Origin of the sequence: Microbacterium panaciterrae, assembly GCF_039541635.1 — a bacterium.
Classification (GTDB): domain Bacteria; phylum Actinomycetota; class Actinomycetes; order Actinomycetales; family Microbacteriaceae; genus Microbacterium; species Microbacterium panaciterrae.
This window is the reverse complement of the sequence record NZ_BAABGP010000003.1, coordinates 167,812-224,436: the sequence shown is the minus strand read 5'-3', so window position 1 is coordinate 224,436 and position 56,625 is coordinate 167,812. Positions and strand designations below refer to the sequence as shown.

Sequence of the window (56,625 nt, the reverse complement as noted above, 5' to 3'; positions counted from 1 at the left end):
GTGACCGTGCCGAGGACAGGGGCCGGGGGCGGAGTGCCGGTTCCCGTGCCGGGGTCGGTGCCGGTTCCCGTTCCCGGGTCGGTGCCGGTTCCCGTTCCGGGGTCGGTGCCGGTTCCCGTTCCGGGGTCGGTGCCCGTCCCTGTTCCGGGGTCGGTGCCCGTCCCTGTTCCCGGGTCGGTGCCGGGGTCGGCGCCCGCTCCGGGATCCGCCGGCGGCGACGTGTCGGGCGGAGTCACAGGCGGCGTCACCGGAGCGCTGCTGTCGCCGGCGGGCACATCGGTCTGGGGTGGGGTGCTCGGGACCGGGGTGACGGCCACCGGGGGCTTGGGGGTCTCCTTGCGCGGTGCGGGGGGCGTGCTGGGAGCCGGGGGAGCGGGCGGCTGAGGCGCCGGAGGGTTCACGAGCGGGGAGACCTGCGCCACGATGCTGGAGTCGCTCTTGTCGGATGCGGAGGGCGCGGACGTGGAGGCCGGGGCCGCGATCAGGCCGGGCACGACGGCGGCGGCGACGATCGCACCCGCGATGACAAGTGCCGCGGATCCCACACCGACGAGGGCCCCGAAGCCCGCGATGATGCCGCCAGAACTCGCGGCCCCGCCGGATCCTGCAGCTCCCGATCCTGCCGCGCCCGATCCCACAGCACTCGCGCCGACCACACCGGATCCGACCAGGACGGCACCCTGCACGACGCTCGAGGGCATGGCGGCGAGGGCGACAACCGGGGTGCCGCTCTGCAGCATCGCCAGATACGCACCGGACCCGCCGATGCCGAGCACGAGCGGCAGCAGCACGAGTGCGAGCCGGTGCGAGACCTCTTTGGCTTCGGCGGCGACGATGAGGCAGCGTGCACACTCGCCGAGGTGAGCCTCGAGCTTGGCGCGATCGCGGTTGCCGAGGTTGCCGCGGGAATACGCGCCGAGGCGTTCGATCGTCCATTCGCAGACCGAGCCGGGCTCGGCCGTGCGCAGGTGCGTCTGGATCCACGCCTCGCGCAGGCCCTCGCGCGCCCGGAACGCGAGCTGAGAAGTCGCACCGGCCGTCATGCCGAGCAGCGGTGCGACCTCGGCCGGCTTCATCTGCTCGATCTCGGTGTACCAGAGCACCTCCTGCCAGCGCGAGGGGAGGCTGCGGAACGCCTGCGCGGAGAGGCTCTGATCGAGGGCCTCGCTCGCGGCCTGCTCGGTCGAGGACGGATCCGCGACCGCGTCGAGCTCGTCGATGGGCGACTCGTGACGTGCGCGCCCCCACCCGGCGGCGGTGTTGCGGATGCTGGTGAAGAGGTAGGCGCGGAACGAGCCGGTCGGTCCGCCGCCCTTCTGGATCGCCTGATAGATGCGCGCGAACGCCTCCTGCACGAGGTCGTCGGCGTCGAACGTGCTGGTGATCGACCGGGCCACGGCGATGCCCGACGCGTAGTGCCGTCGCCACAGATCGGCGTAGGCGCCGGCATCGCCCGAACGGGTTCGCAGGACGAGATCGGCGTCACTGCGCACCGGTGCCTCGTCGGCGTCGTTCGGGAGGTGGTCGGTCTGGTCGGTCATCTATCGGTTCTCGTGCGGGAGCGGTCTCACAGAAAGAGATGCAGCATCCAGGAATCTGTCACGCGGACTCCCCATTCTTCACCCACACACTGGGAAACCGCCAGGGTGTGAACGAAATCGGTTCGCCGGATCGCCGTGTCGTTCCGTGGACCGGCGTGCCACCCGACACGGGACCGCGTCTCAGAACTTTCCGAAGATCTTCTCGGGACTCGCGTAATGGATCGGCCCGTCCGCCATCTCATCAGTCAGAGACAGTCTGCGCAGGCCACCGGGGGGCGGCCGGCGAGGGCTCCGGCGGATGGGGATCCGCCGGTCAGGTCGGCCCCGCGCCTCGGGGGAGGAGCAACGGGCCGATCTTCTCTGAATCCGGGGGGATCTGGGGAAACCGAGGGGGACCGTGGGGCCGCCGCCGTGGGAGTGGCGGCCTCCACCTCGGGTGCCGCCCCGCTCAGCGGGCGAGCGCTCAGCGGGTGAGCGCCGCGCCCGTCCACACCCCGGAGACGTCGAGCTCGGCCGACAGCAGCACGGCGTCCGCCAGATACCCCTCGTCCAGCAGCCCCAGCTGGCCTGCGACGCCGATCGCCCGCGCCGGGGTGCGGGTCAGCGCTTCGACCGCGTCCGCGAGGGGGACCCCCGCCGCGACCGCGTTGCGCAGCGCGACATCTTGCGTGAGCGTCGAGCCGGCGATCGATCCGCTGTCCACCCGGGCGATGCCGCCGCGAACCGTGACATGCAGGGATCCGAGCATGTAATCGCCGTCCGCGGAGCCCGCGGCGGCCATCGCGTCGGTGATGAGGGCGACGCGTCCCGGCGCCTCGTCGAACACGAGCTTGATGATCTGCGGGTGCAGATGGATGTTGTCGGCGATCGCCTCGAGCGTGACGCGCTCGTCGTGCGCAGCGGTGAGCACAGGGCCGGGTGTGCGGTGGTGCACGGGCCGCATGGCGTTGAACGCGTGCGTGAGGATCGTGGCACCGGCGTCGAACGCCGCGCGCAGGGTGTCGTCGTCCGCATCGGTGTGCCCGACGGCGGCCGCGGCGCCGGCCGCGACGACGATCCGGATCGCCTCGAGCCCGCCGTCCAGCTCGGGGGCGAGCGTCACCTGACGCACCGTGCCGCGCCCCGCCTCGAGCAGGCGCTGCACCTCATCCGCCACCGGGGCGCGCAGCAGCTCGGGGTCGTGCGCGCCCTTGTGACCGAGATCGAGGAACGGGCCCTCGAGGTGGGATCCGAGCAGGTCGTGGTCGGTCTGCATGAGGTCGGCGACCGCGGCGACCCGATCGGCGAGCAGATCGAGGGTCGCGGTGATCAGCGACACCACGGCGCGGGTGGTGCCGTGCGCGCGATGCATGGCGCGCGCGGTGCGGATGGCCTCCGCGCCGTCGTCGAAGGCGGTGCCGGCGCCGCCGTGCCCGTGGATGTCGACGAAGCCGGGGGTGAGGATCGCGCCGGCTCCCGCCGTCTCTGCGGCGTCGATGACGACGTCGGCCGCGCCCCAGGAGGATCCGGTGCCACGACCCGCGATCAGGCCCTCCTCGAAGCGGACCCAGCCGTCCTCGACGATCGCCCCGCCGGAGACGATCCGGGCGGAATGGATGACGATCGAACCGTGCGCTGAGGTCTCGGGCGTGCTCATGCGTTCTCCTGGGTGGTGGCGGGCGCGGGGTGTGCGGCGTCGGCGGGGGCTGCGTCCTCGAGGGCGTCGTCGACGGTCGCGCGGTCGACGGCGATGCCGGCCGCCTCCCATGCTTCCACGAGCCCAGCGACCCTGGTGCGGAATGACTCCCAGGTGCGTTCCGGCCCGTCCTGCGGCGACCAGGCGATCTCCGCGGGCGCGGCGATGCGCGGGAAGACGAGGCGGTCCGCCTCGGCGAGCGTCGAGACGGTCTCGGTCCACAGCGGCGCCTCGACACCGAGGATCGCGTCGGCCGGAACGTCGTCGAGCACGGCGGTCGGCTCCCAGGCGTAGGCCAGGCGCAACGGCACCAGCCCCGCCCAGGCGAGCCCGAGCGGGAAGTCCGCGCGCGGCTTCATGTCGAGGTACGCGCGATCCGAGGGCGACAGGATCAGCGCGCCGCCGCGCTCCACGAAGTGCGCCGCATGCTCCCTGTGGGCTCCCTCGGGGACGGCCCCGGCCCAGTACTGCCCGATCATCCCCTCGGCGATGTCTGCGACGGCGCCAGCTTCGTGCCAGGCGATCGGCGTCTTGCCGGTCGCCGCGGCGATCCGGCCGGCCCGCTCGAAGAACAGCGCGAAGTCCGCAGCCGAGGTGCCGAGGCACTCGTCCCCGCCGAGGTGCAGGTACGGCCCGGGGGTGAGCTCGGCGATTTCGGTGAGCACGTCCTCGATGAGGGCGTAGGTGCGCTCGTCATGGATCCGGAGGGAGGAGTGCCCGACCGACCATCCCGTGTACGGCACACCGCGCTCGGGAAGGGGCTGGTTCAGCGTCTCGGACTCGGCACGCGTCTTGTCGTCGATCGCGGGCTGCTCGACCAGTTCGGGGTAGCCGACACCGACGGCGTGGGTGTGCCCCGGCAGGTCGATCTCGGGCACGACGGTCACGTGCCGGGTGGCGGCGTACGCGACGATCGCGCGGAAGTCGTCCTTCGGGTAGAAGCCGCCCGCGCCCCCGCCGACCTCGCTCGCGCCACCTCGCTCGGCGAGCAGCGGCCAGGAGTCGATCTGGATGCGCCAGCCCTGGTCGTCGCTGAGGTGCAGATGCAGGTGGTTGAACTTCAGCGCCGCGGCCCGATCGATATAGCGCTGCACGTCGGCGACGCCGAAGAAGTGCCGCGCGACGTCGAGCATGACGCCGCGGTACGCGAACCTCGGAGCGTCCTCGACGCGGACCGCGGGCACGCTCCAGCCGGCGTCGTGGCGCAGCAGCTGCAGCAGCGTGCGGGTGCCGTAGAAGAGGCCCGCGGCGCCGTGTCCGGTGATCCGGATCCGGCCGTCGGACGCGTCCAGCGTGTAGCCCTCGGCGGATCCTGTCGCGGGGTCGATCTCGAGCAGGATCTCGGTCGTGCCGGCGTCGCCGACTGGACCGTGGAACGCCTCATCGCCGATCCGCTCGGCCAGATCGGCCCCCAGGAGCGCGGCAGCATCGGGATCCCCGCCGAGGCGGACGGATCCGAGCGGGACGGATCCGTCGCCGAGGCGCACGGAAGCGGGGAACGGGATGAGCGACGGCGCATCGGGCAGGACCATGAACAAAACCTATCGCGTGCGGAGCTCGCGCCGGAGCCCCTTCGGCCGTCACGTCCCTCTGGATCCGGATCCTGATCGGGTAGGCTCTTCCTGTCGCGACTGGCGTCTGGGTGGGTCACCACCGGGGAGCGACCGTTACGGATTCGACCGCGCGCCTGGGCCGATGAGCCACCCCGTCTTTTCGTAACCGTCAAAGGAGCACGCTCATGACCGACCGTTTCTTCAACGCGCCTCTCTCCGAGGTCGACCCCGAGATCGCTCAGGTCCTCGACCGGGAGCTGAAGCGCCAGCAGACGTTCCTCGAGATGATCGCCTCGGAGAACTTCGTCCCCGTCTCGGTGCTGCAGTCGCAGGGCTCGGTGCTGACCAACAAGTACGCCGAGGGCTACCCGGGCCGCCGCTACTACGGCGGCTGTGAGGAGGTCGACGTCGCGGAGGAGCTCGCGATCGCGCGCGCCAAGGAGCTGTTCGGCGCCGAGTTCGCGAACGTCCAGCCGCACTCCGGCGCGACCGCGAACGCCGCCGTGCTGCATGCGATCGCCCGCCCCGGCGACACCCTGCTCGGCCTCTCGCTCGACCAGGGCGGCCACCTCACGCACGGCATGAAGATCAACTTCTCCGGCCGGCTGTACAACATCGTCGCCTACGGCGTGAACCCCGAGACCTCGACGATCGACATGGACGAGGTGCGCCGGCTCGCGATCGAGCACAAGCCGAAGGTGATCATCGCCGGCTGGTCGGCTTACCCTCGCACGCTCGACTTCGCGGCGTTCCGCGCGATCGCGGACGAGGTCGGCGCGCTGCTCTGGGTCGACATGGCGCACTTCGCCGGCCTCGTCGCCGCGGGCCTGCACCCGAACCCGGTGCCGCACGCGCACGTCGTCTCCTCGACCGTGCACAAGACGATCGGCGGTCCCCGCTCCGGCTTCATCCTGACGAACGACGCCGACATCGCGAAGAAGATCAACTCGGCCGTGTTCCCGGGTCAGCAGGGCGGCCCGCTCATGCACGTGATCGCCGCGAAGGCGACCGCGTTCAAGATCGCCGGCACCCCGGAGTTCAAGGAGCGCCAGGAGCGCGTGCTGCGCGGCGCCGCCATTATCGCCGACCGGCTCTCCCAGCAGGACGTGAAGGACGCCGGGATCGCCGTGCGCTCGGGCGGCACCGATGTGCACCTCGTCCTCGTCGACCTGCGCGACGCCGAGATCGACGGCAAGCAGGCCGAGGATCTGCTGCACGACATCCATGTCACCGTGAACCGCAATGCGGTCCCGAACGACCCGCGCCCGCCGATGGTCACCTCTGGCCTGCGCATCGGCACCCCGGCGCTCGCGACCCGCGGCTTCGGCGACGTCGAGTTCACCGAGGTCGCCGACGTGATCGCGCTCGCGCTGCAGCCCGGCGCCGACGTCGAGGCGCTGCGCGCCCGCGTGGACGCGCTCGCCGCCGCCTTCCCGCTCTACCCCGACCTGCAGCAGTAATCCCCGCGGATCCGGATCGGGCTGCGCCGGCGCCCGGACGCGGATCCTCGTCCTGATCGCGAGACTGCAACTGGGCGGCGAGACTGCAGCACGTTGCTGCTGTCTCGCCGCGCAGATGAAGTCTCGCGGGTTGAATTGGCGTGAAAGGAGCGGGAGATGACCGCGAAGAGTCTTGACGGCAAGGCGGCTGCGGCTGCGATCAAGGCCGAGCTGACCGAACGGGTCGCGGCGCTGGGCGCGCGGGGCGTCGTGCCCGGCATCGCCACGGTGCTGGTCGGGGCGGACCCCGCCTCGCAGCTGTATGTGGGCATGAAGCACAAGCAGTCCGAGGCGATCGGGATGAACTCGATCCAGCGCGAACTGCCCGCTGACGCGACCCAGGCGGAGGTCGAGGCGCTGATCGACGAGCTGAATGCGGATCCGTCCTGCCACGGCTACATCGTGCAGCTGCCGTTGCCGAAGCACCTCGACACGGATGCGATCCTGGAGCGGATCGACCCCGCCAAGGACGCCGACGGACTGCACCCGACGAACCTCGGCCGGCTGGTGCTGAACGTCAACGCGCCGATCCACACCCCGCTGCCGTGCACCCCGAGGGGCGTGATCGAGCTGCTGCTGCGCAACGGCTACGACCTCAAGGGCAAGCATGTCGTCGTCGTCGGCCGCGGCGTCACGATCGGCCGTTCGATCGGGCTGCTGCTGACTCGGCGCGACATCAACGCGACGGTCACGCTCACGCACACCGGCACGGTCGACCTGCCGGCCTACCTGCGCGAGGCCGACGTCATCGTGGCGGCGGCGGGCGTCAAGCACATCGTCCGCGCCTCGGACGTCAAGCCCGGCGCCGCGGTGCTCGACGTGGGTGTCACCCGCGAGACGGATCCGGACACGGGAAAGCACAGGGTCTACGGGGACGTCGATCCGGCGGTGGCGGACGTCGCCGGCTGGATCTCGCCGAACCCGGGAGGCGTGGGCCCGATGACGGTCGCACTGCTCATGACCAACGTGGTCGAGGCTGCAGAGCGCACCGCGAGCTGAGCACTCGGCGCGCTCATCCGAGGCCGAGCACGCGCTGCACGGTCCAGCCGAGCCCGAACAACAGCACGACCACCGCGGTGATGGCGCTGAGCACGAGGGCGGTGCGCGGCTCCCGGCGGCGCAGCAGCATCAGCGGCGGGAACACGATCGCGATGATCGTGAGCTGCACGGCTTCGATACCGACGTTGAACACCAGCAGCGACCAGAGCAGGGTCCACGACCACGGCTCCTGGATATTCAGCGCGCTCGCGAATCCGAGACCGTGCACCAGCCCGAAGCAGAACACGATGCCGAGCCGCACCGCTGCCGCGCTGCGTGAGGGCGCACGCGGATCCGTGCCCGCGGCTCGCGCGGAACGCCGCGGCCGGACGCCCCACAGATACGCCGCAGCCACCGCCGCGATCGACAGGGCGATCATCGGCTCGACCACGCGCGACGGCACGTGCACGAGGCCGAGCGCGGCGAGCAGGAAGGTGATCGAGTGCGCCAGGGTGAAGCACGTCGCCGCGAGCACCACGTCACGCAGCCGGCGGGAGCCGATGATGAGCGCGACGAGGAACAGGATGTGGTCGATGCCGGTGAGCAGGTGCTCGGCGCCGAGCAGGAAGAACTCCGCGAACCGGTCGGTCCAGGCCTGAGCGGTCGTGAACTGCGGGTGTGCGGCGTCGAGCGCGGCGCTGCCGTTGCGTCCCTCGAGGGCGTAGGTCACGATCGTCTTCGTGTCCTTGACCATGCCCTCCGTATCGGGGAACAGGGCGCTGCGCACGAGGAAGGCGTTCCCGTGCCCGGCCCGGCAGGCGTAGCGCACGGCGAAGCGGGCGTAGTCGGTGGCGTCTCGGCTGTGGAATGCGGCGGGGCCGTCGGCATGCGGCACGCAGCGTGAGCCGCCATCGACCGCGACCGTGAAGCGCGCAGCGGTGTACGCGAGGATCGCCGTCGCGTGATCGGCCAGCACCGCGTTCTCGGCGCCCTGGCGAGGATGCTCGATCGCCGCGGCGAACAGGCCGGGGTCGTTCTGCGTCTGCGCGGCGGAGGCGCTGAGCAGCTGGTACTGGAGGTCGAAGACGACTCTGACGTCGGTCGTGCTCGCAGCCGTGAGGTCGGCGTAGGCCACCGTCGTCACGTGCGCATCGGCGGGGACTGCGGTCAGCAGCAGGCTCGCCGTGACCAGCAGGACCAGGATCGCGATGCGCGATGCGACGCGCATCGACGGCGCTTCGGGTGTTCCGGCTCGGATCGGCGGGATCAGGCCTGGGCGGGCTGGCCGAGCGACGATTCGATGCCCGAGATGCGGGCGTACTCGTCGAAGCGGAACGTGGCGCTGCCGCTGGCGTCGGACACGAGCGCGCCCGAGTAGGCCTCGTCGGTCCACTGCATGCTCCAGCCGGCGAGCCGCGCCAGATCCCACACGGAGGAGCGGGCGTCCGAGAGGGTGAGCTCGGAGAGGACACGGGGGAGGGCCGTGACGGCGTCGGCGACGGTGAGCGGCGCGAGCGGCGCGTCCAGCAGGAACACCGCACGGGTGCCGCTGCCGACCGGCGCCGAGTAGTAGGGGGAGCGGCCGGTGATCTCCTCGGCGATCGCGCCGATCTGGTGCGCGGCTCCCGCGATCCATCCGTCCAGATCCGCCTCCGCCTCGGCGGGGAAGGGCAGCTCGGGCTGCGACAGCTCGGCGATCGAGTAGGTCGTGCCGTACTCGCGCAGTCCGGCGATCGACGCGTCGGATCCGCCCTGCGGGTGTGCCCAGGCCCACATCAGCGAGCGGGGTCCGGGGGCGATCGTGGCGACGAGCGAGGCGCGGGCGACGAGCTGGCGGCTCGGATCGGGCTCTGACGTGAATGTGAGCGTCCCCGCCGCGAGGTCGGCGTCCCAGCGATGCTCGCCCAGGGCGGAGGTCGCGGCGACCAGCTGGTCCTGGCGGAGGGCGGCGAACAGGGCCGCGCGGTCGGCGAGGGGCGCGAGAGCGGGGAAAGTCATGGACTCATCCTGCCGTCCGTGGCTATGAAAAAGCCAGTCGGGGTGGCCGGGCGCCGCGGCGGCGGACGCGACGGGGGTCAGTAGCTGGCGCCGGGACTGGACGACGCGGCGGGCAGGAACCGGGCCGCCAGCGCCTCGGACGCGCGTGCGAGCAGCGCCACGTCGGCGCCGACAGCGACGAAGTCGGCACCGGCGGCGATGTAGGCGTCCGCCGCGACCGGATCGAACGCGTTCACCCCCACGGGCTTGCCCACGGCCGCGACCGCGGCGAACACGCGCTCGACCGCGGCGACCACGTCGGGGTGGGTCTGCCGGCCGAGCAGCCCCATCGAGGCGGAGAGGTCGGAGGGACCGACGAACACCGCGTCGACGCCATCGACGGCAGCGATCTCGGCCGCCCGCTCCACGCCGGCGCCGGTCTCGATCTGCACGGTCAGAGACACGTGCTGCGCGGCCTCGACGAGATAGTCCTCGACGCGGTTCCAGCGGGCGCTGCGGGCCAGAGCGGATCCGACTCCGCGGATCCCCTCCGGCGGATACCGCGTCGCGGCGACCGCGGCCCGCGCCTCGTCGGCGGACGACACCATCGGCACGATGAGGTTCTGCGCCCCGAGATCCAGCACCTGCTTGATGGCGACGGCGTCGTTGGACGGCACGCGCACGACGGGCGTGATCGGGTAGGCGGCGGCGACCTGCAGCTGCCCCTGCAGGGACTCGAGCGTGTTGGCCGAGTGCTCCCCGTCGATCAGCAGCCAGTCCATGCCGGATCCCGCCGCGATCTCGGTGACCAGCGGGCTGCCGGTGCACGCCCACATGCCGATCAGCGGACGATCGGACTCGGCCAGGTGCGCGCGGAACGTGGGGCTCAGACGAAGCGGCATGTGATGGTTCCCATCGGTCCGTAGTCGCACAGCACCTCGTCGCCGCGCGACACCCACATCGGGCGTGTGAACGATCCTGCCAGGATGATCTCGCCCGCCTCGAGGCGCGCGCCGTGCTGGTGGAACTTGTTGGCCAGCCACGCGACGCCGGTCGCGGGATGGCCGAGCACGCCGGCGGCGACGCCGGTCTCCTCGATCTCGCCGTTGCGGCTCAGCACGCCGGGCACCCAGCGCAGGTCGATCTCGTCCGGCCGCCTGTGCACGGTGCCGAGCACCATCGCGCCATAGGCGGCATTGTCACTGATCGTGTCGACGATCGTCCGGCCCTCCAGTTCGATGTGCGAGTTCAGCACCTCGAGCGCCGGGACGGCGTAATCGATCGCGGCGAGCGCATCCTCGAGCGTGCAGTCGGGGCCTTCGAGGGGCTGCTTCAGCACGAACGCCAGCTCGACCTCGATCCGCACGTTCGAGAAGTGGTCGACCGGGATCTCGGATCCGGACGGGTACACGGTGTCGTCGAACATGACGCCGTAATCCGGCTCGGTGATGCCGGTCGCCTGCTGCATGGCCTTCGAGGTGAGCCCGATCTTGCGGCCCACGAGTCTGCGGCCCGCCGCGACCTGCGCATCGCGCCAGACGCCCTGGATCGCGTACGAGTCCTCGACGGTGGCCTCAGGGTGACGGGCGGTGATCCGCGGGATCACTCCGTGCGTGCGGTCGGCCTCCGCGAGCTCGGCGGCGAGGGCAGCGATGGTGTCTGCGGGAAGGGTCACAGCTGGTGTCCGAGCTTGTACTCGCCCTGCTTCCACTCCGGCATGGCCTCCTCGTCGGCGGGACGGGTGTAGCTGAACCCGTCGGCGCCGATCGTGACGGCCATCTCGCTGGAGTCGGTGCGGGCGATGACCGGCTGCGGGTTGCCGTCCAGGTCGAGCACGAGCGACGCGTCGGTGTACCAGGACGGGACGACGGGGTTGCCCCACCAGTCGCGGCGCTGGTTGTCGTGCACGTCCCAGGTGATCACCGGGTTGTCCGGGTCGCCGGTGTAGTAGTCCTGCGTGTAGATCTCGACGCGGTGCCCGTCGGGATCGCGCAGGTACAGGTAGAACGCGTTCGACACGCCGTGGCGGCCCGGCCCCCGCTCGATCGCGTCCGAGCGGCGCAGGGCCCCGAGCTTGTCGCAGATCGCGAGGATGTTGTGCTTCTCGTGCGTGGCGAAGCACACGTGGTGCATCCGCGGGCCGTCGCCGCCCGTCATCGCGGTGTCGTGCACGGTGGGCTTGCGGCGCATCCACGCGGCGTACACCGTGCCCTCCTCGTCCTGGATGTCCTCGGTGACGCGGAAGCCGAGATCCTGCATGTACTTCACCGCGCGCGGCACGTCGGGCGTGACCTGGTTGAAGTGGTCCAGGCGCACGAGCTCGCCGGGGATGTGCAGGTCGTAGCGCCAGCTCATCCGCTCGACGTGATCGGTCTGGTGGAAGAACTCGTACGGGAAGCCGAGCGGATCCACGACCCGCACCGAGTCGCCGATGCCCTTGACGAAGCCGGACGGCGAGCGGCGCACGTCGCAGCCGAGCTCGGTGTAGAACGCGACGGCGAGGTCGAGGTCCTCGGGGGTCCGCACGCGGTACGAGAACGCGGCGACCGCCGCGACGGGCCCTTTGCGGAGCACCAGGTTGTGGTGGATGAACTCCTCCGTGGAGCGGAGGTAGATCGCGGTCTCGTCCTCCTCGGTCACGTACAGGCCGAGCACGTCGACGTAGAACACCCGCGAGGCGGCGAGGTCGGTGACGACGAGCTCCATGTAGGCGCAGCGGAGCACGTCCGGCGGGGTGGCAGTGGGGGTGGCGATCGGGTTCTCGGTCGCGATGGGGGCCTCCTGGCTGGTGAAGTAGCCGGAGGAGGTCAGCGTCATGTCGGCACGGTGGGTCATGTCAGCGTCCTTGCGTGAAATGCGGTTCGAGATCGGAATGGATCCGGTCAGCGGGGATCCGGGTCGTCGAGGTCCTGCTCGACGGGCGGTGCCTGCTTGCCGAAGACCGGATTGTGCGGAGCGCCGAGCGTGATGTGCACGCTCTGCTGGTCGGTGTAGAAGTCGATCGAGCGGTAGCCGCCCTCGTGCCCGAGGCCGGACGCCTTCACGCCGCCGAACGGGGTGCGCAGGTCGCGCACGTTGTTCGAGTTCAGCCAGACCATGCCGGCCTCGACGGCGCCCGCGAAGTTGTGCGCACGCTTGAGGTCGTTGGTCCAGATGTACGCGGCGAGACCGTAGCGCGTGTTGTTCGCGAGGGCGAGCGCCTCCTCGTCGGTGTCGAACGGTGTGATCGCGACGACCGGGCCGAAGATCTCCTCCTGGAAGATGCGGGCATCCGGGGCGACGTCGGCGAACACCGTCGGGGCGACGTAGTTGCCGGTCGGGAAGCCTTCGGGGCGCCCGCCGCCGGCGACGAGACGGCCTTCGCCCTTGCCGATCTCGACGTAGCTCATCACCTTCTCGTAGTGCTCCGGGTGCACGAGCGCGCCGACCTCGGTGGTGGGGTCGTGCGGCAGGCCGACCTTGACGCGCTTCGCCTGTGCCGCGAACCGCTCCACGAACTCGTCGTAGATCGAGCGCTCCACGATCACGCGGGATCCAGCGGTGCAGCGCTCGCCGTTCAGGGAGAAGACGCCGAAGATGCACGCGTCGATGGCGGTGTCGAGGTCGGCGTCGGCGAACACGACGGCGGGGCTCTTGCCGCCCAGCTCCATCGACAGGCCCTTGAGGAACGGCGCCGCGTTGCCGAAGATCAGCTGACCGGTGCGACTCTCGCCCGTGAAGGAGATGAGCGGCACGTCGGGGTGCTTCACGAGCGCGTCGCCCGCGTCCTCGCCGAGGCCGTTGACGAGGTTGAACACCCCCTGCGGGAGCCCTGCCTCCTCGAAGATGCCCGCCCAGAGCGAGGCGGACAGCGGCGTGAATTCGGCCGGCTTCAGCACGACCGTGTTGCCGGTCGCGAGGGCGGGGCCGAGCTTCCAGGACTCGAGCATGAACGGCGTGTTCCACGGCGTGATGAGGCCGGCGACGCCGATCGGCTTGCGGTTGACGTAGTTCATCTGCTTGCCGGGCACCTTGAACGCGTCGTCGGCCTGGGCGACGATCAGGTCGGCGAAGAAGCGGAAGTTCTCGGCGGCACGGCGGGCCTGGCCCAGCGCCTGCGTGATCGGAAGGCCTGAGTCGAACGACTCCAGCTCGGCGAGGCGGGCGTCGCGGGACTCGACGATGTCGGCGATCCGGTGCAGGATCCGGCTGCGCTCGCGCGGCAGCATCCGCGGCCACGGGCCCTCGTCGAAGGCGCGCTTGGCGGCGGCGACGGCACGCTCGATGTCGGCCTTCTTGCCGGCGGCGGCGTGCACGTAGGTCTCGTTGGTGACGGGGTTGAGCACCTCGAAGGTGTCCCCGTCGAGCGAATCGACGAACTCGCCGTCGATGTAGTGCTGGATCTTCTCCGGCAGATCTGCCGGGGCGTAGGCGTCGGTCATCATCGTCCTTCCGGGATGGTTCGAGTGGTGTCGTTCAGAGGGCTTCGGGGGCTTCGGGAACGCCCAGGGCGTCGGCGTGGCGGGCGGCGAGGAACGCGTCCATCGTGCGCCAGCGGTGGTTGCGGGCGGCGAGCTCGATCTCGAGCGGATCGGCGCCGGTGCGGATCAGGTCGAGGATCTGCACGTGCTCCTCGACGGAGTGGCCGGCGCGTCCGGGGACGAACGCGAACGTCGAGTCGCGGATCCCGCTGAGGCGCGCCCATCCGCGCTGCACGAGGTCGAGGATGTGCGGATTCGGGCAGGGCTCGTACAGCACGGAGTGGAACTGCCGGTTGAGTTCGGTGAAGCGGTGCGCATCGAAGCTCTCCAGCAGGCGCACCATGCGATCGTTCACCTGCTCGGCGCGGGCGAGCGCATCGGCGTCGAGGAACGGGGCGGACAGCGCGGTCGCCGCGCCCTCCACCAGGCCCAGGGTCTGCATGGTGTGCGCGTATTCGCTCTCGTCGACGAGCGAGACCCTGGCGCCGACGTTGCGTTCGAAGGTGACCAGGCCCTCGGCCTCGAGTCGGCGGATCGCCTCGCGCACCGGCACCACGCTCATCCCGAGCTCATCCGCGACGGTGCCGAGCACCAGGCGGAATCCGGGGCCGAACGCGTGCGAGGAGATGCGTGAGCGGATCCAGACGTAGGCCTGCTCCGACTTGCTCGCGGTCAGGGGCGTGGTCACTGGGATCCGCCCTGCGCGCGGGTCGCGGCTTCGTACCGGGCACGCCATTCGGCGTTCATCGGGAACAGCCCGTCGACGGGGTGGCCGGCCGCGACCTGCGTCGCGATCCACTCGTCCTCGTGTTCCTGGGCGACCGTCGCGTCCGCGACCTCCGCGGCGAGGGCGGGCGGGATCACGATCACGCCGTCGCTGTCGCCGACGATGATGTCGCCGGGCTGCACGGTCGCGCCGCCGCAGGCGATCGTCACGTCGATATCCCACGGCACATGACGGCGGCCGAGCACCGAGGGGTGCGCGCCCTGCGAGAACACCGGCAGCCCGATCTCGGCGACGGCGGCGAAGTCGCGCACGCTGCCGTCCGTGACGACGCCGGCGGCGCCCCGGGTCTTCGCCCGCAGCGCGAGGATGTCGCCGAGCGTGCCGGTGCCCGCCTCGCCGCGGGCCTCGATCACGATGATCTCGCCCTCGTTCACGGCGTCGAACGCGCGCTTCTGCGCGTTGTAGCCGCCGCCGTGGCTCGCGAAGAGGTCCTCACGAGCCGGCACGAAGCGCAACGTCTTCGCGGTGCCGACGATCTTCGTGTCCGGCAGGTTCGCCGAGACGCCGTCGATGAAGCATGAGTGCAGCCCGCGCTTGCGCAGCTGTGCGGACAGTCCGGCGGTCGGTGCGGCGAGAAGCTGGGCGCGCAGCTCCGGCGAGAGTGCCGACGGGCGTGCCTCCTCCGGCGCGTCGTCGGCGGGCAGCCCCGCCTTGTCGCGGGAGCCCCAGGCCTCCGCGCGCTGCAGGTCGTCGACGGCGGGGAGGGAGCCGAGAGCCGGATCGAAGTGGGTCGCGCCCTGCGTCACCGTGGTGCGCAGCTCCCCGGAGGTGATCGTCTTGGTGGTGTGCGGGACGTCGACCTCGACCACGACCACATCACCGGGGACGATCACGCTGGATCCGGCCGGGGTGCCGGTGAGGATCACGTCGCCGGGCTCGAGGGTGAAGTGCTGAGACAGATCGGCGACGAGCTGCGGCAGCGGGAAGAGCAGACCTGACGTGTCGTCGTCCTGGCGGAGGTCGCCGTTCACCCACGCGCGCAGGCGCAGCTGGCCCGGGTCGACGTCGGCGGCCGGGATCAGGTCGGGGCCGATCGGGGTGTATCCGTCGCCGCCCTTGGAGCGGACGTTGGAGCCCTTGTCGTTCGCGCGCAGGTCGTACAGGCCGAGATCGTTCGACGCGGTCACCCAGGCGACGTGCGACCACGCGTCCGCCACGCTCACGCGGCGCGCGGCCGTGCCGATGATGAGGGCGATCTCGCCCTCAAAGGCGAGCAGCTCGGTCCCCGCCGGACGTTCCACGACCGAGTCCGTGCCGGCCAGCGATGACGACGGCTTGAAGAAGTACGAGGGACTCGCCGGTGTGCGTCCGCGCTGGTCGGCGCGGGAGCGGTAGTTGAGGTGGATCGCGATGATCTTGCCGGGCCGGGGGATCGGTGCGGACATGGGCGCCTCCTCGCGCAGCCGGTGCCAAGGGAAGAACCCCTTGCGTCATATTTGAAATCGTATATCATCGACGGAGGTCGGGCAAGCACGGATTCTGGATCCGTCGAAGGTTCGGCTGGACAGCGACGTCACGCAGAAGGAGAAGGCATGTCCGCAGCATCCTCACCGGGCTTCACGCCCACCGGAACCATCGCATCGGCCACCGACCGACGCCGAGTGGTCTTCGCCACCGTGATCGGCACCACCGTCGAGTGGTACGACTTCTTCATCTACGCGTTCGCCGCCGGAGTGGTGTTCGCGAACCTGTTCTTCGAGCCGATGGGCAAGGACTTCGCGCAGATCGTGTCGTTCTTCAGCGTCGGCGTGAGCTTCCTGTTCCGTCCGCTCGGCGCTTTCCTGGCGGGGCACTTCGGCGACAAGCTCGGACGCCGGCCGATGCTGGTCATCACCCTGCTGCTGATGGGGGCGTCCACGACCCTGGTCGGCCTGCTGCCGACGCACGCCGTGATCGGCGTGTGGGCGCCGATCCTGCTCATCCTGCTGCGCATCCTGCAGGGCATCTCGGCCGGCGGCGAGTGGGGCGGCGCGGTGCTGATGGCCGTCGAGCACGCGCCGCGGCAGAAGCGCGGGCTGTTCGGGGCGGCACCGCAGATCGGTGTGCCGATCGGGTTGCTGCTCGCGTCCCTGGTGCTCGCGCTGATGGCGCAGATCGCTCCGGGCGAGGCGTTCAACGCGTGGGGGTGGCGCGTGCCGTTCCTGCTCTCGATCGTCCTGATCGGCGTCGGGTACTGGGTGCGCCGGCGCGTGTCGGAGAGCCCGGTGTTCACCGAGATCGCCGAGCGCAAGGAGGAGACCCGGATGCCGATCGTGCAGCTGCTGCGTCACCACCTGCTGCTCGTGATCGTCGCCGCGCTGGTCTTCGCGGGCAACAACGCCGTGGGGTACATGACCACCGGAGGGTACGTGCAGCACTACGCGACGGATCCGCAGGGGCCGGTCAAGCTCAACCCCGGGCCGGTCTTCTGGGTGGTCGCGCTGTCCGGGGTGACCTGGCTGTTCTTCACCTGGTTCGGCGGCTGGCTGTCCGACAGGCTGGGCCGGCGCACGACCTACATCATCGGCTGGGTCTTGCAGCTGGTCGGCGTCGTGCTGCTCTTCCCGTTGACGAACCTGGGCAGCGCCGGGTCGCTCGCGGCGGCACTCGTCATCCTCACCGTCGGGCTCGGCTTCACGTACGGCCCGCAGGCGGCCCTCTACGCCGAGCTGTTCCCGGCCTCGATCCGCTTCTCCGGCGTCTCGATCTCCTACGCCCTGGGAGCGATCCTCGGGGGCGCGTTCGCGCCCATGATCGCGCAGGCCATCTTCCAGTCCACGCACTCGACGATCGGGATCACCTGGTATCTGGCCGGGATGACCGTGGTCGGCCTCGTCGGCAGCCTGCTGCTGCGCGACCGCAGCGGCATCCCGCTCGGCCCTGAGGCCGAGGCCGAGCAGGCGGTCAGCCCGATCCGCGGCATGACGAAGCGCTGAGGGGGCGCAGCGGCGTCGGGGTCGGGTCGCTCAGGCCCCCAGGGCGTCGCGGATGGTCGCGGCCGAGCGCTGCAGGCGGTCCGCGATGTCGGCGTCGGAGCGGGTCGTCGCCACATGCACGACGGCGATCGCTGCGGGGCGCTGCGCGCGCAGCACCAGCGGCACGGCGACCGACCGCACGGTGGGGATGACTTCGTCGTGGCTGGTGGCGAAGCCCCGTTCCTTCGCTTCCGCCACCGCGCGATGCAGCGCCACATCGGCGCCGTCGGGCCACTCCGCGTCGGGCAGCTGGGCGAGGATCGCCTTTCCCGGCGCCCCGACGGTGACCGGGTGGCGGGCACCGGGGCGCTGCGCCACGCTCGCCACGGCATGCCGCGGCTCCACGCTCGCCAGGGTGATGCACTCCTCGCCGTCCAGCACGGCGAGGAAGCAGGTCATGCCGAGATCGTTGGCGATCGCGGTGAGTTCGGGCAGCGCCTCCGCCTGCAGGTCGTGCGCGACCCCGGCGGCGAGCGCGGCCATCCGCGGGCCGAGTGAGACCAGTCCTGCGGCGTCGCGGCCGACCAGGCCGTGATCCTCGAGCGTGCGCACCAGCCGGTAGGCGATCGAACGGTGCACTCCGAGGCGGGCGGCGACCTCATCGATCGACAGCGCGCCGAGCGCATCCGCGAGCACCTCGAGGATCCGGATCCCGCGACTCAGCGTCTGCGATGCGGGGGTGTCGGCCATCGGTCCTCCAGGTGTCGTCAGGCGCCCCTTGCTCATCATGCTCGGCTCGGATACGCTGTGTTCAATAGTAGAACGTTGCGTTCGAATATAGAACACTCTTATCCGGTACGCAACAGTCACCCCGAAGCCCGACGGCGCCGTCAGGAAGGAATCGACGACGATGCAGTTCCACCACCACGGATACGTCTCCCACGACCCCCGGCTGCTCCCGGCCTCCGGCACCGGTCTCGACCGTCCCGCGGAGATCCCCGACGAGATCGACGTGCTCATCGTCGGATCCGGACCCGCAGGAATGCTGCTGGCGGCGCAGATGTCGCAGTATCCGAGCATCACGACCCGCATCATCGAACGCCGCGAGGGGCGGCTCGTGCTCGGCCAGGCCGACGGCATCCAGCCGCGCAGCGTCGAGACCTTCCAGGCGTTCGGGTTCGCCGAGCGGATCATCGCCGAGGCGTACAACATCGGCTGGATGAACTTCTGGGGGCCGGATCCGCAGAACCGGCAGAACATCATCCGCACCGCGCGCACCGCCGACTACGCGTTCGACATCTGCGAGTTCCCGCACCTGATCGTGAACCAGGCGCGCGTGCTGGACTACTTCGCCGAGGCGGCCGCCGACGGCCCGGGCAGGATCGTGCCCGACTACGGTGTCGAGTTCACGCGGCTCACCGTGCACCCTTCGACAGGCTCAGGAACCGAGGGCGAGTACCCGGTCGAGGTGCAGGTGCGCCACGTCGCGGGGGCCCGCGAGGGCGAAGAGCGCACGATCCGCGCCAAGTACGTGGTCGGCTGCGACGGCGCGCGCAGCGGCGTGCGCGAGGCGATCGGGCGCACGCACGTCGGCGCGATGGCCGCGCATGCCTGGGGCGTCATGGACGTGCTGGTCAACACCGACTTCCCGGATTGGCGCACCAAGTGCGCGATCAACGCGGAGGCCGGCAACATCCTGCACATCCCGCGCGAGGGCGGCTATCTGAGCCGGATGTACATCGATCTCGGTGAGGTCGCCCAGGAGAACAACCGCGAGGTCCGGCACACGCCGATCGAGGCGGTCATCGCGAAGGCGAACGAGATCCTGCACCCGTACACGATCGACGTGAAGCAGGTCGCCTGGCACAGCGTCTACGAGGTCGGGCACCGGATCACGGACGGCTTCGACGACACCGGCGAGGACGCCACCCGGCACCCGCGGGTCTTCCTCACCGGGGATGCCTGCCACACGCACAGCGCCAAGGCCGGTCAGGGCATGAACGTGTCGATGCAGGACGGATTCAACCTGGGCTGGAAGCTCGGCGCGGTGCTCACGGGTCGCAGCCCGCAGGAGCTGCTGTCGACCTACGGCGCCGAGCGGCACCCGGTGGCACAGCAGCTCATCGACTTCGACCGGGAGTGGTCCAGCCTGATGGCGCGCAAGCCGGAGGAGATCTCGGATCCGCAGGAGCTCGCGAACTACTACCTGGCCACGGCGGAGTTCCCGTCGGGCTTCATGACGCAGTACACGGCCTCGATGATCACGGGATCCGACGCGCACCAGGATCTCGCCGCGGGCTTCCCGCTCGGCAAGCGGTTCAAGAGTGCGGAGGTCGTGCGGGTCTCCGACGGCAACGTCATGCACCTCGGACACCACGCCCGTGCGGACGGTCGCTGGCGCGTGTACGCGTTCGGCGACGCCACGGGGGCGGGGCTGGACGCCTGGGCCGAGGCCGTGGCGCCCTTGCTCGCGCGGTTCACGCCCGCCGACGGCGACGTGGACGCGGTGTTCGACGTGAAGGCCGTGTATCAGCAGTCTGCAGAGGATCTCGACGTCACGACCGCGCCCGCGTTGTTCCAGCCGAAGTCCGGTCCGCTCGGCCTCACCGACTGGGAGAAGCTCTACGCGTCGGCTCCGTCGCATTGGTCGGCGACCGACATCTTCGAGGAGCGCGGGCTGTCCCGGGACGGCGTCGTGGTCGTGGTCCGCCCGGACCAGTACGTCGCCGCGATCGTGCCGCTGGGCGCCGTGGACGAGCTCGGTGCCTTCCTCGAGGGAGCGTTCCTGGAGGTCTGAGGGTCAGCCCGCCGTGGGGTTGTCCGATGCGGAAAGCATCCGGCGCACGGCGAGCGCAAGAGCGGGCACATCGCGGCGCGCGGTCTCGAAAACGATGGCGTGTGTCGTATCGAAGTAGCGGTGCGCCAGCTGGTCCCGCAGACGCGTGATCAGCGACCAGGGGATCTCGGGCTCGGTGTCGGTGAGATCGGCCGGCAGATCTTTGGCGGCCTCTCCGATCTCGACCAGACGGATGCGCAGCGCGTCGAACAGGAGTCCCTCGTCGGCGTCCGCTCGGCTCAGATGGCTGGCGATGACCTCGCAGGAGGCGAGGATGTCGAGCAGCCGCGCACGGGGTGGGCGAGTCACAGCAGAACCTGGTCGCGGGTGACCTGCGCGGCCACGTCCGGTTTCAGACCCGCGCGCGGGATGAGATCGACAGCGCGGCCGAGCAGCAGTTCCAACTCGTGCTGTGCGCGCAAGAGGGCGAAGAGTCCGACGTCGGGGGCGACATCGATCAGCAGATCCACGTCGCTCTGCTCGGTCTCTTCTCCGCGCGCGACACTGCCGAAGACACCGACGTTCTTGAGGCCGTGCAGGGCGAGCACGCGCTCGATCTCTTCGCGTCTGCGGAGCAACACGTCCAGCGTGCGAACGGGCCTCAGTTCGAGTGCAATGCCTGCCGCGTTCAGCAGCACATCGACAGCGCCGAACGACGGCTCTCGCTTGCCCCGTTCGTAGTCACTGATGACGTTCTGCGCGATTCCGCTGCGGCGCGCGAGCTCGACCTGGGTCAGGCCTGCGCGCGCTCTCGCGTCGCGGACCACCTCGGCTGCTCGCCCCATGTCCCAACGATATCATCGATACGCGATATCCCGGATCAGTGATATGAGTTCGTCCGTGCCTCTCTCGTGCAGGCATGCACGAGAGAGGCACGGATCCGCTCAGGAGTTCACGCGGATGATCTCCTGCTGGTACGGGGCGATCACGTCGCCCGAGATGCGCAGGTCGAGCACCAGGAATCGGCGGGTGGCGGGATCCTCCGCGGCCCAGGATCCGAGTCGGTCGAGGTCGGCGAGCGTGCGCACGGCGACGCCCTCCGCGCCCACGGCGGCGGCGAAGGCGGCGAAGTCGACCTGGGGGATCAGCATCGGCTCGCGGGCGAGGCCCTTGAGGCCGTACAGGTTCACCTCGGCGCCGTAGGCGGCGTCGTTCCAGATCACCGCGGCGCCGTGGCCGCGGGCGGCCCGCACCGCCGACTCGAGGTCGGCGATCGCCATCAGTCCGCCGCCGTCGCCCGAGGTCAGCACGACCGTGGCCTCGGGGCGAGCACGGGCGGCGCCGACGACGCTCGGCCACCCCAGCCCGATCGCCTGGAACGCGGTGCCGATCATCATCATCCGATCCGGCGAGGCGACCGGCCAGTACATGTTCGCCCAGCCGATGAAGTGCCCGCCGTCCGAGACCACGACGCGGTCCTCGGGCAGCAGCTCGGCGATGCGGCGCGCGGCGGAGCGCGGGTCGAGCCGGCCGTCTGGGGCCGCCTCGTCGCCGTGGTCGTAGGCGCGGGCGGCGGTGACGTCGACGCTCTCGCGCCAGCCGGATCCCGCGACGTCGTGCAGGCGGGACAGGAGCGCCTCCGCCGCCAGACGCGCGTTTGCTCGGACGAAGCCGCCGACGTGCGCGTGCGTGGCGGCCGGGGCGACGTCGATCTGGAACACCTGCGTGCCCGGGGCGAACAGCGCGCCGAAACGCATCGTGAACTGGTTGAGCGAGGCGCCGAACACGACCGCGACGTCGGCGGTGCGCACGAGCTCCATCGCGCTCTCCGCGCCAAATCCGCCGGTGACACCGAGATCGAAGCGCTGGTCGGGGAAGACCCCACGGCCGAGCGCGGACGACGCGGTCAGCGCGCCGGTCGCGTCGGCGAGCGCCCCCAGGGCGGATCCGGCGCCGGCGAGCCAGGCGCCCCGTCCGGCGAGCAGGAACGGCCGCTTCGCGGTGCGCAGGGCGTCGGCGATCCGATCCAGCATGCCCTCGGCGAACTCGCCCTTCACCTCCAATGGCGCGGGGACTCGCGGGGCCGGGGCGGCGGGCACGTCGCCCGCCTCGAGCGCGGCGACGTCGTAGGGGATCGCCAGGACGACGGGCACCCGGTAGGTGAGGGCGTGCTCGATCGCGATGACCGTGGTGGCGGCGGCGTCGGTCCGCCCCACCGTGTAGGTGCGGGCGCCGACGCCCGAGGCGAGCGCGATCTGGTCGACATCCCAGGGGCGCGGGCCGCTGGTGGGCTCGTCGCCGACCACGAGCACGAGCGGGATGTGCGCCTGCACCGCCTCGGCGAGCGCGGTGAGCGTGTTGGTGAAGCCCGCGCCGTAGGTGCTGGTGGCGGCGGCGATGCGGCCCGAGGCGCGGAAGTGCGCATCGGCGGCGACCACGCCGCCCTGCTCGTGCCGGACCGCGGTGAACGTGGCGCCGGTCTGCGTCTCGATCGCATCGAGGAAGTAGGCATTGCCATTGCCCATCACGCCGAAGACGGCATCGAGGTGCTGGGCGAGGGTGAGGGCGACGTGGGCGGAGACGGTGGGCATGCGAAATGACCTTTCGAGACAACGGAAGAAGGATCCGTATGTGTCTCGCCGAAGCGCACCCGATCGACGGTGATACTGCGCGCTGCGGGCTTCGTGCCCCTTTTTCGAGCACCGGCGCGGGGGCGGTTCACGCGCGCGCCGGACGAGTCCAGTGTACTGGCCATGAATCGGCGCGGTGCCGGCGCCGCTCACCCGCGCAGCAGCCCGCGCAGGGTCTGGATCGTGTCGGCGTCCGCCGCGCTCTTGTCGGGCCGGTAGTGCTTGACGCGGGCGAAGCGCAGCGCGATCCCGCCGGGATAGCGCGGGGAGCGCTGCACCCCGTCGATCGCGATCTCCACCACGATCTCGGGGCGCAGGAACACGGTCGATGCGGTGCGATGCGTCTCGAGCGCGGGGAAGTGCTCGGTCTGCCAGCGCAGCAGCTCATCGGTGAGCCCCTTGAACGTCTTGCCGACCATGACGAATCCACCGGGCTCACCGAACTCGCCCTCGGCGTCGAGGGCGCCGAGGTGCAGGTTCGAGAGCCAGCCGCGGCGGCGTCCGGATCCCCACTCGGCGCCGAGCACGACGAGGTCGTAGGTGAGCACCGGCTTGACCTTGACCCAGCTCTTGCCGCGCCGGCCCGCCGCGTAGGGGGAGTCGATCGCCTTGACCACCACGCCCTCGTGCCCGGCCGCGAGCGCCTCCCGCGACAAGGTCTCTGCCGTCTCGGGATCGGCGGTGACGTCGCCGGGGATCCGCCAGTCGCCGGCGACGCGGTCGAGTTCGGCGATCCGGACCGAGAGCGGTTCGTCGATGAGATCGCGACCGTCGACGTGGAGCAGGTCGAAGAACCAGGGCCGCAGCACGAGCTCGCGCGCGGCGTCCGCCCCGAACCGGGATATCGTCTCCTGGAACGGCCGCGGGCCGCCGTCCTCGTCGAGCGCGAGAGTCTCGCCGTCGAGGATGAGGTCGTGCGCCGGCAGGGCGCGCACGATCTCGACGAGCTCGGGCACCCGGTGCGTGATGTCGGCGAGGCTGCGGGTGTACACACCCACTTCGTCGCCGTGCCGGTGCACCTGGATCCGGGCGCCGTCGAGCTTGTACTCGACGGAGGCCTCGCCGGTGATCTCGAGCGCCGCCGTCGGGGTTGCGGCGCTCGCGGCGAGCATGGGCAGCACCGGCCGGCCCACGGCGAGGCCGACGGCGTCGAGCTCGGCGGCGGTGCCGGTGAGTGCGAGCACCGCGGTCGCACCGAGGTCGCCGGAGAGCATCGCCGCCCGCCGGATCGTCGTCGGCGGCCGATCGGAGGCGCGGGCGATCGCGTCGAGCAGCACACCCGCGAGCGCGCCGGTGCGCAGCTCACCGAGCAGGGCACGGGCCAGGAAGTCCCACTCCGTGGCGGTGGCGCGTGCGGCGAGGTCTTCGAGCAGGCCGGTGCGGACGGCCGCAGATCCGGATCCGGCGGCGCCGGCGAGCGCGTCGAGCGCCCGGTCGACGTCGGTGACGGTGAGCGCGGGCTCCGCCGCCGGCGTGACGGCGACGGACGAGATCCCACGCCACCCGACGCCGAGCCGCCCTTGCCTCGGGGCCGCGAGAAGCAGGCCGACGAGCGGGGTGATCTCCTCCGCAGGCGCGTCGCGCAGCAGCCGTGACAGCACGTCAATCTTGGCCAGGCGCGACGAGGTGGCGGCGGCCTCTCCGGCGGCGGCGACGAGCTCGCTGAGCAACATGTCCGCATTCTCGCACCGGGCACGGACATCCGGACAGGGCGCCGAGACACCGGTGCAACGATGCCCCCTTCGTCGGATCGGATGCTGCCGCACGCGGGTCGGCTACAGGCCTCTCGCGACGCGGACGAGGTCGGCGACGGCGTCGGAGGTGCTGTGCGGTGGCCAGGCGATGACGGTCGTCACTGCCGGTGCGTCTGTCACGGGCACGACGGCATAGTCGTCCCGCAGCTGGGCTCGTAGCGAGTCGGGCACGATCGCGCAGGCCAGTCCGAGCCCGATCAGCTGGAACAACTGGGTGTGGTCGCGGACCTGCGGCCCGGGGCCGTCTCGGTAGCTCCCGTCGGGCCGAGGCCAGCGCGGCAGCGGCAGATCGGTCAGGGCCTCAACATCCGCAATCGATATCCGAGTCCGGCCGGCGAGCTGGTGCCCGACGGGCAGAACCGCGATCTGCGGTTCGGTGCAGAGGTCCTCGGTGTCGAATCCGGCCATCGAGTCGTAGGGCCGGTGAAGCAGAGCGACGTCGGCTCGGCCGTCGCGCAGCATGTTCTCGGGCTGGCCGGGCCCGCACAGCGTCACCTCGACAGCCGCGGGACGCGGCACGGCGGCGTACGCATCGAGCAGGTTCGACAGCAGTGTGGTCGATGCGCCAGCTTTGGCGGCCAGCACCAGGGCGGGTCGGTCGGCAGCGGCTCGGCGGGTGCGGCGCTCGGCGGCGTCGGCCGCGTCGAGGGCGAGTCGCGCCTCCCGCAGCAGCACCGTACCCGCCTCGGTCAAGGAGATCGCGCGCGTGGTGCGATTCAGGAGCAAGACGCCGAGCCGCCGTTCGAGCTGCTGGATCGCTCGGGACAGCGGAGGTTGCGCCATCGTGAGGCGAAGAGCGGCGCGCCCGAAGTGCAGCTCCTCAGCGACGGCGACGAAGTACCGCATCTCTCGGGTCTCCATCGGGTCATCGTATCCGTTGCCGACCGCCACTTATACCCCTGAGGTATCGGGACGGATCCGATCGGTCTTGGACACCGCGCCAGGCGCCACCGCAGGATCGACGGTGTGAGTGAACAGAGAATCGCGTTGGTGACCGGCGCGAACAAGGGAATCGGATATGAGATCGCCGCGGGCCTGGGAGCGCTCGGCTGGCGGATCGGCGTGGGCGCGCGCGATCCGCAGCGCCGCGATGCCGCGGTGCAGAAACTGCGCGGAACCGGAGCGGACGCCTTCGGTGTTCCGCTGGACATCACCGACGACGCCAGCGTCGCGGCGGCGGCCGCGCTGATCGCCGAGGATGCCGGGGGCCTCGACGTCCTGGTCAACAACGCTGCGATCACCGGTGCCATGCCGCAGGCGCCGACTACTCTCGACCCCGCGACCGTGCGGACGGTCGTGGAGACCAACGTGATCGGCGTCGTCCGGGTCACCAACGCGATGCTGCCGATGCTGCGCGCTTCGGCCTCCCCGCGGATCGTGAACATGTCCAGCAGCGTCGGCTCGCTCGCCCTGCAGACGACGCCCGGCGTCGAAATGGGCCCGGTACCCGCGGCGTACCTGGCCTCGAAGACCTTCCTCAACGCACTCACCATCCAGTACGCGAAGGAACTGGGCGGCACCGGGATCCTGATCAACTCCGGATGTCCTGGTTTCACGGCCACCGACCTGAACGGCTTCAGCGGCACCCGCTCACCGGCTCAGGGCGCGGCCATCGCCATTCACCTCGCGACCCTGCCGGACGACGGGCCGACCGGCGGGTTCTTCGACGACGCCGGATCCGTGCCGTGGTGACGGGTGCTTCCACAGCGGGCCGTCCCGTTCGCGGGCCGCGCGCATGTCGGACGTGTGCGGCACAGTGGACATGTGACGACGCACACAGCACCCCCCGACATCCGCGATGACGCCCTCGCAGCGCTGCGGGCGCTCGTCGGCCGCACTGACGCCGAGTTCCACGACGGGCAGTATGAAGCGATCGAGGCGCTGGTCGCCGAGCGTCGGCGCGCCCTCGTCGTGCAGCGCACCGGCTGGGGCAAGTCCGCTGTGTACTTCGTCGCGACGCTGCTGCTGCGCCAGCAGGGTGCCGGGCCCACCGTGCTCGTCTCGCCGTTGCTCGCGCTCATGCGCGACCAGATCGCCGCGGCGGAGCGGGCAGGAGTCCGCGCGGTCGCGATCAACTCCACGAACGCGCACGAGTGGGCGGATGTGCTCGCCCAGCTCGATCGCGACGAGGTCGACGTGCTGCTGGTCTCGCCCGAACGGCTCAACAACCCGTCATTCCGCGAGCAGCAGCTGCCCGCGCTCGTGCGCCGCATCGGCATGCTCGTCGTCGACGAGGCACATTGCATCAGCGACTGGGGGCACGACTTCCGGCCCGACTACCGGCGGCTGCGCGACCTCATCGCGCAGATGCCCGCCGATGTGCCCGTGCTCGCGACGACCGCGACCGCGAACAGCCGGGTCGTCGCGGACGTCGCCGAGCAGCTCGGCGCCGCGACGGACGGGCCAGCGGGCGGATCCGAGGTGCTCACGATCCGGGGGCCGCTCGCCCGCGCCTCGCTGCGGCTCGGGGTGCTGCGGCTGCCCGACGCGCCGAGCCGGCTGGCCTGGCTGCTCAGCCATCTCGACGAGCTGCCCGGATCCGGCATCATCTACACGCTGACGGTCGCTGCGGCCGTCGACACCGCCCGCCTGCTGCGGGAGCGCGGCCACGACGTGCGCGCCTACACGGGCCAGACCGATCCGGACGAGCGCGCCGAATCGGAGGCGATGCTCAAGCGCAACGAGGTCAAGGCCCTGGTCGCGACGAGCGCACTCGGGATGGGGTTCGACAAGCCCGATCTCGGCTTCGTCCTGCATCTGGGCGCTCCGTCCTCACCGGTCGCGTACTACCAGCAGGTGGGTCGCGCGGGTCGAGCAAGCGAGAGCGCAGACGTGCTGCTGCTGCCCGGTGTGGAGGACCGGGACATCTGGCACTACTTCGCGACCGCTTCGATGCCCGATCGGGACCGCGCGGAGCGGGTCATCGCGGCGCTCGGAGACGCCCCGGTGTCGACCCCCGCGCTGGAGGCGATGGTCGACATCCGGCGCACGCCGCTCGAGCTGCTGCTGAAGGTGCTCGACGTCGATGGCGCCGTGCGCCGGGTGCAGGGCGGGTGGATCGCCACGGGCGAGCCGTGGATCTACGACGCCGAACGCTACGACCGGATCGCCGCGGAGCGCCGCGCCGAGCAGCGGCACATGATCGACTACGAGCAGGGCGGCGGCTGCCGCATGGAGTTCCTGCAGCGCACTCTCGATGACGACACCGCCGTGCCCTGCGGGCGCTGCGACAACTGCGCAGGCGTGTGGTTCCCGACCGAGGTGGGCGCCGACGCGAGCAGCGCGGCTTCGGCATCGCTCGACCGCGTGGGCGTCCCGATCGAGCCGCGGCGGATGTGGCCGACCGGCGCGGACCGGCTCGGCGTCCCGGTGAAGGGGCGCATCGCCGTCGAGGAGCAGGCGGGGGAGGGCCGGGCGCTCGCGCGCCTCACCGACCTCGGCTGGGGCGGCGCGCTGCGTGAGCTCTTCGCGGCCGGCGTCGCCGACGGCCCGGTTCCGGAGCGGATGCGCGACGCGTGCGTGCGGGTGCTCGCGGGCTGGCGCTGGACCGAGCGTCCGGTCGCGGTCGTGTCGATGCCGTCGCGCTCGCGCCCGCTCCTGGTGAGCTCGCTCGCGCACGGTCTCGCCGACATCGGCCGGCTGCCGTACCTGGGCGAGCTGGCAATGACCGGAGGAGGACCGACCGGCGGGCCGGGCGGCAACAGCGCGTTCCGCCTCGCGGGCGTCTGGGACCGCTTCTCGACCGATGCTCTCGCCGTTCCTGCCGGCCCCATGCTGCTCGTGGACGATCAGGCCGACAGTCGGTGGACGCTCACCGTCGCCGCTCGGTCGCTCCGCCGCGCCGGAGCGACCGATGTGCTCCCGTTTGTGCTCGCGCTGCGGGGCTGACGGCGATACTCACGCCTTCACCTTCATACGACTTCGACGAGGTTCTCGATCGGTGCGGTCCAGAGGGGCTTCGAACCGCTCATGCGCTTGGTGCTCGAAGCGGCGACCTGGGCCCGCACTCGGGGGTCGATGATGGCGATCAGGATGTCGACGGCGACGAACGCGAACAGGAGCGTCGACGCGATGATGAGGACGAATCCCTGGATCACGGGAATGTCGACCTGAAGGATGCCGGTCAGGGCCCACGTTCCGATCCCAGGCCAGGAGAACACCGTCTCTACGATCACGGCACCGCTGAGGGCTCCGCCGGTCAGGATCACAAGGAAGGTGAGCAGGGTCCGGCGGATGTCGCCCATCGCGTATCGGAAGACCATCCATTCGCTCAGCCCACACGCCCGGGCAAATTCCACCTGGGGGGAAAGCAGCGCCGCGGTGAGCCCTGTCCGGACGACGCGGGCGAAGAAGGCAGAGAAGAAGATCCCGAGCGTCGCTATCGGAAGCACCGCGTGCGACACCGCGCTTCCGATCGTCTGCCATGAGTTCGCCAGCACTGCGTCGATGAGCACCGAGCCGGTGACCGCCGGAGGCACCGGGTCGAGCGGAGAGAGCATTCCCAACGGCGGTGGCGCGATCCGCATGATCTGGAAGAAGACGTAGATGATGACGAGCGCGAGCGCGAACTCGGGGAGCGCGAGAGTGGCCGACGTGAGGATGGACAACACACGATCGATACGGGAGCCTCGGCGGTAGGCGCTGATGGCGCCGACGGTCGTGCCGATGAGAACTGCCAGGAGGATTCCGGGAATGACCAGCAGCAGACTGGGAACCAGACGCACGAGGATCTCCTCGGTGACCGGCCTGCCTGAGAAGTAGGACGTCCCGAGATCCCCCCTCAGCGCGGACGTCAGGTAGTTCCACCACTGGACGAGCAGTGGCTGATCCAGGCCGAGCTTGGCCCTCAGATCCGCCACCTGTGCAGGAGTCGCGAACTCGCCCAGGACGGCCTGTGCAGGATCACCCGGGATCAGCGAGACCAGCGCAAAGCTTGCCGAGATGACGACGAGCAGCAGCACCACCGCCAGCAGAACGCGTCCGAGCACGAACCGGACCATCACTTGCTCCTCTCTCCGGCAAGGCGCAGCACCTCGGCGTCGGGGACACGGGACGACGCCGGGATGCCGTTGTTGGGGAAGTCGATCGGCGGCGCAGCATCTGCGGTGAAGTCGGGCATGGAACCGCCTGGTGTGAGCGAAAGCGCGGCCGACAGCAGGGTCCTGGTGTAGGGATGCTGCGGACGTTTCATGATGTTGTTGGTCGGTCCGATCTCGACGATGCTCCCCCGATGCATCACGGCGGTGCGATTGCACAGCCGTTGGACGGTGTGCATGTCGTGGGAGATGAACACGAAGGTCAGCGACCTGGTCTTCTGCAGTCGCACCAGGAGTTGGAGGATGCTGGCGCGCACGGTCTGATCCAGCGAAGAAGTGGGTTCATCCAGCACCACGAACATCGGTTCGCTGATCAGCGCCCGGGCGATCCCGACTCGCTGCTGCTGTCCGCCGCTCAGGGCCCCGGGCCGACGCGAGATGAACTCCCGCGGCAGTCCGACGTCGTCGAGCATCCGCAGCACGCGTTCGCGCCGCTCCTTCCGGGACCGGACGAGCCTCGTCGCGACCAGGGGCTCCTCGATGATCTGAAGCACCGTCATCCGCGGGTCGAGAGAGGCGTAAGGCTCCTGGAACACCACCTGGAACCTTGATCGCGCACGTCGGAGCTCTCGACCGTGGAGTGCTGTGAGGTCGACACCGTCCAACATCACGGTGCCCTCGTCCCGATCGACGAGCCGTGCGAGGAGCCGTCCCAGAGTCGATTTCCCCGAGCCGCTCTCCCCGACGAGGCCGAGCGTGTCGCCGCGTTGCAATGTCAGGCTCACATCGTTGACCGCGAGGACGCTGCCCCCCTGCCTCGCGCAGCGAAAGACTTGCTGAGGTGTTCAGCGATGACGATGGGCGTTTCCACTGATCTCGTTTCAGTGATCATGACGAGAGAATCCGATCTGCGGTCAGCGCCTTGCCGGACGCGGAATCGAGCAGCGCGCGGGTGTATTCGTGCTTCGGCGCGGTGAACACGGTCTCGACGTCGCCGATCTCGAGGATGTCCCCTCGGTACATGACCGCGACGCGGTGGCAGTAGGTGGCGACCACAGTCAGATCGTGGGTGACCAGCAGCATCGACCGCCCGGAGGTGAGGATGATGTCGCGCATCAGATCCAGCACTTGCCGCTGCACGGTCAGATCGAGCGCTGTCGTCGGCTCGTCGGCGATCAGCAGCTTCGGATCGAGGCTCAACGCGATGGCGATCACCACCCTCTGCGCCATTCCGCCGCTCAGCTCGTGCGCATGGCCGGCCAAGACTCGGTGGGTATCGGTGATGCCCACCGAGCGCAGGAGCGATTCGGCCCGGGCGCGCGCCTGCTGTCGGCTGACTTTCTCGTGCGCGCGCATGACGTTGAAGAACTGTCGCTCGATGGAGAGGATCGGGTTGAGGGCGTCGAAAGGGTTCTGAGCGACGAAGCCGATCTGCGTGCCACGGATCGAGCGGACTCGCTTCGTGGAACCTACGTCGATCTCGTCGCGGTCGAAGGTGATCTGTCCGAAGCCACGCCCTGTCGCCGGAAGCAGGCCGATGATCGATCGCGCCGTCGTCGACTTGCCGGAGCCGGACTCGCCGACCAGTCCGATGATCTCATTCCTCTCCACGGTGAAGGAGATTCCGTTCAGGATCTGGTGAGTCTGGCCGTGCGAGCGGAACTCGACGCTGAGGTCGGAGACCTCCAGGAGCGGGTCAGTGGTCACGAGCGTCCTCCTGTCGCTTCAGCACGAGCCTCGATGCCGTCCGCGATGGCGTTCAATGCGACGACCACGAAGAAGATCGCCAAGGTCGGGAAGGCAGCCGCCCACCAGTTGCCGTCGATGAGCAGAGTCATCCCGTCACGGATCATGCCGCCCCACGTGGGCGTAGGAGGATTGATCCCGACGCCGAGGAAGTTCAGAGCGGCGATGACGCCGATGGCGTTGGCCGCCGCGAGCGTCGCCTGGACCAGCACGATGCCGTAGGAGTTGCGGAAGATGTGCTGGACGGCGATACGAAGCGGCGAGCTTCCAGCTGCGATGGCGGCCTCGACAAATCTGGTCGATCGCAGAGTCACCGCCTCCGCGCGAACCAAGCGAGCGAACCTCGGCGTATTCACGATCGCGATCGCGATCACGATGTCGAAGGCCGTTCCGCCCATGAGCTTGATCGCGACGATCACGAGGATGAGCAGCGGCAGCGCCGAGAAGCCGTCGAGGCCTCGCATGATGAGGTCGCCGATTCTGCCGCCCGAAGCGGCGAGCCCTACGGGAACGCCGAGGCCGAGCGCCAACAGCGCGCCCGCAATCGCGATGGGGATGTCTCGCCGTGCTGCGTCGAGCACGCGTGAGAACACATCGAAACCATAGCCGTCGGTGCCGAACAGGTGCGTCGCGCTCGGAGGGAGGGCGATGGATTGGACATCGGGTTTGGTCGGGCTGTGCGGCAGTTCGAAGAAGACGCTCACGAGCATGAACGCTGCGAGAAGCGTGATCGCAACGACGATCGTGATCTCGGGCTTGTGCTTGAGTGCGGACAGCCGCAGGCGCGTGATCCGCGGGAACCGGCTCGCCGCGATCACGGTCGAGGCCGTCTTCCCGCGCGTGACCACCGCGGAGGTGGGCGTCGTGTTGTACTCCGCGAACTTCATGTGCTTCACCGTGAGCTTTCGAAGGTTGCTGTGGGGCCGAGCGGGACGGGCTCCCGTTCTCGGGCCAGGAGAACGCTGGGAAGCGACCGCGATGGTCGCTTCCCAGCGATGATCACTTACCGAAGGCCGACCAGGCCAACTGGCCGTTGGGCATCGGCGTTCCGCTCGGCATGCCGTTCGTCGCGATCACGTACGGCGTCTCGACGAGCTCGATCAGCGGGAGTTCGGTGTCGCCGATCTTGGCGATCTGCTTGAACAGCGCCTTTCGCGCATCGGCATCCTTGGCCGGGATGGCCGACACCTGGGAAAGGAGGTCCAGAACCGCGGGACTCTTCCAGAACGTTCCGCTGTTGTTGGGCGAGGTTCCGAACTTGACGTAGGCAAGCCAGGCCGGGTCCGCGATGGCGATGGGCTCGCCGTACAGCGCGCTCTGATAGAGGTGCGTGGTGTACATGACGTCGGTCAGCTGCGTCGGGCTCGCGATCACCTCCAGCTTCGCCTTGATGCCGACCTCCGCGAGCATCGCCTGGATCAGGACCGAGCTCTTCGCGGTCACCGGGCCGGGTCGGGACGGGCCATAGGTCAGCGTCAGGTCGAAGCCCTGGGGGTATCCGGCCTCAGCGAGGAGCTTCTTCGCCTTGGCGGGGTCGTAGGTGTACGCGGTTCCATACTGGCCGAATCCAAAGGCCTTGTTGAAGGACGAGACCGCAGGGGTCGCGTAGTCGGAGTATGCGCCCTTGGCGATCTGCGCCCTGTCGATCGCCATCGAGATCGCCGTCCGCACGCGCACATCGTTCAATGGCGCCTCCCGCGTGGAGAACATCAGGTTGTCCATGTTCAGGCTCGCGCATTCCTGGATGTCGATGCCCTTCTTCGCGGAGAGAGCCCGGAACTGGCTCGGCTGGAAGCCGACGGCCACCTGCGCCTCACCGGTCTCGAGAAGCTGCTGGCGGGTCGTGTCGTCGGGGACTCCCTTGAGGGCGACCTTGGTGACGACGCGACTGGGACCGCCCCATGCCGGGTCTGAGGTAACCGTCAGGGACTGTCCGGGAGTGAAGGCGTCGAGCTTCCACCCGCTGTAGTCCGCCAGATTGGTGAAAAGCCATTTCTGCGCCACAGGGTCTTCAGCGGTCGCGTGCGTCTTCGCCGCGACGGAATCGTAGATGTACGCCAGAGGGTTTTGGAGGGCATCCAGCGCCGTCGACTGGAACGACTTCAGGTTGAAGCGGAACGTGCGATCGTCGATCTTCGTGATCAGGTTGTCGACGTCATAGCCGGATCGGGCGAACGACGACTTCAGGACCGGCTGGATGACGAAGCCGTACTGGGTGAAGCTCCAGATCACGTCATCGGTGCTGAGCGTGTTCCCGGCCTGGCTCTTCAGAGGTCGCAGCTTCACCTCGATCGACTTCAGGTCGGCGCTGAGGGTGATGCTCTCCGCGAGCTTCCCGACGACCTTGCCCGGGACGGGGTTCTTGCAATTCACGTCGTAGTTGGCGAGCTGCGATCCCAGGCCGGTGAGCACCGTTTGCGATGCATTTCCTCCGTACGGGAATATCGTGAGGTTATCCGGGACGCTGGGGACAACCATGACCGCGGTGTGCGGAACGGCCGGCTTGGTCGTGGACGGACCCGATTGGGTCGCAGTGCACCCCGAGATCGTGATCACCGCGGCGATGCCGACGGCTGCGACGGCGAACTTCCTTCTTGTTTTGATCATGCTGCCCCTTATTTGGGGTGCTACGAGAGAGCACCACGCTGTGACTCAATTGGCTTCACTCTACTGAAGAGATCATCAATATGCAAGAAACGATGAGGAGATCGACGGGTGTCGAACGGGGGCGCCGGCCCGAGCGCGGCGTGGGTGCCGTGCGGGGCATCTCATCCGACGTCACCCGAAGATCCTGTCATGATCCGACCCGCCCGATGCGACCGTGGGCGCGACCAGTCGTAACGGATGTCGATACAGTTATAGTGAAGATGAATCATAATGATGAAGATTCGGAGGACGACGAGCCATGACCGATCCATCGACGGCTTACCCCGAAGGAGCGCGAGGCTACGAGCGCTTCCCCGGTATCGTCCGGGAGCTCGCCTCCCAGTCGACACCCGGTTGGCCCGCCGCGTCCCGGGCCGCCGACGGCGCGCCGAACGTCATCCTCATCGTGGTGGATGATCTCGGCTTCAGCGATGTCTCACCCTTCGGCGGTGAGATCGACACGCCCAGCGTGCAGGCGATCGCCGACGCCGGCTATCGCTTCACCAATTACCACACGTCCACGGTGTGCGCGCCCGCGAGGGCCTCGCTGCTCACCGGTTTGAATCCGCATCGCGCCGGCTTCGCCACGGTCGCGGGATCCGATCCGGGTTATCCGGGTTTCAGCGCCCGGCTTCCGGACGACGCGCCCACCATTGCCGAGTCGTTCCGGGCCGCCGGGTACGCGACGTTCATGGTGGGCAAATGGCACCTGACGCCATCGAACAGGCTGCACGATGGGGCAGAGAAGTCCTCATGGCCCATCCAGCGAGGATTCGACCGGTACTACGGCTGTATGGACGCATACACAACGCTGTTCCAGCCGCATCGCCTCATCCGGGACAACAGCCCCGTGACAGTCGACGAGCATGACAGCTCGTTCTACCTGACCGACGCGCTCACGACGGAAGCGCAGGCGATGATCACCGGACTGCGTGCCAACGATCCGAGCAAGCCCTTCTTCCTCTACTTCGCCCATCAGGCCGTGCACGCGCCTCTGCAGGCGAAGGAGGCCGATATCGCGAAGTACCGCGGGCACTATGAGGCGGGCTGGGACCGCATTCGGGCTGACCGTGAGGCTCGCCAGCGATCCGGGGGAATCCTCCCAGAAGGACGCCGGCCTTCTCTCGGGAATGAGGAGTTGACACCGTGGGACGAGCTGACTCCGGCGCGGCAGGCATGGTTCGCCCGGTGCATGGAGGTTTACGCCGCGATCGTGGACAGCGTCGATCAGAGTCTGGGAGCGATCCTGACGCAGCTGAAGGCGATGGGCGAGTACGAGAACACGATCATCGCGTTCACCTCGGACAACGGCGCGAGCGGAGAGGGCGGAGTGGATGGCACGGCGACCTATCTCGCATCGATGGGAACTCCGTCAGATCTGTCGGTCGGGTCGACGGAGTCGCGCCTCGGCCTGGACGAGGTCGGGGGGCCGCGCTCGATGATGCACTATCCGCGCGGATGGGCATCGGTATCCAACACACCCTTCGCCAAGTACAAGCGGTACATGACTGAAGGCGGGATTCGCGCGCCCCTGGTCGTGTCCTGGCCCGGTGGGCTTCCGCGAGAGACCGGCGATCAGGGGTTGCGCGGTCAGTACGTCTACGTGTCGGACCTCGGCCAGACTCTTCTGTCCCTCGCAGCGGTCGAGCCGCTCGCACGACTGAATGGGCGCGATGCCCAGCCGGTCGATGGGGTTCGATTCGATGACGTCCTTCGCAGCCCGGGCGCGCCCGCGCCGCGCGACGAGCAGTACTCGGAGTTCGGGGGCAGCCGCGCTTTCAGCAGCGGCCGGTGGAAGATCATGACGTTCCACCGACAGGGCGAGGAGTTCTCGGACGCGCAATGGCGTCTTTTCGACATGGAGGCGGACCCGACCGAGACCACCGACCTGTCGGACGAGTTCCCCGAGGTCGTCGGCCGGCTCGCCTCCCGCTGGAGGGAGGAAGCCTGGCGGAACACCGTGTTCCCGCTCAACGACGACGGAACGCTGACCAGGACGCGCCCGTCGACTGATCTCATCCTGGAGCAGCCGACGTCGATCCTGCCCGGGGCGCCCACTCTGGAGCGCTTTCGGTCGAATCGGCTCATCCGGTTGCGATCGTTCGAGGTCATCGTGCGGCTCGGCACCCGTGTCGAGGGACAACAGGGTGTCCTCTTTGCCCACGGCGATCAGGGCGGCGGCTACGTGGCCTTCATCGAGGACGGGAACCTCTGCCTCAGCTACAACGAGTACGGGCGCATGCTGCGGGCAAGCGTGCCTCTGGGGAACCGCGCGCCCGCGCGCATCGGCTTCTCCTTCACCGCGCTCGCCGATGTCCGATGGAGGATTCAGGCTCGTATCGAAGACGAGATCCTGCTTGAGGTCGGCCCGGTCCTGCAGCTGGCCGGGGCCGCTCCCTTCACGGGCATCAGCGCGGGGATCGATCGTGGCAGCCCGATCGACTGGGATCTGCACGAGCGCCGCGGGCCGTTCCGATACTCGGGAGCACTGGAGTCGGTGGAGTATCGCCCCGGCACGCGGGCGGAATACAACACCGAGATCATCGTGGATCTCGATCGTGTCGCCGCGGCGAGGTCCGATTGAACGTCGCCGCGAGGACCGGGTGAGCGACTCGCACGATCCGCGGGCCGCCCTGTCGAGGTGCCGTGCCTGTTACCGGTCGGCGAGGGGGCGCCGCTCCAACGAGACGATCATGAGCAGTGCGATCACGGCGAGTGGTGTGAGCGCGAGGAACAGCGGGGGGAGCGCCGCGGCGTATGCCTCGGCCACCGCGGAATGAAGCTCCGGTGTCAAGCGCGCCAGCTTGTCGGGAGCGGTCGTCGCCAACGACGACGTCGTCTGCATTCCGTGGCGGACCAATGCCTCGGACAACGAGTCCTCGAGTCGACGGGCGAACCCGACGCCGACCAGCGAGATGCCCATTGTCGCGCCCGCCTGCCGGAAGAAGTTGTTCGCAGCCGTGGCAACGCCGATCTTGTCCGGGGGAAGCGCATTCTGCGCCAGCAGGGTCAGCAGCAGCACGTTCGTCCCGATGCCGGCGCCGAGCAGAGCCGCGGAGAGGGAAAGCTGCAGCGGGGTGGTGTCCGGGCCGAGCGTGCCGAGCAGCAGGAGGCCGATGACCACCGCAGCAGCCCCGACCGCCGGGACCAGAACATAGCGACCTGTCCGGGAGACCGCGAACCCCGTCAGCGTCGACGATGTCACCGTGGCGACGATCATCGGCAGCAGGAGCAGACCGGCCTGAAATGCGGATAGCCCGAGCACCATCTGCGCGAATGCCGGAAGGTATGACAGCACCACGAAGGAGGCGACCCCGCTGCACAGCGTGCCGGCGAGCGTCGCGAACACGAAGGTGCGGCTGCGGAAGAGGATGCCGGGCAGCACCGGCTGGTCGGCGCGATGTTCGGCGAAGAACAGTGCGCACACCGCCCCCGCCCCGACAACCGCGATGAACCAGGACCACTCTGTCGGCAGGGTTGCGGAGGTCGCCGTCACCAGCGCGGTTGTGGCGATGCACAGCAGCAGCATCCCGGCGATGTCGGGGTGCACGGGGACGTCGCTCGGCGGGCTCGGAGCGATGTACCGCGCACCGAGAGCCAGTGCGACGACGAGCAGCGGAAGCGTGCCCCAGAACACCCATCGCCAGCCGGGACCGTCGGTGAGCCACCCGCCGATCAGCACTCCGCTGATGGTCGCGACAGCCCACACCGAGCCGAAGGCGCCGGCGTATTTGGCACGCTCGCGGGAGGGAACCGCGGCGGCCATGATCGTCTGTGTCAGCACCATCACGCCACCGCCGCCGATGCCTTGCGCGAGCCTGGCGATGATGAGCACGTCGAGATTCCAGGAGAGCGCGCCGAACAGCGTGCCGAGGCCGAACACGATGCTCGCGCCGAACAGCAGCCGCTTTCGGTCGAGAACGTCTGACAGCGCGCCGGCCAACGGCATGCTCAGAGTGGAGGTCAGCACGAACGCGGCGACGATCCAGCCGATCCGATCCAGTCCGCCGAGCTCTGCGATGATCGTCGGCAGCGCGGTGTTCAGCACGGTCTGGTTGAAGGAGACGACGAGCATCGACGCCATCAGGCAGAACACCAGCATGCGCACCGGCACGGGAGCCGTCACGCGGCTCCTCAGCAGGCCGGGCGGCTGAGGACGTCGTGCGACACGCGTTGACGCTGGAGCTCGCCGACGGGGCCGGCGATCAGGTTTCGGTCATCGACCATCACCTGGCCTCGCAGCAGCGTCATCATGTTCCATGCGCGCGTGCGGTATCCCTCCCAGGGCGTGTAGTCCGCCTCGTGCAGGTCCGCAGCGGTGACGCGCCGGTCAACGTCGATGTCGAGCACGGCGAGGTCCGCATCGCTGCCGACCGCGATTGCGCCCTTGCGGGGGTACAAGCCGAGGATCTTCGCCGCGTTCGCCGACGTGAGATCCACATATCGGGTGAGATCGAGACCCCGCCCGACGACGCCTTCGGTGTAGGCGACGGCCATGCGCATCTCGACACCGGCGTGACCTCCTGTGGCGTCGTAGATAGTGCTGCCGCGCGTCTTCACGTCGAAGTCCGTGCACACGCCGTCCGTTGCGAGAGTGCTCAACGTGCCGTCGATGAGCGCCGGCCACATCTGGTCGCGGTCCTCGGCATTCTTCAAGGACGGGTAGGTGTGGTACACAGCGCCGTGCGGCTCGCGGTAGTTCTCGGCGGAGAAGTACGCGTAGTGAGGGAGGATCTCACCGTAGATCGGCGCGCCCTCGCCGCGCGCCTGCCGGATCGCGTCGATCCCGACGTTGGCGCTGACATGCATGAGATAGATGGCGGCGCCCACGTGGCGGGCGAGCGTGATCGCACGCTGGAAGGACAGCTTCTCGGAGAGCACGTTGTGCGCATGATGCATGTTCTCGATGCCGATCGCACCCTGGTGCTTGAGCCGGCGATAGGAGTACATGACGATGTCGTCGTCCTCCGCATGCACGGCGAGCATGGCGCCGGCGGCCGCGGTCTGCTCCATGATGCCCCACATGTTGCCGAGATCGGTCTTCTGATGGGGGCGAGTGGGCGTGGTGTTGGTCATCCACACCTTCCAGCTGCCATGACCGTTGCGGACGGCATCCGGAATCTGCTCCAGGACGTCGAACGGAATCTCGGGCTCCTTGAACGTGCCGTGCAGGGCGAAGTCCGTGTAAGTCTGGCCGTTCCACTCCGCGGCCTTGCGAGCGAACGACTCGGACAGATCGTCGCCGGGCTTCCAGTGCGCGAAGTCCACCAGCGTCGTGGTACCGCCGTAGATGGCACCCTCGCTGACACGGTCGGCTCCGAAGCACATGATGCCGCTCTCGGCTGCCGTCGGAAGCACGGAGTTGGTGTGGACATGCGGGTCGACGCCGCCGGGCACCACCAGCTTGCCGCCGACGTCGATGACGCGGGCGGCCGAGTCGAGGGGCGTCGTGCCGGCGAACGCCAGAGCGGCGATCCGGCCGTCGGCGATCGCGATGTCCAACGGCTGTGCACCGGAGGGGGTGACCACCAGGCCGCCGGTGATGAGGAGGTCGTACATGTCAGTCCTCTTTCGTCTGGAAAGGAGCATTGAGGAGGTAGCGAGTGTCGAGGGAGACCTTCACGCTCCTGCGAGCATTGACGAGCTGAGAGACGGCGACATGCGCGGTGGCGGACAGCAGCATGGCAGTGCGCTCGCGGGTCCACCCGCGGTCGGCGCGCACGATCGCCATCATCTCGTCCAGCGCGACCGTGGCGGCCTCGTCAAGGTTCTCCCCGTCGCCGAGGACGATCATGCGATCCTCGGCGAAGACGACGGGACCGCCCACCGGAGCGGGACGCACGACTCGGCAGGAGAGTTCGACGGACCCCTCCATCTCCACGGCAGTGAGCGAGCACTCGCCGTCGCCCTGCACCGCGTGCAGGTCGCCGGCGTAGAGCAGTCCGCCCTCCACCTGCGCGGTGATGAACAGCGAAGCGCCCGCAATGATGTCGCGGCAGTCCATGTTGCCGCCGTAGCGGCCGACGGTCGAGGAGCTCGGGCTCTCACCCTCGGGAGCGAATCCGATCTTGCCGACCATCGGGCGGATCGGCACCCGCACATCATCGGGGAAGTGCGCGAAGCCGTCGTGCACGGGCACGATGAGGCCGTGCATGCCGAGGGGCTCGCCGAAGCCGCCGCGTCCGGGCATCGTGACCATGCCGCCGCGATCGGCGATGTGGATCTCGTGCACATCGATGCGGACCAGGTCACCCGGGCGGACGTCCTCGATCCGCACCGGGCCCGTCACTGGGATGGAGAAGATCGAGAAGTCTTCTGCCGTCTCGAAGCGCGGGTCTGTGAGGACGCTTCGTGCCTCGAGGCGGAATCTCTGGCCCTGGGCGACGGACAGCACGGGTGGGGCGCCGGGATCGAACTCGGCCCTGGCGTGCAGGAAGTCGGCGTGCGCCGTCGCGTGTGTCATGCCGATGCGGTGCCGTAGACCGGCGTGACCCAGTGGCCGAAGTCGGCGATCCGGCCGCGCACGGCATCCGCGTACAGCTCCTGCAGGCGGGATGTGATGGGACCCGCTGCGCTCCCGTCTCCGATCTTCGTGCGATCCACGGACGTGACATGGTTGACTTCCGCGGCGCTGCCGCAGACGAAGATCTCATCGGCTGAGTAGAGCTCGGTGCGGTCGATCGGGCGGATGTCCACGTCCAGGCCGAGCTGCGTGGTCGCCAGCTGCAGCACGCTGTCGCGCGTGATGCCTTCGAGGATGCTCTCCGTCGACGGCGGGGTGCACAGCCGTCCCTGGCGGACCATGAAGACGTTGTAGCCCGCGCCTTCCGCGACATGGCCGGATTCCGTGAGCAGGAGCGCGGCGCCGTAACCGTTCCGCTTGGCTTCGAGGAGGGCGAGACGACCGTTCTGGTAGTTGGCGATCGACTTCACCCGCGGTGGCATCGCACGGTCCGAGAGCCTGGCCCAGCTGGAGATCTGCACGTCGAGGCCGGTGGCGCCGAAGTAGTTGCCCATCGGGATCGCTGCCATGAAGACCGTCGCGGGGCCGGTGTCGTCCGGCTTGCCGTCGGGTGAATCCACGAAGACCTGGGTGCGCATGTGCAGGTTCGAACGCAGTTCATTCGCCTGGATTAGCCCGATCAGCTGCCCGGCGAGCGCCGCGGTGTCCGTCGGCCCGTCGATCTCCACGACGCGCATGGAGTCGACCAGCCGGCGCATGTGATCCTCGATGCGGAACGCGTAGAGCTCGCCGTCCTCATCGTTCCAGTACGCGCGAAAGCCCTCGAACACGCCCACGCCGTACTTCGTGGTCGTGCTGAGCACGTGCAGACGCGCGTCGGCGTAGTCGATGAGTTCGCCATCGTGCAGCAGGTAACGGACCGGGGGGGAAGTGGGGGACATCGTCGTGCACCATCCTGTCTTCAATCAACAAGAACATTCATCATCATAATGAAGACATCGATCGCATCTTGTCAACTGAGCGCGCACATTCCTACTCGTCGGATGGCATCCCGTCATGGTCTGCCGGGTACCGGGTGCGGCATCGGCCGTTCGGGGGCGGCGCCGATCGGCGGAAGGAAGTTGACACCGCCCGATGAGTTCAATAGATTGAAGATATGTTCAATACGCTTTCCAACGAGCTGGTCGTCCTGGGAGGGGCATACGAGCTCGGCGACAACGTGAGCTGGGTCCCTCGCGGCTCGACCGGCTATCAGATGTCCAACTGCTATCTCCTCACCGAGGGCACCTCGCATCTGCTCATCGACTCCGGCATGGCGGTGCACCGCGATCTGGTCCTCGACGGTCTCGCCGAGCGGATCGGGGAGGGCGGGGAAGTATCGGTCTTCTTCACTCGTCCCGAAATGGACTGTGTGTCGAACCTCGAGTCCATCGCTCATCGATTCGACATCCTCCGGCTGTTCACCGGCGGTGTGATCAACCCCTTCGATGCCTTCGATGACGTAAGCAGGTTCGCCCTGCGTGGGCGTCGTCAGCAGATCGACGGCACCCGCACAGTCGAGGGTGATGCGCTCGAGCGCTCCATGAGCATCGAAGTGGCCCCTGGTCGCGTTCTCGACGTGCAGTCTCCGCTGTTGCGGTTGCTGCCCACGTTCTGGGGTTGGGATGCGAAGACCGGCGCGCTGTTCACGTCGGACACCTTCACGCACGGGGTGATGGATCGGCCGGACGGCTATCGCTTCATCGATGACGCGAACGAAGGCGACTACACGGCGGAACATGTCGCCGCGCACCTCTTCGCGAAATATGAATGGCTTCCGCGTGCGACGAAGCGCCCGCTGCGCGATTGGCTGGCAGAGACCTTCGACCGGCTCGACCCCGAGGTGATCGCACCTTCGCGGGGTTCTGTCATCCGTGGTCGCCTCACGGTTCGCCGCCATCTCGAGCTCATGCTCGCAGCCTTGTCCGACGACGTCGCCTAGGAGGAATCGACATGGAGAACATCATCACGGAGACGATGGCCGCGGAGTTCCCCCGGGAGATCCGGTCCGGCGTGCACTGGATGGGGGCGTGTCTGCCCTTCCACCTCGCCGACAGGGTCATCCACGGGCATAACTCCGCGTACGTCATCAAGGGCTCCACGAGCTCGATGATCGTCGACACGGGTAACCCGTCGAGCTGGCAGACGATCTCCGCCAAGCTGGATGAGCTGCTCGGTGACGAGCCGCTGACGTACGCCTTCCCGACGCACCCGGAACTGCCGCACACCGGGAACCTCCCCCGGCTGGTCGAGAAGTACCCGGACATCCAGGTGGTCGGGGATCTGCACGACTATCACCTCTTCTACCCTCAGATCGTTCCGAACCTGCATCCGCGGGAGCCGGGCGATGTGATCGATCTCGGCGGTGGCCAGGAAGTGCTCGTGGTCGAGGCGATGATCCGAGACCTTCCCAACACGCAGTGGGCGTTCTCTCTGCGTGAGAAGGTGCTGTTCACCGCCGACGGGTTCTGCTACATGCACCGACCTGAGCTCGACGACGAAGATCCGCTGCACCTCCCAGGGGAATGCGCCCTCACCACAGACGAGCTCTCACGGCCGATCGCGGTCGAGAACGCCGCGTTCTTCACGGGAAGTGCGCTGTACTGGGCCCGCTTCAACAACGATGCAGATCGGGTGTACGACCGGGTCCTCGCACTTGTCGACGAGCTCGGCGTCGAGGTCGTCGCGCCCACCCACGGGAACGTCATCACGAACGTTCGCGCCGTGGAGCCGATCATCCGCGCCGGCCACAAGAGCGCCTACCGCTACTGACCGGCCGCTGGGGCCTGATCCGGATTCGAAAGGAGCAAAAAAAGATGATTGAGATCTGTGGCAAGCAGGTGCGCGACACCTTCGCTGAACTGCTGGACCCAGCCACCACGGCGCTGGTCGTCATCGACATGCAGAAGGGTGCCGTCTCGAAGGGCGGTGCCATCGCCGACTCGGGCCATGACATGAGCATGATGCCGCGCATCGTGGATCAGTGCGCCCGGGCGATCAGGGCCGCGCGCGAGAACGGCGTGCCGGTCTTCCACATCTGCGTGGAGAACCTTCCCGACGGCAAGAGTTCGACTGCGGCCTGGCTGCGTGCTCTGTACACGGTCGGGCAGGGGCGCTCCACGGACCTCGGGCGGCTCAGCGCCAAGGGGGACCCGCTGACCGAGTTCACCGAGTCCTGCTCACCGGAGGGCGACGAGATCGTCATTCGCAAACGCCGTCAGAGCGCGTTCGTCGGCACGGAGCTGGCTCTGCTGCTTCGCAGCCAGGGCATCGAGTCGGTCGCCATCGTCGGCGTCTCGACGGGGGGTTGCGTCGAGGCGACGCTGCGTGACGCGGGCTCGAGCGACTTCTACGCGGTGCTCCTCGACGATGCCGTCGGTGCGTACAACGAGACGGTGCACGAGGCCGCGCTGACCGTGATGCGCTCCCGTCACGACCACTGCTCCCTTGACGAGGCCATCGCGGTCTGGGAGAGCGCCGCTCGTTGAGCGGGCCGGAGACACCGATGTCGACCATGACAGTGCATCGCCTCGGGGCTGAGATCGACCTCGACGAGCAAGTGAGCTGGTGCCCCCCGGGGGTGCGGGCCTCGCAGCTCGTCAGCTGCTACCTCATCATCGGCGATGCCGGTGCGCTGCTGGTCGACACCGGCATCCGTGTGCACGAGCGCGAGGTCCTCGACGCGCTGGGGGGGTTGTACGACGGCCGCGTCCCGCTCTCAGTGCTGCTCACCCGCACCGAGATGGAATGCTGTCTCAACCTGCCCGCGATCGAGGCGCGCTTCCCCATCGACGCTGTCTGGTACACCGGCGGCATCACCGTGCCGCGATCACGCGCGGAGGTCCGGCGCGTGAGCGTGGAGCCAGGGACCTCGCAGTGGATCGAACCACATCCCGGAATGCGCATCGAGCTCATCTCGCCGATGATGAGGCTGCTGCCGACCCTGTGGGTGTACGAGCCCGAGACGGGCACTCTGCTCACCTCGGACGCGTTCACGCAGGGCGACGGTCCGCCGGAGAACGGGCTGGCGAAGTTCCGCTGGTTCACTCGCGCAGACACCGGCGACATCGCGGCACACGTGCGGTCCGTGGTTGGCGAAAGGCGGATCTCACTGATCGGCCCCGGCTATGGCCGTCCGTTCGAGGGCGAGGAGGTGGCGGCGCAGTCCGCTGCGCTCGCCGCCGCCATCGAGAGGATCGGGCTGTCATGACCGCTGCATTCGAGTCCGCCCGCCGGATCGCCGACGGCGCTTTCTGGTTGGGCGGGTGCCTCTCGGCCTTCGGGCATGGGGAGGAGGTGCATTACCACGTCAACGCTTTTCTGGTGATCGGCGACGAGCGCGCGGTCCTCATCGACACCGGCGACCCCGCGCACCGGGAGATGGTCCTCGCCCAGGTCGAGGAGGTGCTGGCGGGACGGACGCTGGACTACGTCGTGCCCACGCACCCGGAGATTCCGCATGCGGGGAATCTGCCCGCATTGATGCAGCGATATCCCCAGGCGGTCGTCGTCGGCGAGATCCGCGATTACCACCTGCACTTCCCGGAGTTCGCGGACCGGTTGCTCGCGCTGCCGCCGGGTCGCTCGATCGATCTCGGCGGGCGCGAATTGATGCTGATGCCCGCACACATCCGAGACCTCGAGAACACAACGTGGGCGTGGGACTCCGGTGCGGGGGTGCTGTTCGTCTCGGACGGCTTCTCCTTCATCCACGATGTGCCCTCTCCCGATGAGGAAGAGGATGAGCCCGTGCACCGACCGGGCCAATGCCGGCTCCTGTCCGGCGAGATGCCGGAGCCACCCACGGTCGCGCAGGCGGCGTACGGAACGGGCCGGGCACTGTACTGGACGAAATTCGTCGACGTGAGCGACGCCTTCACCGCGATCGAATCGCTCTTGGATGAGCATCCGACGCGCTTCATCGGTCCCGCGCACGGGAACGTGATCGACGATGTCGACGGGATGCTGCGCACCTCGCTCGCGGCGCACCGAACGGTGTATCAGGGCAGGGGTCTTGGCCTGTGATAGTTCACTATAATGAAGAAGAGCCTTCCGGAGTGAACGCGATGATGCTTTCGCCCGGTCTGGCAGGAAAGAGCAGCGACCATGCGTGATCTGATCGGCTATGGAGAGCACCCGCCCGTCGTGGGCTGGCCCCACGACGCGCGCGTCGCGGTGTCGCTTGTGCTGAACTTCGAGGAGGGCGCGGAGAGGTCGATCGAAGCGGGCGACGAGTTCGACGAGGACATCTCGATCTTCGGCGGCTGGTCGGCCGATCCGAGCCGCCGCAGCTTGATGAAGGAGTCCTTCTTCGAGTACGGCAGTCGCGTCGGCATCTGGCGCTACCTCGGCATGTTCCGGGAGTTCGGTGTTCGTTCCACGGTGATGGCGTGCGGTGTCGCACTGGAGCGGAACCCGGAGGCCGCCCTGGCCATCGTGCGCGACGGGCACGAGATCTGCGGCCACGGGTACAGATGGCGAGGGCTGGTCGGGATGACCGTCGACGAGCAGCGTTCGGAGATCCGCCGTTGCGTTGCCTCCATCCAGGCCACCACGGGAGTGCGACCGAGCGGCTGGTATGTGCGCGAGGGCATCACGGAGGAGACCCGCGACGTCCTCGCGGAAGAGGGGTTCCTTTATGACTCGAACTCCTACTCGGATGATCTGCCCTATTACGTCGGCACCAAGAAGGGCGCGCACCTGGTCGTGCCGTATTCCGGGGACACGAACGACGCGCGCTTCTGGGGCACCGGGAGCCTCGGCAGTCCGGATGACTACTTCGCGGTGCTCCGCGACACCCTGGACTGCCTGCTCATCGAGGGGTCTGAGACACCCAAGATGATGTCGGTCGGCATCCACCTGCGCATCGGCGGCCGCCCCAGCGTCGCCATGGCGGTGCGCCGATTCCTCGCCTACGCGCAGGAGCAGCAAGGCGTCTGGTTCGCGACGCGTGAGGAGATCGCCCGCTGGTGGCTCGACAACGCCCCCGCCGAACCCGCCCTGGAACTCGAGGGGGCACGCTGATGGGCAGGCAGCCGGCGGGTCTCAGCCGTCTCGTCCACAATGCGCACGACATCGGTTTCAGCGATCTCTCGAAGGTCGGGCTCAGGGGCCAGCAGGACCAGGGGCAAGTCTGCAACTTGATCTCCCGCGAGCTCAGCGGCTCCGAGGACCTCAACGTCAGCCTCGGCCGGATCTTGCCCGGCCAGCACCACCTGTGCCACCACCACCCCGACGCGTCGGAGTTCTACGTGGTCATCTCGGGCACTCCGATCGTCCACCTCGACGGGACGGACTACCGCGCCCGGCCGGGCGACGGCATCTACATCCCGCGCGGCACCAGCCACGGGATCACCAACGACACCGAGGAGAATGTCGAGCTCGTCGTAGGAATGAGCAAGCCCGCCGACTGGGAATTCGTGTCCGACGAATGAACGCGCAGACTCCCCTTCGCAATGAGGTCGGGCTCATCACGGCGGATCCCACGCCGACGCTGCTCGGGCTCCTCGAAGTCACGGGCATCGACTCCGTCGTCATCGACGCCGAGCAGACGGCCCTTACGGTGGCGACCTGCGCCGATGCCGTGCAGCGGCTCCGCGGCAGCGGAGTCCGCGTCGGCATCCGCGTTCCTTCCCTGGATGATGACTGCCTGCTCGCCTTCGCCAATACGGGGGCTGACGAGTTGGTGCTGCCACGGGTGCGCCGAATCGAGCAGCTGAGTCGTGCGCACCGTGCGACCCGGTTCCCCCCGATCGGCGAGCGGCCACGTCAGCTGTCGCCGGCGTCCCGCTATGGCACCGCCTATGTGCAGGTGCCTGTGCTGTCGGTGCTCGTCGAGACGGCGGACGCGGTGGATGCGATCGAGCAGTTCGCTGCCCATCCGCTCTTCGAGGGCGCGTGGATCGGTCCGACCGATCTCCAAGACGACCTGGCGCGGTGCGGCCGGTCAGCGGAGCTGGACGCCGCGGTGCAGCGCGTGATCGACGTCGTGGTTGCTTCCGGGCATCCGATCGGCCTTCCCGCTCCATCTGCCGCGCGTGCGGGGGAAGTGCATCAACGCGGCGCGAACCGGGCCGCCGTGTACTGGGAGCGGGAAGAGATCGCCGCGCTGCGAGCTCTCGTTGCGATAAGGGATGCCGATGACGCGCTATCGTCTCGATACAACGACGCATCGTCAAGCGAACTGAAGGGCTAACCGTGGCCACCTCCACTACGCCGAAGCTGGTCCCCGATGAGAAGCCTGATCGAGACTTCTGGATCGCACATCTCGGCTCTCAGCTGCGTGAGCAGCGCTCCGGCCGCTTCACGGTTGAAGAGCTCGCCGAACGCGCCGGCGTCAGTGCCGGGCTGATCAGTCAGATTGAGCGCGGAATTGGCAATCCATCCTTCGCCACCCTGCTCAGGCTGGCGAACTCCCTCGGCCTCCCGCTGGCGAGCATGTTCGCCGATCCGGATCCCGACGGAGGACAGATGCTCGTTCATCGCGCCGACCGCCGACGCATCGAGATTCCGTCCCAGGGAATCATCATGGAGCTGATCGTGCCAGATGCCGACCGCAAGCTGGGCGTGGTGAACATGACGATCCCCGCGCATTTCGATGGAGCGACGGCACCGCACTCGCACGAAGGCGAAGAGGTCGTCCTGATCAGCGCTGGACGGCTGGTCGCCACGGTCGCGGGCAAGGAATTCGAGCTGGAGGCGGGTGACAGCCTCACCTACGATGCCTCGCTGCCGCACTGGTGGAGCAACCGCACGGGCTCCGCCGCCGTGATGCTCGCGATCTCCACGCCTCCCTCCCTCGGCCGTGCGCACTGAGGCGGCGGGGATCGGCTCCATGGCCGTTGCTGCACCCGGGCCGACCCATCGCCTGGGAGTGCTCGCGCCGTCGTCGAACTCGAACGCAGAGTCGTCGATCCAGCGCATGCTGGACGGACAGCACGACGTCGCCGCCCACGTGAGCCGGTTCCGACTGCCTCCCGCGCTGAGTGACCGGATCGACGCCGACGTGCTCGGCGACGCCCCCGCGCTGCTCGCCGACGTGGAGCCTGACGCGGTCGCGTTCCACGGCACGTCCGGCTCATGGACGGGGTTCCCGGGGGACCGTGACCTGTGTGCGCAGCTGGAGAGGGTGGTCGGTGCGCCCGCGACGACCGCGACGCTCGCGGTGCGCGCGGCGATCGACGCGCTCGGGGTGCGCCGGGTCGGCCTGGTGTTCCCGGGGCCGCCGGCGATCGCTGAGCGGATCGCGCAGCAATATGCCGCGGACGGCGTGGAGATGCCGGTGCTCTCGGCTCCCGATGTCGAGCTGGCCAATGCAGAGATCGCACGGGTCGGCGCGGACTGGATCGATGCTCTCATGCGTCCGGCGTTCCGTGAGGACATCGACGCGGTGGTCTGCGTCGGGACCAATCTGCGCTCGGCCTATCGCGTGGCGGCCTTCGAGGCCGAGTACGGGATCCCCGTGATCGACAGTGCGACCGCGACGCTCTGGCACCTGCTCCGCCTGGCAGGCGCCGCCCGGCCGATCACTGGGTGGGGCCTGCTGCTGCAGGGCTGAGGGGTGCGCTGTCAAGCGCTCAGCCTCCCGCGGTCTCGCTCAGCCACGCGTCGGCGATCTCCTGCCTTGTCGCGATCCACGCCCCTGACTCCGCGACGCGGGTGAGGAAGGTGTCCAGAGCGGCGATGTACGCCGGTCGTCCGATGATGCGGGGATGCAGGCCCACGCTGAGTACGGCGGGTCCGGGCCTTGCTTCGGAGCCGAGCATCTCGAGTGCGCTGCACAGGAAGGAGGAGAAAGAGGCGGCGGTGGGATATTGCGAGAGCAGCGCCGAATCGTTGGTGTCGCCCGCATACGGGATCACCAGCAGCGGCAGACCGTCGGCGCCGTCGTGCGGCAGGTCGTCGTCGAAGCTGTTCGAGTCGTAGCGGAACCCTTCGTCGATCATCGCGTCGCGCGAGTGCAGCGTGAGACCGTCGCGCGAATACCAGGTCGTCGGCCGAACGCCGGTGATCTCCTCGATGATCCGGCGGGAGCGTTGCATGAGATCTGCTTCGACCTCGGGGGCGAGCGCAGAGTGGGTATCCCAGTCGAGCCCGTGATCTGCGATCTCGTGCCGGTCGCGCACGAGGGCGTGCGCGATCGACGGATTCGCCTGCAGGGCGCTGGCGCAGCAGAATGCGGTGGCTCGCGCGCCGTGCCGACGCAGCGTGCGCAGCACCCGCCAGATCCCGCTGCGCGCGCCGTACTCGAATGCTGACTCCAGATCGAGGTCGCGCTGGCCGGGGAAGGCGCGATGGCGCAGCCAGTGAGCACCCAGGTCGTCGGCCACGTCGCCGCGCGCGACGCTCCGCTCGGCACCGTCCTCGATGTTCACCACAAGTGAGACGGCGATGCGGGCGCCGCCTGGCCAGCGCACGTCCGGAGGGTGCTCGCCATAGCCGCGCAGGTCGCGGGGGAGGGGGAAGGCGGTCATCGATCCTCCTGGTTATAGTGAAGACGCTTCGATATGATGAACCTATCCGGCGAAGAGGCCGGCGTCGAGAGGGAACGACGATGAGAACGCTGATCCGAGCAGGGGTCGTGGTCCCGGCGACCGGGGGCAGGACGATCGAGGGCGGCGGGGTCGTCATCGAGAACGGCCGCATCCTCGACGTGCTGAGTGCCCGCAGCTCTGCGCAGCCGTTCTCCGGGCGGATCGTGGACGTGCCGGACTGCGCGCTGATCCCCGGGCTCGTCAACCTCCACGCCCACGGCGTCAGCCCGTCCGCGCTGTTCCCCAGCGGTGCCGCGGCGCTGCCGGACGAGCGGTGGCTGGCCCACCTCGACCGCCATCTGGCCTCCGGCACCACGACCGTGCTCAGCACGTGCGGGCTCGGCACGATGGACGAGATCCGTGCGGCCGATCGCCGTCACGTGATCCATGTGCGCGGCGCGACGGCGCATACGCGGGGGGCGCTTGCCGCGGCGCTGGCGGCCGACGGCGCAGGGCTCGGACCGGCGCATCGGGCCCTGACGATCGAGCGCATGCTCGAGGACGGGGCGGTCGCGATCGGCGAGCTCGGCGGCGGTCAGACGCTCGGCGGCGGAGGGCAGGACCTGGTCTACCTCCCCGCGGCGATCCATCGGCGCTTCGGCCGCGTGCTGTCGCAGGAGCAGGCCAGGAGCCTGAAGGAGGCCGTGCTCGGGCGCTTCATGGACGAGAGTTCCGGCGACGCGGAGGCATTCGCCGAGCGCGCGGCAGAGGTGGGGCTCGGGGACGTCCCCTCGGCGGAGCTGCGGGCTCTCATCGTGGCGACCGTGATGCCCTCGGTCGGTCATGCCAGGGACGGGATCCGGGAAGGCGTCGCGGCGGCGCGCCGACTCGGCGTGCCCGCACTCGTGCACTCCGCGTCCGCCTCCGCTGAACTGCTTCGCGCGCTGCTGCGCGAGCCGGTGCAGGGTGCGACCGTGATCGCCGGGCATGTCAACCACACCTCGCACACCGTCGAGGAGGCGCTCGCGCTCGCGGAGGCCGGTCGAGAAGCCGGGTGGTACGGCGAGGCGAGCGTCTTCGATCTGCTCGAGCGGCGCGAGACCGTGCGCACCAGAGAGCACTGGGACGCGCTGATGGCCGGCCCTGGGCTCGTCGACGTGATCGCCACGGACTACGGACACGACGGACGGCACGATCCCCTCATCGCCGGCGTGCAGGATGTCATCGACGCCGGGCACCGCACGCTCGCCGAGGCTGTCGAGATGGCCACCTCCGTTCCCGCAGCCCTCGTCCCCGGACTCGTCGACGGCGGTGCGATGATCCGCCGGGGCGCACCCGCCGACCTCGTGATCGCCCGGAGGGACGACCTGCGCGAGGTGCGGGCGGTGCTCGTCGGCGGCGAGGACGTGGTGCGGCACGGGCGGGTCCTGCAAGGCGCGCAGGCATGATCGGGCTGGACCTGCGGGACCGGGAGATCGTGCGCGCCCTGATCGGCGCGGAGCTCGCGGCGCGAGACGATGAGGCGATCGCGTCCGCGATCGCGGATCTGCGGGCCGAGTTGCCCGCGTTCCGCCGCGAGGCCGCCCGGCTGCTGGCCGAAGAGGTCCGCCGATGAGCGCCCCCTGGCGCTGGGGCGTGCCCGAGGCCGCTGCCGCGCTCGCGGATGGCGGCATCACCAGCACGCAGCTGGTGAGTGCCGCACTGGATCGGATCCGCTTCACCGAGAGCCGCGCGCGCGCGTGGGCGCACGTCGATGCGGACGCCGCGCTCGTCGCCGCGCGGGCCAGCGATGAGAGGCGCCGGGCGGGACGAGCGCTCGGACCGCTGGACGGGCTGCCCATCGGCGTGAAGGATGTCATCGACGTAGCGGGCATGCCCACGCGTGGTGGATCCGCGGTGTTCAGGGCCGCCGCCCCCGCACAGCGCGACGCGGTCGCCGTCGGCCGCTTCCGCGCCGCGGGCGGCATTCTCCTGGGGAAGACCGTCACCTACGAATTCGCTTTCGGGCAGGGCACGCCCCCGACCCGCAATCCGCGTGATCCCGAGCGCTATGCGGGGGGATCCAGCATCGGCTCAGGTGTCGCGGTCGCGATCGGCGACGTTTCGGCGGCACTCGGCACGGACACCGGTGGATCGGTGCGCAACCCCGCCTCGATCAACGGGCTCGTGGGGCTCAAGCCCTCAGCCGGGCTGGTCTCCCGGGCAGGATCGATGACGGTGAGCGGCACCATGGACGCGATAGGACCCCTTGCGGCCTCGGTGCGGGGCGCTGCGCTGGTGCTGGACGCGATCGCGGAGCCTACAGTGCTGCGGGAGCATTTCGGCGGCTCAGTGGTGCGGGCCGCGGCCCGCGTGGAGAGAGCTCGCGTCGGTGTGGACCGCGACCAGTGGGAGCGCTGGGGCGTCGCCGCGCCCGTGCGCTCCGCGGTGGACGAGGCGCTCGAGGTGCTGGAACGGACCGGCGTCGAGGTCGTAGAGGTGGACACGTCCGACCTCGACCTCGCCCTCACCGCGGGGCTCGTGGTCTCGCTGTCCGAGGCCGCCACGCTGCATCGACTTCGGCTGCGTGCAGCCGCGGACGACTATCTTCCGGAGACGCGCGTGATGATCGCGTCCGGAGCGCTGATAGAAACCGGCGACGTGGAGCTCGCACTGCGTCTGCGTGGCGCCCTGCGATGCCGGATCGAGGAGCTGATGCAGAGACGAGGCCTCGCGGCGCTCGTCAGTCCCACGCTTCCGAACGGTGCACCGAGGCTGGCGACCATGGCCGCAGAATTGACCAGTGCCGGCGATGCGGAGTCTCTGGGCAGCGCGCTGCGCATGCTGTGCGCCGCGAATCTGACGGGTCTGCCCGGACTCAGCGTCGCCTGCGGCGAGGTAGCCGCCGGTCCGATCGGAATGCACCTGCTCGGTCGGGCGAACGGCGACGCCGAGATCCTGGCACTCGCGGAGCGCTACGAGCAGGCGGCGCCGTGGCGCGCACGCGTGCCGCTCGATCCGCGCTGACGCGAACGCCCTGCTCCGTCCTCCTGCTGTATCCCGGTACGGGGGTCAGCGCACCCGCCCGAAGGCCCGGGCCGGGTGTTCGAGCAGTTCCATCACCCGGCGCAGGAAGGAGGCGGCATAGCCGCCGTCGCACACCCGGTGGTCGAAGACGAGAGAGAGCTGGGCGATCCTGCGCACCACGATCTGGCCGTCGACGACCCAGGGCCGTTCGATCATCCGGCCGATGCCGAGGATCGCGACGTCCGGGTGGTTGATGATGGCGGCGGATCCGTCCACGCCCAGTCCGCCGTAGTTGTTCAGCGTGAAGGTCGACCCGCGCAGTCGTTCCGGCGGCATCGATCCCGCGCGGGCGGTCGCCGCGAGCTCGCGCAGCGCCGTGTCGAGCTCGTCGACGCTGAGCGCGTGCGCCCGTGGGATCACCGGCACCATCAGGCCTCGCGCGGTGTCGGCCGCGACCCCGAGGTTGACGCCGTCGAACGAGATGATCCCGCTCGCGTCTTCGCTGAGCCGCGAGGCGAGCAGCGGGTGCTCGGCGAGAGCGATCAGCACGAATCGCGCGACGAGGGCCGTGAGCGACGGCGCGCGGCCGCCCTCCGGCGCCATCGCGGCGCGCAGCGTCCAGAGGTCCGTGACGTCGACGTCGACCCACACCGTGGCCTCGGGGATCTCCGCCCTGCTGCGGCTGAGCTTCGCGCTCACGGCCTTGCGCAGCGGGGACATCCGCTCGCGGGACAGGACGCCGAGGCCGTCCAGGGTCTCGGCGGTCTGGTCGCGCTCGGCCGGCTCCGCGACGGGGATCGCGGACCCGCGGTCCCGGCTCGCTGCGCGAGCCCCGCCAGACCCGATGCCTGCGGGTCCGGGATCCCCGTCGCTGCGCTCCTTCGAGGTGAGCGTGTGCAGCGCGACGCCGTCCACGGCCTGGTCGACCGCGGCGCGGAGGACGTCGGCACGGGTGACGGCGCCGTCGGCGCCGCTCGGGCTGATCCGGCGCACGTCGACGCCGAGGTCGCGGGCCAGGCGGCGCACGAGGGGGGAGCGTACGGCGACAGGGCGGAGTGCGGGAGGAGGCGGCGTTTCGTCTCGCTCCGGCTCGGCCGGTGCTCGCTCAACGACCCCGAGGCCGGCTTGCTCGACGACCCCGGGGGAGCCTGCCGCGGCGCGCCGGGCGCGGCGCCGCCCGGATCCTGCGCGCTCGCTGGTGCCGTAGCCGATGAGCACGTTCCCAGATCCGGATCCTGCGCGTTCCTCTGCGCGATAGGCCTCCTTCTCGACCGCGGCCCCCGAGGCAGGAGTCCGCTGGGACGCCGGATCCGAGACCTCGAGCACGGGCGCGCCGACGTCGATCGTCTCGCCGGGTTCGCCGTGCAGGGCCGTGACGACCCCGGCGAACGGCGAGGGCAGCTCGACCACGCTCTTCGCGGTCTCCACCTCGGCGATCGGCTGATCGGTGCGGATCGTGTCGCCCACCTGCACCAGCCACTGCACGAGACCCGCCTCGGTGAGTCCCTCGCCGAGATCCGGAAGCCGGAACACGCGCGTCGCGATGGTGGTCATCGTGCGCCCCCCTCCTGGTCGTCCTCGTCGAAGTGCAGCGTGTCGATCGCGTCCAGCACGCGATCCGCGTCCGGCAAGTACCAGTGCTCGAACTTCGGCGGTGCGTAGGGGGTGTCGAAGCCGGTGACCTTGCGGACGGGCGCTTCCAGATACTCGAAGCAGCGCTCGAAGACCCGGGATTGGATCTCGCTCGCCACGCTCACGTAGCCCGGCGCCTCGGCGACGACCACGGCGCGGCCGGTCGAGCGCACCGCGGCGGTGATCGTGGCGTCGTCGATCGGCGAGAGCGAGCGCACGTCGACGACCTGCACGCTGCGCCCCTCGGCGGCGGCGATCTCGGCGGCTTCGAGGCACACGGCCACGGAGGAGCCGTAGGAGAGCAGTGTCACGTCCGTGCCCTCGCGGGCGATCCGGGCGGATCCGATCTCGCCCACGATCGAGGTGTCCACCTCGCCCTTCGACCAGTACAGCTTCTTCGGCTCCAGGAAGATCACCGGATCCGGCGACGCGATCGCGGCGCGCAGCAGCGAATACGCGTCCTGCGGCGTCGACGGGCACACGACGGTCAGCCCGGGGGTGTGGGCGTAGTACGCCTCGGAGGAATCGCAGTGGTGCTCGACGCCGCCGATGCCGCCGCCGGTCGGGATGCGGATCACCATCGGCATCGGCAGGGCGCCGCGGGTGCGGTTGCCGAGCTTCGCGACGTGGCTGACCACCTGCTCGAACGCGGGCAGGGCGAACGCGTCGAACTGCATCTCGACCACGGGGCGCATGCCGTTCATGGCCATGCCGACCGCGGTGCCGACGATGCCGGACTCTGCGAGCGGGGTGTCGAAGCAGCGCTCCTCGCCGTAGCGCTCGGTGAGGCCGTCGGTGATGCGGAACACGCCGCCGAGCGCACCGACGTCCTCGCCGAACACGACGACGTCGGGATCGGACTCGATCGCGTCGGCGAGCGCGCGGTTCAGCGCGGCGGCCATCGTCATCGTCTGGGCGGTCGGCGTGGGGGTCTCGACGCGGACATCGTCGTGGGCGATGGTCATCGTGCTCCTCCTGCGGTCGCGGATCCCGAGCGCTCCAGCTCGTCGTGCAGCTGCCGCCACTGCTCCTCGAGCTGCGGCGAGCGGGTGCTGTGCACGAAGCGGAACAGGTCTTCGGGGTCCAGATCGGTGTCGGTGTTGAGGGCGTCGCGAAGGGCGGCGGCGATCGTCTCGGCGCCGTCTGCGAGCTCCTGCTCGCGCGCGTCATCGAGGAGGCCCTGTGCGGTGAGGTGCGCGCGCAGACGCAGCAGGGGATCCCGCGCGGCCCAGGCCTGCACCTCGGCGCGCTCGCGATAGCGGGTGTCGTCGTCGGCGTTGGTGTGCGCCTGCATGCGGTAGGTATGCGCCTCGATCAGCGTCGGACCGCCGCCGTCGCGGGCCCGATCCACGGCCTCGCCGAGCACGGCGAGCAGGGCGGCGACGTCGTTGCCGTCCACGCGCTGGCCGGGCATGCCGTAGCCGATCGCCTTGTGCGCGAGCGAGGGGGCGGCGGTCTGCCGGGCCAGCGGAACCGAGATCGCGAACTCGTTGTTCTGCACGAAGAAGACGACGCGCAGGTGGAACACGGCGGCGAAGTTCATCGCCTCGTGGAAGTCGCCCTCGCTGGTGGAGCCGTCACCGCACATCGCCAGTACGACGGTGTCCTCGCCACGATGTTTCGCGGCCTGCGCGAAGCCGACCGCGTGCAGCAGCTGCGTGGCCAGCGGCGTGGTCTGCGGCGCCACGCAGTGCTCGTGCGGATCGTACCCGGAGTGCCAGTCGCCCTTGAGGAGCACCATCGCGTCGGCGGGGGACACCCCGCGGGCGATCACGGCCACCGAGTCACGATAGGTGGGGAACAGCCAGTCGTGTTCGCCGAGCACGAGGGACGCGGCGACCTGGCAGGCCTCCTGCCCGTGCGAGGACGGGTACACGGCCATCCGGCCCTGACGTACGAGCGCGTTCGCCTGGTCGTTGATCCGGCGGCCCTCGACGAGCCCTCGGTATGCGCGGCCGAGCAGGTCGGCGTCGGGCATCGCGTAGACCTCATCGGCCGTGGCGCCGCCGTCTTCGTCGATCAGGCGCACCGGGGCGTCGCGGGGGAGGAGCGCGTGCGGA

General features: G+C 69.3%; 50 protein-coding genes and 1 riboswitch (2 of these 51 cut by a window edge). Of the genes, 20 read left to right on the top strand and 30 right to left on the bottom strand.

Annotated features, from left to right (window positions below; all coding sequences use genetic code 11):
* From ABD882_RS01075 to ABD882_RS01065, 3 genes are all read right to left on the bottom strand, one after another.
* Positions 1 to 1,541 carry the 5' portion of a sigma-70 family RNA polymerase sigma factor gene (locus ABD882_RS01075; protein WP_345183471.1) on the bottom strand. Its footprint begins 658 nt before the window's first position, so the window shows 1,541 of its 2,199 coding nt (coding positions 1–1,541); its start codon is at positions 1,539 to 1,541; the stop codon falls past the left edge of the window.
* Positions 1,542 to 2,004: 463 nt separating this feature from the next.
* Positions 2,005 to 3,177, bottom strand: a complete 1,173-nt coding sequence (gene nagA, locus ABD882_RS01070) for an N-acetylglucosamine-6-phosphate deacetylase (protein WP_345183470.1) — start codon at positions 3,175 to 3,177, stop codon at positions 2,005 to 2,007.
* A complete protein-coding gene (locus tag ABD882_RS01065) occupies positions 3,174 to 4,748 on the bottom strand; it encodes a beta-N-acetylhexosaminidase (protein WP_345183468.1) in 1,575 nt (524 codons plus the stop codon). Before ABD882_RS01065 ends, nagA begins: the two co-directional genes overlap by 4 nt.
* An 85-nt stretch (positions 4,749 to 4,833) precedes the next feature.
* Positions 4,834 to 4,916: riboswitch (ZMP/ZTP riboswitch) on the top strand.
* 38 nt (positions 4,917 to 4,954) lie between these two features.
* Here ABD882_RS01065 and glyA point away from each other — a divergent pair.
* Positions 4,955 to 6,229, top strand: a complete 1,275-nt coding sequence (gene glyA / locus ABD882_RS01060) for a serine hydroxymethyltransferase (protein ID WP_345183466.1) — start codon at positions 4,955 to 4,957, stop codon at positions 6,227 to 6,229.
* Between the two features lie 156 nt (positions 6,230 to 6,385).
* Positions 6,386 to 7,267 (top strand): bifunctional methylenetetrahydrofolate dehydrogenase/methenyltetrahydrofolate cyclohydrolase, encoded by an 882-nt coding sequence (locus ABD882_RS01055; protein ID WP_345183465.1) that lies wholly within the window; start codon positions 6,386 to 6,388, stop codon positions 7,265 to 7,267.
* Positions 7,268 to 7,280: 13 nt separating this feature from the next.
* On the opposite strand, the gene ABD882_RS01050 is transcribed toward ABD882_RS01055, so the two are convergent.
* The 8 genes from ABD882_RS01050 to ABD882_RS01015 form a co-directional block, all read right to left on the bottom strand.
* Positions 7,281 to 8,474 carry a HupE/UreJ family protein gene (locus ABD882_RS01050; RefSeq protein ID WP_345183463.1) on the bottom strand — a complete coding sequence of 398 codons (1,194 nt, stop codon included), beginning with the start codon at positions 8,472 to 8,474 and terminating at the stop codon, positions 7,281 to 7,283.
* A gap of 38 nt (positions 8,475 to 8,512) precedes the next feature.
* Positions 8,513 to 9,244, bottom strand: a complete 732-nt coding sequence (locus ABD882_RS01045) for a DUF6882 domain-containing protein (protein ID WP_345183461.1) — start codon at positions 9,242 to 9,244, stop codon at positions 8,513 to 8,515.
* A gap of 77 nt (positions 9,245 to 9,321) precedes the next feature.
* The gene (locus tag ABD882_RS01040) at positions 9,322 to 10,125 is read right to left on the bottom strand and encodes an HpcH/HpaI aldolase family protein (protein ID WP_345183460.1); all 804 of its coding nucleotides are present in this window, start codon (positions 10,123 to 10,125) and stop codon (positions 9,322 to 9,324) included.
* Positions 10,110 to 10,898: a 2-keto-4-pentenoate hydratase gene (locus ABD882_RS01035; protein WP_345183458.1), complete on the bottom strand. Its 789-nt coding sequence runs from the start codon at positions 10,896 to 10,898 to the stop codon at positions 10,110 to 10,112. The genes ABD882_RS01040 and ABD882_RS01035 overlap by 16 nt, the downstream gene beginning before the upstream one ends.
* Complete coding sequence (gene hpaD, locus ABD882_RS01030; RefSeq protein ID WP_345183456.1) at positions 10,895 to 12,058, bottom strand: 3,4-dihydroxyphenylacetate 2,3-dioxygenase; 1,164 nt, start codon at positions 12,056 to 12,058, stop codon at positions 10,895 to 10,897. Before hpaD ends, ABD882_RS01035 begins: the two co-directional genes overlap by 4 nt.
* Before the next feature lie 47 nt (positions 12,059 to 12,105).
* On the bottom strand, positions 12,106 to 13,644 hold the full coding sequence (gene hpaE / locus ABD882_RS01025) for a 5-carboxymethyl-2-hydroxymuconate semialdehyde dehydrogenase (protein ID WP_345183455.1): 1,539 nt from the start codon (positions 13,642 to 13,644) through the stop codon (positions 12,106 to 12,108).
* A gap of 34 nt (positions 13,645 to 13,678) precedes the next feature.
* Positions 13,679 to 14,419, bottom strand: a complete 741-nt coding sequence (locus tag ABD882_RS01020; protein ID WP_425563307.1) for a GntR family transcriptional regulator — start codon at positions 14,417 to 14,419, stop codon at positions 13,679 to 13,681.
* On the bottom strand, positions 14,368 to 15,855 hold the full coding sequence (locus ABD882_RS01015; protein ID WP_345183451.1) for a fumarylacetoacetate hydrolase family protein: 1,488 nt from the start codon (positions 15,853 to 15,855) through the stop codon (positions 14,368 to 14,370). Before ABD882_RS01015 ends, ABD882_RS01020 begins: the two co-directional genes overlap by 52 nt.
* A 147-nt stretch (positions 15,856 to 16,002) precedes the next feature.
* Here ABD882_RS01015 and ABD882_RS01010 point away from each other — a divergent pair, with 147 nt between their 5' ends.
* Positions 16,003 to 17,385, top strand: coding sequence for an MFS transporter (locus ABD882_RS01010; protein ID WP_345183449.1), 1,383 nt, complete (start codon positions 16,003 to 16,005; stop codon positions 17,383 to 17,385).
* A 30-nt stretch (positions 17,386 to 17,415) separates the two neighbouring features.
* On the opposite strand, the gene ABD882_RS01005 is transcribed toward ABD882_RS01010, so the two are convergent.
* Positions 17,416 to 18,114 carry an IclR family transcriptional regulator gene (locus tag ABD882_RS01005; protein ID WP_345183448.1) on the bottom strand — a complete coding sequence of 233 codons (699 nt, stop codon included), beginning with the start codon at positions 18,112 to 18,114 and terminating at the stop codon, positions 17,416 to 17,418.
* A 160-nt stretch (positions 18,115 to 18,274) separates the two neighbouring features.
* On the opposite strand from ABD882_RS01005, the gene ABD882_RS01000 reads away from it, so the two are divergent.
* Positions 18,275 to 20,161 carry an FAD-dependent monooxygenase gene (locus ABD882_RS01000; RefSeq protein WP_345183446.1) on the top strand — a complete coding sequence of 629 codons (1,887 nt, stop codon included), beginning with the start codon at positions 18,275 to 18,277 and terminating at the stop codon, positions 20,159 to 20,161.
* Positions 20,162 to 20,164: 3 nt separating this feature from the next.
* Here ABD882_RS01000 and ABD882_RS00995 read toward each other — a convergent pair whose 3' ends face one another.
* The 5 genes from ABD882_RS00995 to ABD882_RS00975 form a co-directional block, all read right to left on the bottom strand.
* Positions 20,165 to 20,509, bottom strand: coding sequence for a HepT-like ribonuclease domain-containing protein (locus tag ABD882_RS00995; protein ID WP_345183445.1), 345 nt, complete (start codon positions 20,507 to 20,509; stop codon positions 20,165 to 20,167).
* A complete protein-coding gene (locus ABD882_RS00990; RefSeq protein ID WP_345183443.1) occupies positions 20,506 to 20,967 on the bottom strand; it encodes a nucleotidyltransferase domain-containing protein in 462 nt (153 codons plus the stop codon). The genes ABD882_RS00995 and ABD882_RS00990 overlap by 4 nt, the downstream gene beginning before the upstream one ends.
* Before the next feature lie 117 nt (positions 20,968 to 21,084).
* Positions 21,085 to 22,731: a thiamine pyrophosphate-binding protein gene (locus ABD882_RS00985; RefSeq protein ID WP_345183441.1), complete on the bottom strand. Its 1,647-nt coding sequence runs from the start codon at positions 22,729 to 22,731 to the stop codon at positions 21,085 to 21,087.
* A gap of 188 nt (positions 22,732 to 22,919) precedes the next feature.
* Positions 22,920 to 24,443, bottom strand: coding sequence for an ATP-dependent DNA ligase (locus ABD882_RS00980; protein WP_345183439.1), 1,524 nt, complete (start codon positions 24,441 to 24,443; stop codon positions 22,920 to 22,922).
* A 102-nt stretch (positions 24,444 to 24,545) separates the two neighbouring features.
* Positions 24,546 to 25,385, bottom strand: a complete 840-nt coding sequence (locus ABD882_RS00975) for a LysR family transcriptional regulator (protein WP_345183437.1) — start codon at positions 25,383 to 25,385, stop codon at positions 24,546 to 24,548.
* Between the two features lie 105 nt (positions 25,386 to 25,490).
* Here ABD882_RS00975 and ABD882_RS00970 point away from each other — a divergent pair, with 105 nt between their 5' ends.
* Entirely contained in the window at positions 25,491 to 26,216 is a 726-nt protein-coding gene (locus tag ABD882_RS00970; protein WP_345183435.1) for an SDR family NAD(P)-dependent oxidoreductase, read from the top strand.
* 72 nt (positions 26,217 to 26,288) lie between these two features.
* A complete protein-coding gene (locus ABD882_RS00965) occupies positions 26,289 to 28,412 on the top strand; it encodes a RecQ family ATP-dependent DNA helicase (RefSeq protein WP_345183433.1) in 2,124 nt (707 codons plus the stop codon).
* A 23-nt stretch (positions 28,413 to 28,435) separates the two neighbouring features.
* Here the strand turns inward: ABD882_RS00965 and ABD882_RS00960 are convergent, their stop codons facing one another.
* From ABD882_RS00960 to ABD882_RS00940, 5 genes are all read right to left on the bottom strand, one after another.
* Positions 28,436 to 29,524, bottom strand: coding sequence for an ABC transporter permease (locus ABD882_RS00960; RefSeq protein WP_345183431.1), 1,089 nt, complete (start codon positions 29,522 to 29,524; stop codon positions 28,436 to 28,438).
* On the bottom strand, positions 29,524 to 30,345 hold the full coding sequence (locus ABD882_RS00955; RefSeq protein ID WP_345183429.1) for an ATP-binding cassette domain-containing protein: 822 nt from the start codon (positions 30,343 to 30,345) through the stop codon (positions 29,524 to 29,526). The genes ABD882_RS00960 and ABD882_RS00955 overlap by 1 nt, the downstream gene beginning before the upstream one ends.
* A 103-nt stretch (positions 30,346 to 30,448) precedes the next feature.
* Positions 30,449 to 31,267, bottom strand: coding sequence for an ABC transporter ATP-binding protein (locus ABD882_RS00950; protein ID WP_345183427.1), 819 nt, complete (start codon positions 31,265 to 31,267; stop codon positions 30,449 to 30,451).
* The gene (locus tag ABD882_RS00945) at positions 31,264 to 32,193 is read right to left on the bottom strand and encodes an ABC transporter permease (RefSeq protein WP_345183425.1); all 930 of its coding nucleotides are present in this window, start codon (positions 32,191 to 32,193) and stop codon (positions 31,264 to 31,266) included. The genes ABD882_RS00950 and ABD882_RS00945 overlap by 4 nt, the downstream gene beginning before the upstream one ends.
* 112 nt (positions 32,194 to 32,305) lie before the next feature.
* Positions 32,306 to 33,913, bottom strand: a complete 1,608-nt coding sequence (locus tag ABD882_RS00940) for an ABC transporter substrate-binding protein (protein ID WP_345183423.1) — start codon at positions 33,911 to 33,913, stop codon at positions 32,306 to 32,308.
* A gap of 298 nt (positions 33,914 to 34,211) precedes the next feature.
* Between ABD882_RS00940 and ABD882_RS00935 the strand changes: the two genes are divergently transcribed.
* Positions 34,212 to 36,536: an arylsulfatase gene (locus ABD882_RS00935; RefSeq protein ID WP_345183422.1), complete on the top strand. Its 2,325-nt coding sequence runs from the start codon at positions 34,212 to 34,214 to the stop codon at positions 36,534 to 36,536.
* A gap of 69 nt (positions 36,537 to 36,605) precedes the next feature.
* On the opposite strand, the gene ABD882_RS00930 is transcribed toward ABD882_RS00935, so the two are convergent.
* From ABD882_RS00930 to ABD882_RS00915, 4 genes are read right to left on the bottom strand one after another with little or no spacing between them, the layout of a single operon-like run.
* The gene (locus tag ABD882_RS00930) at positions 36,606 to 38,078 is read right to left on the bottom strand and encodes an MFS transporter (protein WP_345183420.1); all 1,473 of its coding nucleotides are present in this window, start codon (positions 38,076 to 38,078) and stop codon (positions 36,606 to 36,608) included.
* Positions 38,079 to 38,086: 8 nt separating this feature from the next.
* The gene (locus ABD882_RS00925; RefSeq protein WP_345183419.1) at positions 38,087 to 39,511 is read right to left on the bottom strand and encodes a dihydroorotase; all 1,425 of its coding nucleotides are present in this window, start codon (positions 39,509 to 39,511) and stop codon (positions 38,087 to 38,089) included.
* A gap of 1 nt (position 39,512) precedes the next feature.
* Positions 39,513 to 40,415 carry an acetamidase/formamidase family protein gene (locus ABD882_RS00920; protein ID WP_345183417.1) on the bottom strand — a complete coding sequence of 301 codons (903 nt, stop codon included), beginning with the start codon at positions 40,413 to 40,415 and terminating at the stop codon, positions 39,513 to 39,515.
* Positions 40,412 to 41,356, bottom strand: coding sequence for a branched-chain amino acid transaminase (locus ABD882_RS00915; protein ID WP_345183415.1), 945 nt, complete (start codon positions 41,354 to 41,356; stop codon positions 40,412 to 40,414). The genes ABD882_RS00920 and ABD882_RS00915 overlap by 4 nt, the downstream gene beginning before the upstream one ends.
* Positions 41,357 to 41,727: 371 nt before the next feature.
* On the opposite strand from ABD882_RS00915, the gene ABD882_RS00910 reads away from it, so the two are divergent.
* From ABD882_RS00910 to ABD882_RS00865, 10 genes are all read left to right on the top strand, one after another.
* On the top strand, positions 41,728 to 42,396 hold the full coding sequence (locus ABD882_RS00910) for an MBL fold metallo-hydrolase (RefSeq protein WP_345183414.1): 669 nt from the start codon (positions 41,728 to 41,730) through the stop codon (positions 42,394 to 42,396).
* An 11-nt stretch (positions 42,397 to 42,407) separates the two neighbouring features.
* Positions 42,408 to 43,226 carry an MBL fold metallo-hydrolase gene (locus tag ABD882_RS00905; RefSeq protein ID WP_345183412.1) on the top strand — a complete coding sequence of 273 codons (819 nt, stop codon included), beginning with the start codon at positions 42,408 to 42,410 and terminating at the stop codon, positions 43,224 to 43,226.
* A 44-nt stretch (positions 43,227 to 43,270) separates the two neighbouring features.
* On the top strand, positions 43,271 to 43,942 hold the full coding sequence (locus ABD882_RS00900; protein ID WP_345183410.1) for a cysteine hydrolase family protein: 672 nt from the start codon (positions 43,271 to 43,273) through the stop codon (positions 43,940 to 43,942).
* 17 nt (positions 43,943 to 43,959) lie between these two features.
* Positions 43,960 to 44,664, top strand: a complete 705-nt coding sequence (locus tag ABD882_RS00895; RefSeq protein ID WP_345183409.1) for an MBL fold metallo-hydrolase — start codon at positions 43,960 to 43,962, stop codon at positions 44,662 to 44,664.
* Entirely contained in the window at positions 44,661 to 45,479 is an 819-nt protein-coding gene (locus ABD882_RS00890; RefSeq protein ID WP_345183407.1) for an MBL fold metallo-hydrolase, read from the top strand. Before ABD882_RS00895 ends, ABD882_RS00890 begins: the two co-directional genes overlap by 4 nt.
* An 81-nt stretch (positions 45,480 to 45,560) precedes the next feature.
* Positions 45,561 to 46,478, top strand: a complete 918-nt coding sequence (locus ABD882_RS00885; RefSeq protein WP_345183406.1) for a polysaccharide deacetylase family protein — start codon at positions 45,561 to 45,563, stop codon at positions 46,476 to 46,478.
* Positions 46,478 to 46,888 (top strand): cupin domain-containing protein, encoded by a 411-nt coding sequence (locus ABD882_RS00880; RefSeq protein ID WP_345183404.1) that lies wholly within the window; start codon positions 46,478 to 46,480, stop codon positions 46,886 to 46,888. The genes ABD882_RS00885 and ABD882_RS00880 overlap by 1 nt, the downstream gene beginning before the upstream one ends.
* Positions 46,885 to 47,649 (top strand): aldolase/citrate lyase family protein, encoded by a 765-nt coding sequence (locus ABD882_RS00875; protein WP_345183403.1) that lies wholly within the window; start codon positions 46,885 to 46,887, stop codon positions 47,647 to 47,649. Before ABD882_RS00880 ends, ABD882_RS00875 begins: the two co-directional genes overlap by 4 nt.
* Before the next feature lie 2 nt (positions 47,650 to 47,651).
* A complete protein-coding gene (locus ABD882_RS00870) occupies positions 47,652 to 48,269 on the top strand; it encodes a cupin domain-containing protein (protein ID WP_345183401.1) in 618 nt (205 codons plus the stop codon).
* 19 nt (positions 48,270 to 48,288) lie between these two features.
* Positions 48,289 to 49,011 carry a maleate cis-trans isomerase family protein gene (locus ABD882_RS00865; RefSeq protein WP_345183400.1) on the top strand — a complete coding sequence of 241 codons (723 nt, stop codon included), beginning with the start codon at positions 48,289 to 48,291 and terminating at the stop codon, positions 49,009 to 49,011.
* A gap of 19 nt (positions 49,012 to 49,030) precedes the next feature.
* On the opposite strand, the gene ABD882_RS00860 is transcribed toward ABD882_RS00865, so the two are convergent.
* Positions 49,031 to 49,927 carry a polysaccharide deacetylase family protein gene (locus ABD882_RS00860; protein WP_345183398.1) on the bottom strand — a complete coding sequence of 299 codons (897 nt, stop codon included), beginning with the start codon at positions 49,925 to 49,927 and terminating at the stop codon, positions 49,031 to 49,033.
* 80 nt (positions 49,928 to 50,007) lie between these two features.
* On the opposite strand from ABD882_RS00860, the gene ABD882_RS00855 reads away from it, so the two are divergent.
* From ABD882_RS00855 to ABD882_RS00845, 3 genes are read left to right on the top strand one after another with little or no spacing between them, the layout of a single operon-like run.
* Positions 50,008 to 51,375: a hypothetical protein gene (locus tag ABD882_RS00855; protein WP_345183396.1), complete on the top strand. Its 1,368-nt coding sequence runs from the start codon at positions 50,008 to 50,010 to the stop codon at positions 51,373 to 51,375.
* Complete coding sequence (locus ABD882_RS00850; protein ID WP_345183395.1) at positions 51,372 to 51,542, top strand: hypothetical protein; 171 nt, start codon at positions 51,372 to 51,374, stop codon at positions 51,540 to 51,542. Before ABD882_RS00855 ends, ABD882_RS00850 begins: the two co-directional genes overlap by 4 nt.
* On the top strand, positions 51,539 to 52,933 hold the full coding sequence (locus ABD882_RS00845) for an amidase (protein ID WP_345183393.1): 1,395 nt from the start codon (positions 51,539 to 51,541) through the stop codon (positions 52,931 to 52,933). Before ABD882_RS00850 ends, ABD882_RS00845 begins: the two co-directional genes overlap by 4 nt.
* A gap of 45 nt (positions 52,934 to 52,978) precedes the next feature.
* On the opposite strand, the gene ABD882_RS00840 is transcribed toward ABD882_RS00845, so the two are convergent.
* The 3 genes in view from ABD882_RS00840 to pdhA are tightly spaced (each overlapping or abutting the next) and all read right to left on the bottom strand, a layout consistent with a single transcriptional unit that may run on beyond the window.
* The gene (locus tag ABD882_RS00840) at positions 52,979 to 54,487 is read right to left on the bottom strand and encodes a dihydrolipoamide acetyltransferase family protein (RefSeq protein ID WP_345183391.1); all 1,509 of its coding nucleotides are present in this window, start codon (positions 54,485 to 54,487) and stop codon (positions 52,979 to 52,981) included.
* A complete protein-coding gene (locus tag ABD882_RS00835) occupies positions 54,484 to 55,530 on the bottom strand; it encodes an alpha-ketoacid dehydrogenase subunit beta (protein ID WP_345183390.1) in 1,047 nt (348 codons plus the stop codon). Before ABD882_RS00835 ends, ABD882_RS00840 begins: the two co-directional genes overlap by 4 nt.
* A protein-coding gene (gene pdhA / locus ABD882_RS00830) for a pyruvate dehydrogenase (acetyl-transferring) E1 component subunit alpha (RefSeq protein WP_425563306.1) crosses the window boundary here: on the bottom strand, positions 55,527 to 56,625 show its 3' portion. The gene runs 23 nt beyond the window's last position; the window shows 1,099 of its 1,122 coding nt (coding positions 24–1,122); its start codon lies off the right edge, out of view; its stop codon occupies positions 55,527 to 55,529. The genes ABD882_RS00835 and pdhA overlap by 4 nt, the downstream gene beginning before the upstream one ends.

Excerpts from the sequence above, each read along its gene's own strand:
- nagA (WP_345183470.1), bottom strand. The coding sequence starts at position 3,177 with ATGAGCACGCCCGAGACCTCAGCGCACGGTTCGATCGTCATCCATTCC.
- ABD882_RS01065 (WP_345183468.1), bottom strand. The coding sequence starts at position 4,748 with ATGGTCCTGCCCGATGCGCCGTCGCTCATCCCGTTCCCCGCTTCCGTG.
- glyA (WP_345183466.1), top strand. The coding sequence starts at position 4,955 with ATGACCGACCGTTTCTTCAACGCGCCTCTCTCCGAGGTCGACCCCGAG.
- ABD882_RS01055 (WP_345183465.1), top strand. The coding sequence starts at position 6,386 with ATGACCGCGAAGAGTCTTGACGGCAAGGCGGCTGCGGCTGCGATCAAG.
- ABD882_RS01050 (WP_345183463.1), bottom strand. The coding sequence starts at position 8,474 with ATGCGCGTCGCATCGCGCATCGCGATCCTGGTCCTGCTGGTCACGGCG.
- ABD882_RS01045 (WP_345183461.1), bottom strand. The coding sequence starts at position 9,244 with ATGACTTTCCCCGCTCTCGCGCCCCTCGCCGACCGCGCGGCCCTGTTC.
- ABD882_RS01040 (WP_345183460.1), bottom strand. The coding sequence starts at position 10,125 with ATGCCGCTTCGTCTGAGCCCCACGTTCCGCGCGCACCTGGCCGAGTCC.
- hpaD (WP_345183456.1), bottom strand. The coding sequence starts at position 12,058 with ATGACCCACCGTGCCGACATGACGCTGACCTCCTCCGGCTACTTCACC.
- hpaE (WP_345183455.1), bottom strand. The coding sequence starts at position 13,644 with ATGACCGACGCCTACGCCCCGGCAGATCTGCCGGAGAAGATCCAGCAC.
- ABD882_RS01020 (WP_425563307.1), bottom strand. The coding sequence starts at position 14,419 with ATGGCGTGCCCGGTACGAAGCCGCGACCCGCGCGCAGGGCGGATCCCA.
- ABD882_RS01015 (WP_345183451.1), bottom strand. The coding sequence starts at position 15,855 with ATGTCCGCACCGATCCCCCGGCCCGGCAAGATCATCGCGATCCACCTC.
- ABD882_RS01010 (WP_345183449.1), top strand. The coding sequence starts at position 16,003 with ATGTCCGCAGCATCCTCACCGGGCTTCACGCCCACCGGAACCATCGCA.
- ABD882_RS01005 (WP_345183448.1), bottom strand. The coding sequence starts at position 18,114 with ATGGCCGACACCCCCGCATCGCAGACGCTGAGTCGCGGGATCCGGATC.
- ABD882_RS01000 (WP_345183446.1), top strand. The coding sequence starts at position 18,275 with ATGCAGTTCCACCACCACGGATACGTCTCCCACGACCCCCGGCTGCTC.
- ABD882_RS00985 (WP_345183441.1), bottom strand. The coding sequence starts at position 22,731 with ATGCCCACCGTCTCCGCCCACGTCGCCCTCACCCTCGCCCAGCACCTC.
- ABD882_RS00980 (WP_345183439.1), bottom strand. The coding sequence starts at position 24,443 with ATGTTGCTCAGCGAGCTCGTCGCCGCCGCCGGAGAGGCCGCCGCCACC.
- ABD882_RS00975 (WP_345183437.1), bottom strand. The coding sequence starts at position 25,385 with ATGGAGACCCGAGAGATGCGGTACTTCGTCGCCGTCGCTGAGGAGCTG.
- ABD882_RS00960 (WP_345183431.1), bottom strand. The coding sequence starts at position 29,524 with ATGGTCCGGTTCGTGCTCGGACGCGTTCTGCTGGCGGTGGTGCTGCTG.
- ABD882_RS00945 (WP_345183425.1), bottom strand. The coding sequence starts at position 32,193 with ATGAAGTTCGCGGAGTACAACACGACGCCCACCTCCGCGGTGGTCACG.
- ABD882_RS00940 (WP_345183423.1), bottom strand. The coding sequence starts at position 33,913 with ATGATCAAAACAAGAAGGAAGTTCGCCGTCGCAGCCGTCGGCATCGCC.
- ABD882_RS00935 (WP_345183422.1), top strand. The coding sequence starts at position 34,212 with ATGACCGATCCATCGACGGCTTACCCCGAAGGAGCGCGAGGCTACGAG.
- ABD882_RS00925 (WP_345183419.1), bottom strand. The coding sequence starts at position 39,511 with ATGTACGACCTCCTCATCACCGGCGGCCTGGTGGTCACCCCCTCCGGT.
- ABD882_RS00920 (WP_345183417.1), bottom strand. The coding sequence starts at position 40,415 with ATGACACACGCGACGGCGCACGCCGACTTCCTGCACGCCAGGGCCGAG.
- ABD882_RS00915 (WP_345183415.1), bottom strand. The coding sequence starts at position 41,356 with ATGTCCCCCACTTCCCCCCCGGTCCGTTACCTGCTGCACGATGGCGAA.
- ABD882_RS00910 (WP_345183414.1), top strand. The coding sequence starts at position 41,728 with ATGGCGGTGCACCGCGATCTGGTCCTCGACGGTCTCGCCGAGCGGATC.
- ABD882_RS00905 (WP_345183412.1), top strand. The coding sequence starts at position 42,408 with ATGGAGAACATCATCACGGAGACGATGGCCGCGGAGTTCCCCCGGGAG.
- ABD882_RS00900 (WP_345183410.1), top strand. The coding sequence starts at position 43,271 with ATGATTGAGATCTGTGGCAAGCAGGTGCGCGACACCTTCGCTGAACTG.
- ABD882_RS00895 (WP_345183409.1), top strand. The coding sequence starts at position 43,960 with ATGTCGACCATGACAGTGCATCGCCTCGGGGCTGAGATCGACCTCGAC.
- ABD882_RS00890 (WP_345183407.1), top strand. The coding sequence starts at position 44,661 with ATGACCGCTGCATTCGAGTCCGCCCGCCGGATCGCCGACGGCGCTTTC.
- ABD882_RS00885 (WP_345183406.1), top strand. The coding sequence starts at position 45,561 with ATGCGTGATCTGATCGGCTATGGAGAGCACCCGCCCGTCGTGGGCTGG.
- ABD882_RS00880 (WP_345183404.1), top strand. The coding sequence starts at position 46,478 with ATGGGCAGGCAGCCGGCGGGTCTCAGCCGTCTCGTCCACAATGCGCAC.
- ABD882_RS00875 (WP_345183403.1), top strand. The coding sequence starts at position 46,885 with ATGAACGCGCAGACTCCCCTTCGCAATGAGGTCGGGCTCATCACGGCG.
- ABD882_RS00865 (WP_345183400.1), top strand. The coding sequence starts at position 48,289 with ATGGCCGTTGCTGCACCCGGGCCGACCCATCGCCTGGGAGTGCTCGCG.
- ABD882_RS00860 (WP_345183398.1), bottom strand. The coding sequence starts at position 49,927 with ATGACCGCCTTCCCCCTCCCCCGCGACCTGCGCGGCTATGGCGAGCAC.
- ABD882_RS00855 (WP_345183396.1), top strand. The coding sequence starts at position 50,008 with ATGAGAACGCTGATCCGAGCAGGGGTCGTGGTCCCGGCGACCGGGGGC.
- ABD882_RS00850 (WP_345183395.1), top strand. The coding sequence starts at position 51,372 with ATGATCGGGCTGGACCTGCGGGACCGGGAGATCGTGCGCGCCCTGATC.
- ABD882_RS00845 (WP_345183393.1), top strand. The coding sequence starts at position 51,539 with ATGAGCGCCCCCTGGCGCTGGGGCGTGCCCGAGGCCGCTGCCGCGCTC.
- ABD882_RS00840 (WP_345183391.1), bottom strand. The coding sequence starts at position 54,487 with ATGACCACCATCGCGACGCGCGTGTTCCGGCTTCCGGATCTCGGCGAG.
- ABD882_RS00835 (WP_345183390.1), bottom strand. The coding sequence starts at position 55,530 with ATGACCATCGCCCACGACGATGTCCGCGTCGAGACCCCCACGCCGACC.